We start from the raw sequence: 57671 nt of genomic DNA on the forward strand, positions 1-57671 counted from the left end.
TCTGGTTCATTTTCTTAATGTTCATGTCCACCTGCTTGATCTCGGCGCCGGTGGCACCTTGTGCACGCTCGGCGTCTGCCACCTTGGTGTACTCGGTGACTTTGACGCGCATGTTGCCGAGGTCTTTACGCAGGCGCGCGATGTTGGAATCGATCTCGGCGATTTGCGCCTGGGCCTGGCTCTTGTCGACTTTCTTGTTGGCGATGTCCTTTTTGATCTGGGCAATCTTTGCCTGATCGTCATTGATCACTTGCTGAGCGGTCGCGGTACGGGCGATCACGTTCTGGGTGTCTTGTTCGACGTCGCTGTTCATTTTAGCCAAGCGGGTTGAGGTGTCGGCGTATTCGCTGCGACGCTGATCCAGGTAGTAGTTCGCGCCCATGGCTACGCCACACGCGGTAATACCGGCGGCGATGGCGCACACACCCTTGTTGTTGCTGTTGGACAGTGCGCAAGCGAGGATGCCGACACCGGCACCGACGGCGCAGGCCTGGTAGCCGGACTTGCTGAAGAACTCAGCGTCCTGGCCCTGGGTCAGGCGGGGGTCGGTTCCGTCGCTGTCGCCGAGCATGGAGCTACCGGTGTTGGCGCACCCCGTCAGCAGCAGGCTGCCGGCGACAACGAAAGCGATCTGTAGCTTGAAGCGAGTCCAAAGGCTGCGCGACATGGTGAGACTCCTTGGTGACGGTGTTGACTGTTTTTGTTGAGGTGAGTTATTGAGTGACGGTCTTGCAGCTGGTCAGCCAGGCGTCCGTGTCGATCTTCTGCTTTTGCAGGAAGGTCTTCTGATTGGCCCAGTGGGTGCGCAAATAGGGTTTGAGTTCTTGCAGCTGTTTGTTGCGGGTGATGATTTCTTCCATCACCGGGACCTGCGCTTCAAGCAGCGGCTGGCCGTACAAGGTCGCTGATTCCACCAGGCTGCTGGCGTAGTAACGGCTGAGCTTGTGCAGGCGATCCTTCTGCTCCTCGAGCTTGCCTTTGCGCATGTCGCAACTGGCGTCTTTTTCAGCGCTTTCGCAATTGAGCTTGTAGTTCTTTTGCAGGAAGTCCAGGTACTGGCCGTCGTCGAGCATTTTAGTGCACAGGAACGCACCCAGGTTGAGGCTTGCGCGGATCGCCTGATCGCGGGTTTCTTCCTGTTGCTGGTTACTGGCGCGCAATTGGTTTTCCAGGGCCTGGAGTTTTTCCTTGAGCGCCTTGTCTTCCACGCCTGAGGCCAGCGAGTTCAGGGATTGCACCGTGCCTTTGTCGGCCGATTCGGTTTCCTTGCTGCCGGTGCCAAGTTTCTTCCAACTGCTTTCGATGCTGGCGACACGTTCGCGCGAAGTCAGGGTTGGCGAGACCAGCACCAGGCGCAGGCCGGTGGTTTTGTTTTTCACTTGGCCTTCGGCGTTGTAATACGGCTCTTCCTTGCGCAGCGCGGTGCGCAGGTCGGCCTGGGCGGTCAGGTAGTTGCCACCGCGCACCACATAGCCGCCGGCCTGACCGTGCTGGCGGTCAAGTTTATTCAGGCGAAACGGCTCGAACATCATCTCGTCGACGTTGCCGAGCATGTCGTGCAAGCCCAACGGATTGGGCTTTTGCAGGCCCGACAACTGCAGTTTGCCGTTGGACGATTGCGCCCCGGCAAACCACTCGTAGGCATTGATGCCGTCGGGCATCGGGTAACGCGTATCACGGAATTCCGCCGCGCCGACTTCCAGGCCGCCGCGCGCCGCGAACTCCCACTCGACTTCCGTCGGCAGGCGCAGGAAGCCCAGCGAGCCGTCTTCTTTCGGCAGTTTGTCGGCGGCGTTTTTACGCAGCCACAGGTTGTACTTGTCTGCCGCCTCGACGGCTTCCACCCAGCTTACGGCCACTTGCGGCAGGCGCATTTTGGTCGCAGCGGTGGGGCAGGTTTGTTCGGTCAGCGCAGCGTATTGCAACTGACTCATCTCGTACTTGGCCATCAAGTAGTAGCGGGATTTGTCGTTCTTGGCGCCGGTGAAGCTGCCCGCAATGAAGGTTGGCCGGGTCTGTTCGACGTAGCCGTACTCCGCGCCGTCCTGACCGATGTTGATCGGGTAGTCGTCGAGCGGTCCGGCCACCGGAATGAACACCTTGCGAAACACCATCGAGCCTTCGCACGGCATCGGCAGCACGACGTCGTTGGCCTCGGGCATCGGGTTGTAATACTTCTCTTCCCAGCCCGCTGCCGAGGCGTCGAGCAGGTAGCCGAGGCTCAGGGGTAACAGCAAGCCAAAACGTTTATAGCTCACGCAGACTCTCCGCAGGTTGGATGTTGATCGCCCGCACGGCGCCGATCACGGCCACCAGTGCAGCGACCACAAAGGTCAGGAGCAGGGCGGCAAGGCCATGCCAGATTGTGATGTGGCAAACGAAACTGCCGGTGGCCTGGCTGCTGCCGAGCAGGGAATCGAACAAATGACTGCCGACGGCATAAAACCCCAATCCGCCAAGGTAACCGGCCAGGCTCAGCAGCAGGGCCTGCATGACCACGAAACCGCCGACTGCCCTGCGTTTGAAACCCAGCAGGCGCAGGACCGCGAGACTTTTGCGTTTGCGGTCGATGTTGGCCAGAAACGCCCCGACCATCGACGCCACACAACCGATCAACGCCGCCAGGGCAATCACCCCGAAGATCAGCCCCAGTACATGGTTGATGGCTTTGACGTTGTCGATATCGGCCAGCCGACTCGAGGTTTCGATGTTTTGTTCATTGAGCCAGCGCTCCAGCGGCGCAACCTGATCGATGTCGCGAGCATACAGGCGGGCGCGGGCATACAGCGGTTGCAAATCGCCAAGAGGCTTACCGGTATCGACATTGAACTCGCGAACTTGATAGCCATCACGAAAGCGCTCCAGGCTCAGCAGCAGCGGTGGGGCGACAAACCCGGCCGCGCGGCCGAAGCGAGCACCGTCGAGCACTGCCAGCACCGTCAACGTCATCTCGCCGCGCTCATTGACCCCGTCGAGCCGGCGCAGCACGCGCATTTGCACACTGTCGCCGGCCTTGGCCTGCAAGCGTTGCGCGGCGCGCTCACTGAGGATCACCTGGTTGCCGGTGGGATTGAGTTGCGGCAGGTTGAGCTGCGGATCGCCGGGTTCGGTGGCGATGATTTCCGCGCCTTCGACAAAGCGCTGCAGGCCGATCGACAAGTCCGCCTGGGTGTTGAGCGAACGGGTCTGGCCGAGGGCAAAACCGGTCTCGGGACGCTGGCGCACACGTTCGATCCAGGCGCTGTCGTAATTGCCGTTGCTGAGCATCTTCACTTCAAGGTTGCGCGGGTCGCGCAGCAGTTCGTCCTGCAACTGGCTGACCACGCCGTGCTTGAGACCGAACAGCAACAGCAACGGCGCGATCACCGCCACCAGGGAGGCGGCGATGCACAGCGACACCTTGCGGTCGTGCCAGAGGTCTTGCAGGGCAAGTGAGCCCAGCAGGCGCAGTCGTTCAATCCATCGGTTCAAACGATGTCTCTCCCTCACGGCTGATCGCGCCGAGGCGCGGCAAGCCGAAATCCTTCAGCAAGGCCCAGTCATGGGACACGACGAGCGCACTCAGGCCCATGCTCGACACCAGGCTCAGCAGCAATTCGAACAAACGCCGGGCACTGTGCGGATCGAGAGCAGCGGTGGGTTCGTCGGCCAACAGCAGCAGCGGCTCATGGGCAATCGCTCGCACGCAGGCCACGCGCTGGCGTTCGCCGATGGACAGCGCCTGAGGGTGTTTATCCAGCAGCCCTTGCAAGCGCAACACCTCAACTGCGTGGTCAATGTGCGCGCTCTTCGCCGGCATGCCGAGCAAGCGGCGCGGCAGGCTGATGTTGTCGCGCACACTGAGGAACGGCAACAAGCCGCCGCTCTGCAAAATGAACCCCAAATGCCGCGAGCGCACAGCGGCCAAGGCCTGCTGGTCGTCGCAGGCCAGCAGTTGCGCGATGTCTTGAACCGGTGTGGCTTGCGCGCCCGTCCGCGCCGGGCCCAGTCGAAAGCGTTCCAGCTCGACCGGCGCCAGCAACAGGCCGATGGCTTCGAGCAGCGTGCTTTTGCCGCTGCCGCTCTCGCCGGTGATGGCGAGGATTTCCCCGGCCCCGACCTGCAAGTGCGGCAAGCGCACGAGATGGGCGAGCGCGCCTTCACCACGGCGCACCAGCAGGTTCTTGATATCGAGCATCAGCGTCTCGTTAAGGCATCATTTCCAGTGGCACCGGATACACGTTGTCCCGCGCATCACTGTCCTTGGCTAAAGCCACCCAACGGTCGACGTCAGCGTTGTAACGCTGGTAGTGCCGCAGTTTGGTATTGAGCGTGCGGATGAATTTCTCCTGCGCCAGGCCGTCCCAGCTCTTCCAGGTTTCTTCATCCAGGTTCAGCACTTCGCTCTGATAGGGCAGGTCTTCGAGGTACTCGCCGAGCACGCCCATGTCCGCCAGTTTGGCGTTGCTGTTCTGCTTGAGCTGATTGGGATCGGCGCCCATGGTCGCGGCAACCGAACGCAGGCGATCGAACATTTCCGTCGGCGAAATCAGGCCTTCGTTGGCCGCGTCGAGAATTTTCTTCATCACGTCGCTCAAGTCGCTGAGCTGGGATTTGGTCAGCAGCACCCGCACATCGGTGGTGGGGATGTTCTGCTTGATCAGGTCGCGGTCGGTGATCCACGCCTTGAACACTGGCGGCGCCTTGCTGTTGGTCTTCTCGCCCAGATAGGCGAGTTGCATGGCGTGGCCGATCAGGGCCGCGTCCTCGAGCATTTTCTTCTCGGCCGGGTCCTGCTTGGCGTTCGCGGCGCTGCCGATGGCGTCTTCACCCATGTAGGCGGCTTTCACCTGGGAGGTGATCGCGGTGGCCAAGGCGTCGACCTTGCGCCCGAACTCCTGAACGTCACCGGCGTTCACCGGGTAATACAGCGAGGTGTTGGTGCCCGGGTAGGTCGACAGGTTCCGGTACTGGGCTTCGGCCTTGGCGTGGTCTTTGACCCCGGCCGGGGTTTTCAGGTGCAACGTGTAAATCGCCACGCCCGGATTGGCCGCTTCGAGGCGAACCTGCGAGGCGCTCAAACCGGTCTTGGACAACTTGTCGTCGCCTTCGATGGCGCCCGCGTCGGTGATCAGCACCACATAGCGTGCGCCGAACTGGCTCCAGTCGACCTTGTCGATGCTCTCCATGACGCCGGCAAAGGCGTCTTCATCAAAGCTGCTGCTGGAGACTTTGGCCTGCTTGAGGTCAGCGACCTTGGCAAGGAAGTCGGCGCTGTCTTTCACCTTGGTAGGGTCGGCGTACATCTTGGTGGTGTATTCCAGCCCCGGCACCGCTTGGGTGTTGGAGCGGAACGCAACCATGCCGAACTTGACCTGCTTGCCGAGGTTCTGCGACTCGATCTGTTGATAGACCTTGCGGATCGCCTCGCGGGTGCGATCGATGTACGGGTCCATGGAGATGGTCGAGTCGATGACAAACACCACCGCCGCGCTGAATTCCTTCAACTGACTGGACGTTTTGTCCTCGGGACCCTTGCCACCGGCCGCGTTGTTGGCTGCACCGCCCTTGGCGTTCTTTTCATCCGGTTTGCTGACCGAGGCGACGTTGAGCAGGCGCGTACGGAAACCGCTTTCGGTCATGACTTCTTCGCCGCTCAAAATGGGCAGCAGGTAGAACTGCTTTTGCAGGTCGACGAAGTATTCAGGTTCCTGGGCCAGCACGCCCGGGGCTTGCTGGCTTTTTTTCAGGGAGGCCCGCAGCGGAGCAACTTTGCTGACCGGGTCCGGCGCATCAAGGATGCCTTCGACCGTGGCGCGGTCCTTGAAGAACAACAGGCGGTCGCGGTTGGCCGGGTTGGTGAAGGCCAGCGTCAGCTGCATTTTCCAGTCGGTGGTGCAGCTCGCCGGTAGCCAGCCAATGGTTTTGCCATAGCTGTCGGGGCCGACTTTCAGCCATTCGGCGTTGGCCGCTTGCGCGCGTTCGTACACATAAAAACGGCTGAAGACTGGTTGCTCATCGCCCGCCGTCCCACCTGCGCTCGGGCTGATTTTGCAGCCCGGCGTGGTCAGAACGCGCTGGAACAAGGTTTTCTTGCCGGTCTGGATCAGCGGCTTGTCATCGGCCTGGGACAGCGGGCTGATGCACAACGCCAAGAGGGCGGCGCCGCTCAGCAGGAATCGACTCACGGGAGAGCGCATCACTTCTGCAACTCCTCAAAACGCTGCTTGGCTTCGGCGTTGTTTGGGTCCTGGGTCAGGATGGTTTCATACCAGTAGGCGGCGGTGGCGTTGTCCGCGACCGGGAAGCACTCACTGGCTTTCAAGTATTTCGGGTCATATTCGCGGGCATAGGCGTTGGCGATCAGCGCATCACCGGCCTGGGCACGGTTGGCGTACAGACGCTGGGCGACGCCGCAATGCTTGCCGGCCTTGGCTTCGTTGATGATCTCCAGCAACTTGGCGCTGTCCGGCGCCGCCTTGATGCAGGTCTGGACGAAGGTCAGTTCGGGCAGGCTGTTCATGCTTTCCAGGGTGCAGGCTTGTGCATCGGCACCTGCAGGTGCAGCGGCTGCAACAACCGGGACGGCGGCCGGGGTGCGTTTCATCAGCCAGAACCCGACGGCGGCGGCCACCAGCAAGAGCACCACGAGCGCCAGGCCGATCAGGCCTTTTTTGCTTTTCTTCACCGGGGGCGGTGGCGGGTTGTAGGCAGGTTCGTTGGGCACCGATTCCAGTACGATTTCCGGCTCGGCAGTGTGCAGGACCAGCTCCGGCAACTCTGGAATCTCTGGCTCCGGCGCACTGGGCGCTGTCAGGTCCGCACCGCCATACGTCGAGCGCGTCTGGCCGCCAGCGGTGGATGCGAGCAAACCTACACCGGGCCGAACCACGCCTTTGTCAGCGTGGCCCAGACTCTGTTCGCGCAGTTCGATCTGGAATTGCGAGCTGGCGCTGCCTTCCAGCAGCGGGTCGACCACTTCCGGGCCGACCTGCGCCTGGAGGCCTTCGCCACTGGCGGTGACATTGAAGCGTGAGACTTTGAACCAGAACGGATTGTTGCTCCAGGCCTTGCGGTCCTGGAGGTAGAAACCGTCCTGGTTGCGCTGAATGGAAAACTCCAGCTGTTCTTCGCCACCCTGCCATTTCTTCACGGTGAGGTATGCCTGGCCAGGCACGTTGGGTTCTAAGGCGAGCAGGTCGACACGAATTGGCATTGCTTATCTCGCTGTGAAGGCTGCGAGCACATGGCCCAGCCGTTCATTCTGTTCAGGGGTGATTTCGCGGCCGGCGCCATGGCCGGCGTTGTCCTGGGTGATGTAGGCCAGGCCCGAGAGCCAGTCGCCGAGAAACCGTTGCGCCTGGTTCGCTGGATGCGGCGGCAGCTCAGGCACTTGTCCCGGACCGATGTCGGTGTAGAACGAGAACAATGGCGCCTTGGCGCCAGCGCGGCTATTCGGGCGCTCGTTCACCGGTTTCTGCAGGTAGCCGAACCACGACACGAAATCGCGCAGCACGCGTTGCACTTCCAGCACCTGGCGCTCGACCAGTTGATCGCGTCGCGCGCCGCTTTGCGCACGCTTGAGCACCGCGCGGCTCAGTTGGCCCGGCAGGTCCTGGCGGTAACCGGCCGTGATCAGTTCGTCGACCACGGCTTCGAGCAAGGCCTTTTCCAGGCCCAGCAGGTTGAGCAGGCTTTGGCGGGCGGTCAGCTCGCGCAGGTGCGCGATCCAGGCCTTGAAAGCGGCTTTGGCAAAACGGTGCTCGTTACTTTGCAGCTCCGGAGCCGGCGTTTGGGGTTTGCTGCTGACTGGCGATTCGTGGCTCGGGTCGTCGCCAAAATCGAAATCGAAACCGGCGTCGTTGCCATACAGGCTCTGGCTCGGCGTCGGGGCCACTGGCTCATCGTTGGCGACGAGGTCGTCTTCGGTTTCGTACACGCCGCTGAGGTACAGGTCGCGCACCTCTTCGCTCGGCATGTCGAGTTGATCAATGAGCTCACCCAGCACCGCCGGACGACGGCCCAGGCCGGTCAGAATCATCTGTGCCTGGGCTTTCTTGGCGGCGGCTGCGCCATCGCCATCGGCGTGATACCAAGTGCTCAAGCCATGAGTGGTCAGGCCTTCGAGGCATTCGCTCAATTGCTCGCGGATGCGCTGCAACTTGAATTCGATGTTGGCCACGCCCTTGAAGCTGCTGCTGAAGTGGCTGATGCCACCGTCATCGTTGCGCAGCATTTCTTTCCAGGCATTGGCCGGATTGTTGATGTGTTTGCACACCAGTTCGTTCTCGGCAAAGCTCACGCCCAGGGCGTCGACACGTTCCTGGTAGCTGGCATTGAGGCCGGTCTCGGCGCCGCTTTCGTCTTGCACGATGAACGCAGCGTCCATGCGCGGTTTGCGCACCAGGAAGGTGTTCTGGAACGGTGTGCCGGCCCAATCGTTCATCCAGCTCAGGCTGCCGAAGCGCTCGAGCATGGTCAGCTTGACCATGCCGTTCCAGCTCTCGTCGTACTGATCAGGGGTCAGGCTCAGGGAGTTGGTGATGCGCAGGTCGAGCATGGTCAGCGCCCAGATCAGGCCGGTGTCGCGTTTACTGCGAGCGGCGGCATCGGCGCCTTGCGTCTTCTCGATCCAGCGCGTCAGCACCGGGCCGACGTCATTGACGTCGCTCTGCTTGGTCGAGCCGGTGCAGACCACCAGCGCGTTCATTTCCTGGTTGTCGGTGTAGCGTTCGAACAGGTAGGCGACCTTGCCACGCAGGATCAGCTGCGAGACGGAGTTGTCCTTGGTGCTTGATTCGGGGTCGCTGGAGTCGGCGATCTCGTGCAGCTTCTTGCGTCCGCGATAACCGGGGAAGTCCAGCAAGTCGACCTGGTTGACGATGTCGTCCGCTGGAGCCTCGATCAGGCCGAAGGTCATCTCGGCAGTCAGTGCTGCCAGTTGCGCAACCGGGATGCCCTGACTGTTTTGCAGGCGGCCATCGACCTGGGGACGCACGTCGATTGGCAAGTCCTGCGGGCTGCCGAAGCGCTCGAGGATGTCGACGTTCATGATGCTGTCACGCTGGCTGTAGGTGTCGTTTTCGAAACTCACCAAGGCGTGCAGCGGGGCGAATACGGTTTCGGGCAGGCCCAGCTTGTGCAGTGCGCCAGCCAGTTGCTGGTACACCCGCGTAAGCTCGCTTTGCTCACCCCAAAGGATGGAAAACAGCTCGGCACGTTCCTGGAAGTTCAGGCGCGGCGCCAGTTGCAACGCCGTGGGCCAATACAGGTGCTCAAGCTTCTTCACCGAATTACGGAAGTTGTCCCGCAGGTAATCCCACAGCGACACCAGGTCGTCGGCGCTGACGCCCGGCTGCAACGGCCCGGTCTCGCGTCCTTCGAACGGTTTCAGCACGCGCTGGATACGCTCTTCGTCGATCTCGTAGGAGATTCGTTCAAGGTCGAAATCCTTGAACCAGGAGTTGGCGAGAATCTTCGCCAGCTCGATTTCCTTGAACAGTGTCAACTCGACCGGGAACTGCGGATCCTGGCTCGGCGTGGCGCGACGACTGAAGCGCGTCACCAGGCCGGTGGCTTCCTTGCCGCCACCCACCGGGTTGATGTGCTTGATGAAGTCCAGGCGCTGGCCACCGAAATCGGTTTCCAGTTTGCCGTTCCGGCCGGCCGCCAGCGCCGAAATCAGGTAGGACTTGCCGGCCTGGGACAAGCCGAAAAAGCCGATGGTCATCGGCGTGCAGGCCACACGACCCAGGCTGTGAGCCAGGTTGCGGGCACGGTGCAGGCGGATGTTCAGGTTGTCGGCTTCGCTGTCCAGGCGTGGCGCGTTGCCGCGCGTCTGGCCAATCCATTCCAGCGCCTGACCGGCACCTTCATAAACAGCGGCCCAACTGGCAGAGAGCTGAGTTTGATCGGGGGTCAGGTCATTCATTTGCGTTTCACACTTCCACTGTCGAGCCAGTACTTGGTCTCGCTCAGGCCGGCGTCGAGCATGGTGTTGAGTTCCAGCTCGAGGTCGCTGCGCGGGTTGAAGTTGACATTGCTACTGTTGGATTCGATGTCGCGGACCGAGAGACGGTCGCTGACCAGATCCTGCTTGCGTGTGTACTTGTCCGCCGGCTTGACCTCGAAGCGCACCTTGAGCAGCGGCGCGCTGCCGTTTTCACCGATCGCGCGGGAAAACTTCTCCCGGCCAGCCTTGGTGAACCGCAAGGTGTACAGCGGCGAGGCAGCCCAGCGATCAGCGGCCAACTGGCGGAAACCGAGGCGCAGATCGCCGCGCATTTCCAGCTGTGGCGTGTCGGCATCGTCGCCGCTGCCGATTTCCGGCAGCTTGATTTTGTAGTCTTCGGACTGGATGTCGCGGTACAGCACATCGGCATCCTTGATCACGTTGTTCAGGTCGATGACGCCGATGTGCTTGACCGTCGAATACGGTTTGAGCGCCGAAGAGCGGAAGTAGAAGTTCGGCACGCTGTGGTTGGCGCACAACAGGCACAGCATCGCGCCAACCGACGCGGTGCTTTTCGGGTCGTCGATCCGGCCGTTCTTGTGGAACGGATACCAGCCGCCGGTGCGGTAGTTTTGCAGCGCCAGAATGCGCCCCGGAGGCAGCGGCAGCACCTTGCGAATGAACGCCTGAATACCGGGCAGACGCGAAGGGCGGCCGGTCAGCAGCAAGACGTCGCACGGGTAATAGGCGACCACTTCACACAGGGCACCAAGGATTTTGGTGATGTTGATCTGGCCGTTGAGGAACGCAGCGTGGAGCTTCTGCAGATCAAAGCCGATCAGCGCTTCATACAGGTCGAAACCGCTCTGGCCACCGACATCGCGGCGCACCGCGGCGTTGACGTAGTCGAGCACGGTCTTGCTGATCGCGTTGTCGCCCAGCAATTGGCGATAACTTTGCGGGCTGACTTCCTGCGGTACTTGCGGATCGTAATGCTCGTAAGCCTTGAGCAACGCCAGGCCCAGCGGTGCGAACACCTGCAGGTTCAATTGCTGGCGCAGAATCATGTCCTGGGCGCTGACCGATTCATCGCCACAGAGCCGCGACATCAATGAGTCCGGGGCTTTCACGCCAGCGTTCTGCAAGGCTTTCTCGAAGCTTGGCAGGATGAAGTCCTGAATCACGTCCAGCAGGATGTCGTCGCCGGCCACTTTGAAACCATCGCGAAAACGCTGCTCGGGCACGATGTGCGCATTGCTGCCGCTGCCGGTATTGCCTGCGCGGTCGAGGCGGTAGTCGGTAATGACCAGGTCCGTGGTGCCGCCGCCGATGTCGATGGTCGCCAGGGTGATGCGTTCGCGGTCAGTCTTGTCTGGCCGGGCGATGGTGTCGAAAAATTCTTCCGGGTGACCGGCGAAGTTTTCGTTGACCTCGGTGTACAGGTACACCAACTGGCCACACGAGGCCTCGTCCCATTCCACGCGGATGCTCGGGATCGGCGTGCGTGGGCTGACGGCCTGATCCTGATGCGGGTCTTCTTCGCCGACGTGCCAGCCGAGGCTTTTCCAGACCAGACCGATGGCTTGCAGCATGCGTTCGTTGAGAATGCTGCGCTCGGCCTGGGGCATGCCCGGCGGCACGGTCAGGGTGATGCTGTTGAGCTGGCGCGGCACACGGGTATGCCCCTGTCGCGAGCGCTGGGCCGGGCTGTTGATTTGCGACAGCGCCTGGGCCAGCACTTCGGCGAGCATGAAGGTCATCAGCGAGCTGCGCGAATAACGCGGCATGAACACCGGCAGGCGATCATCTTCTTCGAGGCTGTAAAGCGCCTCGCCGGTTTCGTTGATCAGGTGCGAAAACGGCGCGGCGGTGGCGTACGGCTCGCTGTCAGTCTTGATGTATGAGCAGTTGAAGCGCCAGCCGTGGCCGTAGGCATTTTCATCCCACAAGTAACGTTTCGGACTGGACAGGCCGGTGGAGCCTTCGGTGCCGCGACGACGGCTGGCCAGACGGCTGGCCTCGTTGCCGACCCGGGCGATCGTCGCCCACTGGAAGGCATCGTGCCGGCCACTCTTGACCGAACAGTGGTCCTTGCCGAAATACGCCTGGGCGAATTCGACGCGGCTTTCGAACGGCAGGTTGTAGGTGTGTTCGGGGGTGATCAGGTCGCGCAGTTCCAGCACGTAATTCTGCTTCAGGCCGGAGCCGGCCTGACCATGGTTTTCGATCAGAATGCCGCAGGTGCGCGAGTTGCCGACGTCCAGCACCAGGTCCACCGGAATCGGTTTGACCAGACCATTGCTGTCGTTGGCGACTACTTTCAGCTCAGGAATTTCAACTTTCGCACGGGTCGTCGACTGCTGGGCGGCGGACGGATTGCTCAGCAGACTCAGCAAGTTGAGGTAGTGCGCCAAGTGATAGTTGGCGCGGATGTCGGTGTCCAGCTCTGCGCGCGAGCGGTGGGCATTGCCCTCGTTGAACACTTCCAACAGCCATTCGTTGACCCACGGCTGGGCCAGGAACCAGCGGGTTTCGCTGGCCTTCGTCGCCAGTTTGAAGGACACGCCGGAGCTGATGTCTTCTTCGTTTGGCGCCAGGTAAGCGGTGCCGTCACGCTTGGGCATCACGCGGCTGTCGAAGGCCATCGTCAGGCGGTGGGTGTTGCCGTCAATGTCGGGTGTCGCCAGTTTGACCAGGCGCATGCGCGACCAGTTGGTCGGGCCTTCGTCGAAGCGGTGCGGCGGCATGAAACGGAAAAACGGGGTCGGCAGCCAGACACCGTCGAGCAGCTCGAGGCTGCTTTTCATGTCGACGCTGAACGCAGGTTTGGCCTTCTCGATTTTTTCCGGCTCTGGCTCGTAGAAAAAGAAGTCTTTCTCTTCGTTGTACGACAGGCGGCAGATCAACCCGCTGATCATCGGCGCGAACTCGCCCGCCGGTTCTTTGCGAGGATCCAGGCGCAGGGCGAAATCCATGAACTGGATGCCGGTGTCGCTGACCAGCGTGACGGTGTCTTCGAATTGGGTGACTTCAGGCAACATGTCGGGTTATTCCGTCTTTATTCGGCCACGTGCCGCATGGACATGGGGAATTGTTCTTTGCCATAACCGCCGGTGCAGTCTGCGACGGTGGTCGCCCCTTTGCGGCAGTTGACCTTGGGCATGTCGTAAGTGCTGCCATCGCCACACACGGCTTGGCCCTGACTGTCGATGGCCAGGCTGCCACCCTTCATAGTAGCGCTCACCGGCCCGGTGCATTTCGTGCCGTCGGCCTGGTGTACGGTGACTTCGCCCTTACCGTCCTTGAGCTGGTATTCCAGACGCAGGGGTTTGCCGGTTCGACGATCCTGAATACCGGCACCGGCGCGGAACTGACCGTCGAGGAACTTGGCGGCACCGTCGGCGGCGTCTGGCGGAATGCTCAGGGGAGGGCCGGGTTTTGCGGCGGCGGATTTTTCGGCCTCGGGCGATGTGATATCCGGCGGCGCAGTTTTGTTTTCGGGTGGCGCCGTTGGGGTTTCGGCTGCCGGGTCATTGGCTGCGTCTTTGGCAGGGTCTTTGGCCTGGTCGGCAGGCGCTGCATCAGCCTCGTTGCCATCGACCGCCGGCGCTTCCACGTCACGGGTTTCGGTCACAGCGGTACCGGTGCCGGTTCCAGTGGTGGAGCCTACAACGGTGCCCGTCACCGGAACGCCGTTCAACGTCGTGGCATTGCCGGTCAGTTGCGGCTCTTCCCGCTGTTTTTCCACCGGCACAATGCCCTCAGGCAGCAGGTCTACCGCGACCAACGGAATCGGCACGCAACCGCGCAAACCGAGCAACAGCCACAAAAGCAGCAGCAGGAACGGCAGCAGCAACAGCCACCACCAGCGACGCCACCACGGACGAGCAACCACCGGCACGACGGGCGCAACCATAGGCGCGGCTTCGACCACAGGGGGCAGCGTAAACGCGGGCGGAACCTGATAGAGGCAGTGCAGGGGATCGAGGTTGCCAGTGCCGGCATGCTCGAAACCCCAAAAGGTCAACACCGGCTTGCCTTGCACCAGGTAAACGAAATTCTCATCGGGGAAATGAATCACGCGCTTGAGCAGTTTGCCGAACACGGCTTTGTCGCCTTGCTGCTGTTCGCCGGAGTCAGTGACCAGAAAACGCTGGCTCAATTCCTCGAGCGCGGTTTTCAGCGATTCAAGTTGGCGACGGGCCGGAGCACGTTCTTCTTCGGTCGCGCTGCTCCACGGGATCACATCGCCGTCGAGGCCGCTGTACCAGTCGATCTGGTTGCCGAGTTCATCGCTTTGAGGGATGGCCAGATGATCGACCATTTCAGGGTTCTTGCGGCGAATGGCTTCGCGCAATTGCAGGGCCGCCCGGTAGACCGGTTGACCTGTCTCGCCCAGGGCTGTGAATGACCCGCTCTTACCGCTGCGTAATAGTGCCCCGCGCATTCAAACTCCATATGTTTCGTTGCGCAAAAATGACAGACAAAGTTGTCTGCGCTTGCTCCTGCAATTAGCAGGCGACCTTAATGTCATAGTGATGTCGCCGTCAATCAACTGGAGGTCCAAAACCGTATGAGACTAGCGTAAGCGTGCCGAGGTTGCATGGGGTCAATTTAAATTCGCTTGGGAAGGCTAGAGCGTAGGCTTTTTAGTCTTGCTGAATCGTTTCATCAGCGTTATAAAAAAGCACAACTCCAAGAAAGGCTTCCCCATGACCCCGCTCAAACTTGCCATCGCTCTCGGTGCTCTGACCGCTGCCTCCCACGCCATGGCTTGGGATTACGTGCTGCTCGACAGCGACAAAGCCGCCCAGAACTGGCAGATCACCAGCCAGCAACTCGGCGTGAAAACCGACAAACCCTTCTCCGTGACCCTGCGCACTTTGCACGGTGGCCGGCAGGAGGGCGTCAGCATCGTCGACATCGATAACGGCGCGCTGAAACTTTCGGTGGTACCGACTCGCGGGATGAACGTCCTGCAAGCATCTGTCGGCGATGTGCGCATGGGCTGGGATTCGCCGGTCAAGGACGTGGTCAATCCGTCCTTCATCGAGCTCAACGGCCGAGGCGGACTGGGCTGGCTCGAAGGCTTCAACGAACTGGTCGCCCGCTGTGGTTACGAGTGGGTCGGCCACCCCGGCATCGACAACGGCGAACTCCTGACCCTGCACGGCCGCGCTGCCAACATCCCCGCCAGCAAAGTCACCCTGCACATCGACGAAAAACCGCCTTATGCCATCAGCCTGCGTGGCGAGCTGAAAGAGCAGGCGTTCAAGAAAGTCGACTTCTCCGTCGCCACCGAACTGGTCACCGAACCCGGCAGCGTCGCGTTTGCCCTCAACGACACGCTGACCAACAACGGCGACTATCCGAAGGAATACCAGGCGCTGTACCACAGCAACTTCAGCACGCCGTTCCTGGAACAGGGCGCACGGTTTGTGGCCCCGGTGAAACAGGTTTCGCCATTCAACGACAAGGCCAAAGGGGATTTGCCGGATTGGCAGACTTACCGTGCGCCGACCAAGGACTACGACGAGACGGTTTACAACGTCGTGCCTTACGGCGACGCCAAGGGCGATACGCTGACCGTGCTGCATAACAAGGCCGGGAGCCTTGGGGTGTCGGTTGGGTTTAATACCCAGCAGTTGCCAGTGTTTTCGCTGTGGAAAAACACGGACACGCAAGGCCAGGGTTATGTCACCGGATTGGAGCCCGGGACGAGTTTTTCCTACAACCGCCGGTATCAGCGGCCGCTTGGTCTGGTACCGATGATTGGGGTTAAAGAGCAAAAGCAGTTTCAGATCCGGTATAGCTTGCTGGCGGATAAAGGGGCTGTGGATAAGGCGCTGAAGCGGGTGAGCGAGATTCAGGGTGGGCGGGAGATTGAGGTAAGACAGGCGCCGTTGGTGGATCTCTCCAAGGAATGACTTTCATCAGTTTGTGCTTGGCCGATACTGCAATGCCTCCGCCAGATGTTCGCGGGTGATCCCATCGATCTGTTCAAGATCCGCCAACGTGCGTGCGACCTTGAGCAGTCGATGGGCTGACCTGAGTGACAAGGTCAAACGCTCGCAAGCAGTTTCCAGCCACGCCTCGTCGGTTGTGGATAACTTGCAGTGTCGACGCAGCCCGGGCAAATCAAGGAAGGCGTTGGCACAGCCTTGGCGTTTGTTTTGAAGCTCCCGGGCGTCGGCGACCAGTACCGCAGCGGTGGCGGTGTCATCGCCGGGTTTGAGCGCAGGATTCAAAGCCGTGGCTTCTCGGGCGACAGTCAGGTGCAGGTCGATCCGATCCAGCAGCGGCCCCGATAATTTGTTGCGATAACGCTGGACCATGTCCGGTGTACAACTGCATTTGCCGCTGGGTTCGCCAAGATATCCACAGGGACACGGGTTCATCGCGGCCACCAGTTGAAAGCGCGCCGGAAACCTCACGCGATCCTTGGCGCGGGAAATCACGATGTGCCCGGACTCCAGCGGCTCCCTTAAAACCTCCAGTACCTTGCGATCGAATTCCGGAAATTTGCTGTATGACACGTGCAGTGTGCCAAGTTGTCAGGCGTTCAGATGCTTCTGAGGTTCGCTTCCAGCACTGATACCCAATCAGTATTCGTTCGGACAGGGTGTGCCTCCATGAGCCGTTCATGGGCCAGCAGCGACACTGGATGTGTAAGAGAGCGTCTGAGAGCCTCTCCACATCAGTGATGAACAGCTCCGAGATGAACGCTTGGAGATTGCTTCTCCGTGCCGCTATCGTCTATTGGTAGAGAGGATCATCAATACGAGCGTATGACCAATGAGGCAGCTTGAAGAAACGCGCAAACCTAAGGTACTACCTGCCGAGACGTTTTGGAGAGAGATGGCTTTTTACGAAAGCGGGCCAGGGCTCTGGAAGGCAATTCACGTCGGACTATCAGCCGTATTTTTCTTTCGAATGGCAAACCTTCTAGGGCTTCGGGAAGGCGCATTGGCTGAAATGCTATCGATAAAACTCAGCATGCGTCGTCGGTGGAGCAAATCAGGACAACTGAGCCGTACTGAAAGTGATCTCCTATATCGAATTGCTGAAGTTTTTCGGGACTCTCTTAGCCTTTTCGAGGGCGATGTGAGTTCCGCAATAATGTGGCTCCGTACGCCCGCGACGGCTTTGAATCAAATACAGCCAGCAGCCCTTCTGACTACCCATGTTGGCATCAACCTGGTTAAAGCCCATATCGGTCGCATCGAGCATGGAGTTGTAGGATGAACGAATGCCCTAACGGCGATGATAAACGGCGTCAGGAACCGTAGATTGAACGAGGTTCCGTGAGGCGGCGAGCATTAATATCCAGAATAGGTTGCTACTCACAGGTTAATGCTCATCGGGCACTGGTGAGATCCCTTTCCACCAAGGCGAACATCTCGCTCAAACTCTCAATTCCCTCCTTTTTCATGTAGCAGCTCACCATAAGGCTGACGGCATGTACTCCAAGCACAGAAGCTAGCCCGTCCACCTTCTCAAGCGTCGGGGACTTTTTCCCATGCTCCAGCATGCTTACGTACTCACGACTCATTACCGACGCAAACTGGTCCTGAGTCTTTCCCTTGCGTATGCGCAGCTCACGCAAGGCTTCAGCGAAGGCTGGATTTAGCTCCATTACGTCGTCCCGTCAAAAGGGACGATGAAGCCCGGTTGTGATCTGTATTTCTATGAACTATAGTTCACATCCCACGTTAATGGCTGATTAAACATGTTCGAAACCTACGAGGCGGCTCGTATACCAGCGTCTCCCTTCATCCAGCGAGACACCTCTCGCTGGGCGTTTGTGATGCTGTCAGCGAATGACAGGTGGTTCTATGTAACGCTCAACTGCGTACAGAACGGAGAAACAGACGAGATCTGCCAACAACAGTATTTGATCCCCTCCATGCTTTGCCTGTTGGGGCTGATTCGATCTGATACCGCAGACACATACGTGGCGTCTATCCAACTCGTCTCACCTAGCTGGATGAACGGGTCCGATGAGTGGCGGATGCAGCCAATTCAACAGATCATGTGCTTGCCTTCTCATGCTAGTGAGCGGTACTGCTACCAACTAAAAAATGGTGACCTGTATCCCGCAGCGTTCGCACGACTAGCCGCAGAAAAAGGAACAGTGGTTTGGCCCACCAAAGGAGGCGTCAGTGAGTCCTGACCTTGATGAACAATTGTGCAAAGAAAATCCTACCCTCTTTCCTAGCGCAACTCTGATCAATGGCAAAATGTTTTGGGGGTTCGAATGCAATGACGGCTGGTTTAACCTCCTCCGGCATGCCTTTGCACTGGTTACAGTACGAAGTGAAATCTCACCTGGATGTGGCTCCGTGATCATTGAGGAGGTGAAAGAAAAAAATGGAACGCTACGGATATATTATCGTGGAGGAGACGACTTTGTTCATGGTGCAATAAATTTGGCGGAAGCCATATCTGTTCATGTATGCGAGATATGCGGTAGAAACGTAAAAAATCGTCGAATGCACTATCATTTCCCAAGATGCGATGAGCACATAGATCTATGACGTATGTGTCGGCTGATCACCCCTACCTGTTAGATTATTTATATTCTGAGCTTTCTTACGAAAGAAAACTTGGCTTGATCGATTTCGATCTTGTTAGAAACTTCGTTTCATCGCCCCGAATCATGGATATCTATGTCCGCGAAGCCGTGATTGAAACTCCAAGTTTTGTTGGTGACAGCTATCTAGATCAAATAACAATGCTGGCAGATAAGCGTCAAAAAACGGTCGGTATATCTCTAAAAGCATGGGCAGTATTAGAGAAGACAGCTGGCCGAGTCGAAAAATATCATTTCGACGACGCGAGTATTTCAGTGCTTCAGATATGGCCGTTTGATCCGATGAGTTTAAGTGATGAGCACTTAAAAATCGCAATAGCACTGTCTTATACCACCGGAGAACTCCGGGCTGAATCACGCATAGTAGGGGCCCTGAACGAGGTGCTCGAAGGGTTAGGTTTTGGAATTGTCAGCGAACGCTATTAAGTGGACGAACAGCGGCAGGCGACTAGAGAGTAGTGTCTGTACATCGACGGACCAGATCGACTGCTTTGGTCGATTTCCGTCAGTCGTGACAAACGAGTGGGCCCAAAACCAGCGTTAGTGTCAGGCAGAAATCGGCCATAAGAAGACTGTCGCAGAAGAGTGTTTTCGTCCGAAATTTTTCACTCCGTGCGACCGGCGTGGAGGTGTAGGTAGTCTGAAAGTGGTCGGCTTACTGGATTACAAACCGTAAATCCTCTCGCGTCCTATCTGTCATGCGACCGGCTAAGCTGCATTAAATTGCGACCTCAGAACAATAAAATATTTCGACAACGTCTATTCACGCTCTCGTTAATATTGACGAAAGTTTTTCTTTTAATGCTCTCGCTCTGCCTTTAGGTATATATGAAACATTTAATCTTTGACACATCTCTTCGACTTCTGGCTTGTCGTGAACCGAGTAAACTATTATTTTGTTGCCGTTAATCCCTTTAGTTCGAGCTTGCTGCGCTACAAAAAGCCCTCTGAACTCTTGAAACAGTTTGCCCCTCTGCTCCAATACGCTTTCAAACTCAGAAGAGGCCGGCACATTGAGATCAAAAATCAGTGCTGCATAGTCATCTACGCTGGCGTCCAATAGCTTTTTATTTGCTTCATCTATCGAGGTTGAAAAATCCACGCTGAAACCTAGTGACTCGACATAGTCCTCTAGCCAATCCAAAAACATAGGTTCATCATCAAGAATTAGAATTTTTGCGCTCATTTTAAAAACCCATTTGGAATTCTGATTTCAAATTTCGTAACTCCAGAAGATGAATGACTCCCCTCAATCGTCCCCTGAAATGCATTCTCGACGATTAGCTTACAAATATGAAGACCCAAGCCGGACCCTGAAGATGTTCTTTCTTTTGCACTTTTTGCTCTATACCCGATTGCAAAAATATCGTCTTGGTTAGAAAATGGTTCGCTTTGTCCTTCAAATGTAATGATCAGGTCATCAGTTTTTTTCTGTATCCAATTTTTTATTGTCAAAGTCGAGCCGGCCTTGCCGTATTTAACTCCATTATCGATGAGATTCATGAAAACCTGCTTAAGTAAATTCGGATCACCCTTCACGCAGTTTTGAGTGTTTCTATCCTCTAGCTCTACCTTTACCTTACTACTCGTCCCTTGCTCTTGAAAGAATTGCGCAGACTCGATAATGGCCTGCGGTATGACGGTAGTTTTGATAGAGGAGTTCGAAATTGACTCAGTATTTCCCGATGCGTACTCTGCAAAATATGAAAGGTTTCTTATCAACGAAACCGTATACTCTAATTGCGCCCTAGCGCGTGCTAATCGCTGAGCCTTTTTATTGTCTGGGATTACGTCATTTATTAAATTGTCGAGTGTTCCAATTACACCACTCATTGGGTTAATTGCTTGATGAGTAATATTTTGAATAAGGAATAAAGTTTCTTTGTTATCCATTTATACGGCCCTTTTAATTATTGACAACCTAATACTTTCAGTTCCCAACTGAACGCTAAAATTTGACAGGCCTGAAAGCGCTTGGATGTGATTTTCTTCCGACTCAATTAACGCTCTCGGCAACTCAATTGCCAAGTTAAGTTCTTGGCCTTGCGTGATAACTGGAGCTTTCTTAAAAATAAAGAATAAGTACGCAAATAGCGCTCGAATAGAGAACCGATCAAAATATTTAACGCACAACCCTGAATATTCTATCCATTCGAATTGATCTTCAATCTTGTGAGTTCGAAAATAGAATTCATCTGAAACTTTTATGTCTGACATCCTAGTCGATACCAGTTCGCTGACAGAATGAGCTAGCCATAGTTTGACTTCAGGTATCGGTCCGGTGTCCGGCGAAAGAGTATTAGATATTTTAATAAGGAGCAATATGGAAGGGTAAAATAGATCGAGTTTAGATGCCGCTTCTGATCTCAGCCCGTACTTCCTCGCAAGCTGGGGATAAAGATTTAATTTCGTAGTAACCTCAACTGCTCCCCAGAATCTAATAATTGGTTTTTTTCTTGATTCATTCCAAGCTCTAACTTGATCCACTGCTTGCGGCGTGAGGGAAGAGCTTGTTACAAATAAAAGCATATCAGCGCTTTGCGCTTCTGCATACGATATTTTATTCCACACTGTAGGCCAGTCAACAGAACCTGTATACCTCTTGCATTCAACATACCACCTTTGGCGTTGATACTGACCGGATAAATCCGAAATAAAATAATCTCCTTCAATGTCTCTTCCGACATCGCTCCCAGGAGTTCTCCATACTGTATTCCTCAACCCAAGAGCATTAACAATATCAAATGTCATACTTTCAAATTGTTCTGGGGAAAGGCTTAATAGATTCAATTTTCCTCCTTGTTGAAAAGTCTAGCAGTTCTTGACAAATGAAGTAATGACAGTGATTTCAGCCACTCCAGATAGGCTGTTAAGGCTCCAAGGATATTGATAGCACTTTAAGACCTATGACAAGACATTTAGTTAAGCATAAAAGGTTATGCTGGCAAATCCATAGTATATTCATCTCCGTTTTTTATCTTCTCAAGTAACTGTCGCAATAAGTTAGAGTATCTATGCGCCTGAACTTCATTGCCGTTCATTACAGCGCAATGATACTTATTGTCGAACGATTTTATATCTACACCAGTAGTATTCTTCAAAATTTCAAGCAGCTTATTCGCGTCGTGCCATCCTTTGAAACCTAAGCTTACTCCTAAAGTGGATGGCGTATGTGGAAAATTGACGTTGAAAGCTAGGCCGTCAGAGGCGTCAGCTATTCCGTAAAGTTTAGCTAATGCCCCCTCTGACTCAGAAACGTTTGCAAGTACAGTGTAATCAACCTGAATGGGATTTTTAGGGATGTCAGAACGCACTAGTTCATAGGTTCTTGCCAGTAGCGCACGCAGCAGCTTTGGGTTGACATTGTCCAATGCTTGGTTAGCACCAAAAGCCTTGTATACCCAGCTATAGTCATGGGCGACGATACTTTTAATACGTATGCTTTTATTCTCTGATACCGATATCAGGCGTTCACGCCTAGGATATTCGGTGACTTCCTTACTTGACCACTCCAAATGATAAATATTTGGAATTAACGCGCCATTTTCGGAAAGAATCTCATCAATGTCTGACAGTATAGCTCTAATGTTTGGATCTTCGGCGCTGTAGCCAACAAAAATAAGAGGATGCTCCGCAAAAAAAGCAAGCATTTTGGCACTTAGATACTTTTTCTTTTTCAGAAAGTTATCATAGTCCTCTCGTGTGATGACTACGCTCCTAGAATCCGAAGCACATCCATGTATCTTGAATATTTCACCTATGCTTGAATGATTCGCATAGAGAATTTGCTGCCCAATGATCGGGGCGTAGTCAGGAAAAATGCTCTCTAGTAAACAATCATAGTTGGTAGTGATTATCGAATGAGGGTGAATCTTTTTCAGGAGTTCAATTTCATCGTTGTCCGTGGCAACTGTTTCACTCAATAATTTCTTAAAAATTTCACATACTGCATGTTTGAAATAAATATCGGACTCATTACCTGAGCCAAATAATTCACCGGGAAACTCGTCTTCGCCGCCACTCCAAGCCCAGTCATTGAATTTTTCTGAGAAGACGGTTCCGATGTCGACGAGATTAGGATAACGCTGCAAATAATATGCAAATTTTTTATCGATCTCGGGACACATTTCACTAAGTGAGTGCAGTAACTCCTCCCAATTCGGGCCGTTAAGGTACCTTTTAGTTAGGCCTGATCCCACGAAAAGTATAGGCTGGCAGCCCATCGCCTCAATACATGTTTTGATATCATCCGTCACATCGTCTTTATACTTATCATAATCGCTCATATGCGCTCCCTAGTGTTTTTATGCCTGCTGAGCGAGGGGCGGGCACATGACGGGTTCGTCAAGGATCTCAGTCTCCCTCAATGAGCAATCTCAGAATAGCCACTAGCCATCTCTGGTGGCTAGTGGATTGACCAAGATTGACGAATTTCATTTCTTTGATAACGATTACAGAGACCTGGCAAGCAGGATCCGGCGCATCCAGCTCAATGATTCGGATGACAGCTTGTGGCCGATCTCTGACTATGGTCACCGTTTATATTGGGTCGTTTTCTGCCCCGTCATGTACGCGAATCATTCTAGTCAAATCTGATGCAAATGATTGGTCAGGTCGAATACAAACGGGTGGGCAAATCTGTGCAATTACCCAAGGCTCTCAGGACTGGCACCGCGCCCGCCTAGGTCCGGTTTTGAGCAGGGGTGCCGCATGCTTCTATTGGTAAGGCCACTGATACGTGGCCTCCTTAAATTTACTCATTAGCCGATCAAATTGCTCTCAACCATTCCAAGCAGGCCTTCAGCAACGGCGCCCTCGCCTCAGTTGATGCACCATCAGCACCACGTAGAAAATCCTCTTGTTCAAGAATGGCTTCTTCGCCTTTTTCGTGAATACCGAATACATCCTCGATACAGCCGATAGGCCATACCCACGTAGTTCGGGCCAGAAGCTCTTGGTGAACTGCCTCCGCTAATTTGAGGCCCTCCGCGTCCTGTGCGAAAAGCGCCCAGGTATCCGCCGCTCTCAATCCATCAGCATTAACGGGCAGACCGTTCCCACCCAGCGGCACACCTTGCTCTGCTCCAATTCTGGCCAACACGTTTCTTGCTTTGGCCATATCCTCTCCGTCTTTTGATAACCAAGACTCGGCACCACTCCTGGCGTGTGTGAAAGCAAAATCCAAGTCTGCTATCACTCCACAGGTGATACCCATAGCTGAGAGCACCGAAACGCCTTTAGGGATGCTGGAGCAACTGCCAAGCGCCACAAAGCAGATGCGATCAAGTTCTGGCCTCGATCCATAAAGCCTTTCGTACACTAACGGCAGCAGACGCTGATCGGTTTTACCTTCACAAAGAATTACCTTCTCTGCGAAGTAGATGTCAGCAACGTTGCCTAACTCGAAAAGAGTTCGCGATTGAGCCTGAGCCTCCTCCATTGCAGCAGCTACAGCTTCGCGTAACTGCGCGCGGACGACAGAGCCATCAACGGGATGCCTACGAACGATGACTGTATCTGGAGCGTTATCCCTGCTGAGCATTAGGGGAGAGTGGGTAGTGAACACAACCTGAAAGCCCACCACCGAAAGTTGTTTAAGCGCTTCTCGAAGCTTGCGGACTCCTTGTGGGTGTAAGAACAGTTCCGGCTCATCAATCAGCAGCATCCGCCTAGAAATTCCCTGGGCGGTGGCTTGGCGCAAATCCGCCAGCAACCGGATGAGCGCCATCTGAATTGCTCGTTGTGCGCCACTTCCCACCTGATCAAATCGTCGACGGTCACCGGACGCCTCGTCGGTAACGTGTAGGTCTCCCGATTTAAAGAATTCTTTTACATCGATTGAGGGGACATCTAAATCCAAGCGCAATCCCGGGAAGAACTCTCCGAGGGCAGCGGTAGCGCTACTGTCAAAGCCTGCCAATACAGGAGATCTCTGATCGCCATCAACCGTCAATATGCGTCGAACTGCTTCCAAGGCTTGTGTGACTTCGACATGTGCTGTGAGGATTGGCGTCATGATTTCATCGAGCAGCCCGCGAATAGTGCTGCCAGCTTTTCCTTTTCCTAAATCCTCCGGCACATCGTCCATGGCTTGAATATGAAGAGCTTCAGGAAGCAGAGCAGAAACAACTGACGGCAGTCCTGTCGGGTATGCGCGCCAGGTTGTAGGAATGCCATTGGCATCCTTCTCATCAGGTTGCCAAACCTCCTGAACTGGCTTGGAGGTGCCAGTGCCGGTGGTGCGGATCCATAGCTCTCCATTAACGCAATAGGGTTCAATAGCTAGGCGGTGTCTTGGCTCTGGAATTAACGCGATCAATTCCGGAGTTATTCCAGAAATACAGGCGCTGAGGACTATTGGCAACGCCGGGTCAGAAGCATCATTTTTTGCGAACGCTTTCGGCGCCAGAACTATACGGATTGCGTCTAGTACCGTGGATTTGCCAACGTTATTTTGTCCCACCAGAGGGGTGAAGCTGCCTAGGGATAAAGAAACGTTTTTACACGCCCGAAAATTCTGAATGTGGATCTGGGTCAGTCCATGCATTTCACTTTCTCCTGATTTGCCCTAACTCTGGGGGGGCGGGGCTTAGGAGGTGGAGCGTAGAACCCATTTCTCTCGGCTGCCTTATAGAAGAGGGATTTTCCAGTCGAAAAGTCGTCGATGAACACGGAAGGATCTTGAAATATCATTCACGCGCCAGGGCATGACACTCCGGCGTACCAACCCGTGATGGAAACTCCTAGAGTTCCGGAGGTTCCCAGCCCTCAAAATGCTTGAGCGCGTCCAAGTCACCGATCAGATCCTTCGCTTTTTCCAACCGATCTAAGACGCTTTGCCGCTGCTCCGGACCAAGACGGTCGGCGCTGAGTGCTATGTCGTCGAAGAAAGAACGAATGCTGTTCACCTTCGCCCAGGTCTGAATGACCACTTCAAGACTATCTCGGCTGTCCTGAATCGCCTTCAGCCGACGCTTCTCGGCTTCCTTTCTTCTCCATTCTTCCATCTGCAACTCATGCCGATGGCGTTCCTGTTCGCTCCGCACTCGCTCGATCTCAACCTTACCGGCGAGAATGGGAGCTTCGGCTTTCAGTGACTTCACTACACTTGGAATTTTGCTGACCAAGTCTCCAGGCTTGTTCTCAGTCCAGCGTTGAATCCAGTCCACGCCGTAGTACGGTGAATACACCTGCAAGCAAAGTCTGCCCGTCGGCATATCCGCGCTCATCATCCAACCATCTCGGTAATCGGAACGCCGTTTAGTCACCGGCAGATCCGCCACCCTGATGTATTTTTTATCCGGTCGCTTAACGTGAACGTATTCGCTGATCTCATAGATGGACAGGCCAAAGACGACGGTCCCTATGTGAACCACCGTAGGCCGTTGGGGTCGCCATAGGGCAGGGTGCACGTACCTCTTAGACTCTTGCTCTCGATGGTCTACGGAAGCGCGACCCATATGCGAGGTTGGATCGGACAGCGCAACCGCGAAGCCTTTTCCCATGAACGCCAAGTACAGCTGATTAGCAAAGTCGACGGCATGGCTTACTCCAGAGCGGCTTACTATCAGGTCTGCCATGGAGCGTTTCGATGGACGAAGGTAACCTTCATCTGTTTCGTGGGCTTTCTTAAAATGCTCCTCGATGTCTATCAATAGCGGATGCCGACGAGGAAGTAGTTCAAGGCGATCAGCCAGCTTCCCGCGGCTCCTTATAGGGGCTTTTGGAAGAGATCGGGAGATTTGCTCAGGCGCTCCATTCCTGCTCCAGGCAACGAGCGCGCCTGGTTGGGCCTCAGGGAGTGCCGGCGGCGTTTTACGCTTCCCTACAGCCACTTGGGCCCAATATCCCACCGGAGGGCGGGGTATATTAAGGTTTGTAAAAATGCGTGCTAGGTAACTGGAGGAAACGCCATACCGCTCAGCTATTTTGGTCATGGGTGCAGACCAAGCCTGTTCGTAAAGAGACTCCCGAGTAATGGTGTCCTCCAACGAATCAGCAGTGGTGGCTAAGGAGTTTGGAATGTCTTCCATGCATGAGCTTCTTGAGGGTGATTGGCAAATTCAGTAGTGACCACATCAGCCTAGCTCAAGGCTTATGACGATTATGGGATTGAACCCCGCACGCATACCAACACCCATAGCGCCCCCGATGATGAAGCTCCGGTATCGCCGGGGGCCAGGAGCACCTTTTTAGAATAATCCATCATGTCTCCAAGGTGCAGAGTCATACACACCCATGGATCATTCTCCCGAAGTACATCGTTTTGGTCACGTGAGTGGATAAGACTCGGGTTGGCCGTTTTCTGCTCTCATGGCAGGCAAGAACCGGCCGATCCTGTTGAAAAAGTCGGTTTGCCCAAAACGCTCAAATATTGATGGGTACAAACACCTCTTTTGCGTGCTGCTAAGTGAAATCCAAGTCGTGAACCTTCTGCCCAAAGCACAGATTTCATTCTCAGGCGCGAGCTTTTCTGCCGTGGAAACCGAAGCCGACTTTTTCAACAGAATCGGCCAAAAGCAGCCACTCATGACCTGTGCCTTTATAGACACGCTGACCTCGCCTGGATCATGCTGACACTGCAACTCGCACCTACAGTACCGCTGAATCAATCACCAAGGCTGCTCCATGACACGTTCGACAAGATCAAAAAAAATCGACGAGGCCACAGATTTAATTTCCTATCTGGATTTAATTTATGGTTTCCCAAACAGCAACTCCGCTTTAAGCTGCTATCGTGGACAAGATGACAAATCTTGGATTGTGAAACCTTCGGTGATGCGTAGTCTAAAGGCGGACGCAGAAAATAATATTTTAAGCGAACTTTTAGTCGAAGCACCGAGCGAGTTTGGCTCTGATAGAAACATGTTCGACAAGCTTGTGCGCGCACAACACTACAGCCTACCTACACGGTTGCTAGATGTAACTTTAAACCCGCTCGTAGGTTTATATTTTGCCTGTAGCGATGAGAAAATGTTTTCTGTCGACGGTGTAGTGCACGTTTTCAACTTTCCTAAGAACAATGTGAAATTTGCCGATAGTGATACTATAAGTATTATCTGCAACCTAGCCAGGTTGTCCGACGAAGAGCGGACAGAAATATCAGACAACTACCGAAAAGTCGGGACAAAAATCTCTGACTGGACAAAGGGAAAGATAAGCGCTTTTCAATCCACCCCGGAAGTTAAACGCCTTATGCAATTCGTCAGAGTCGAAAAGCCTTATTTTCTGGACGCCGTTAGGCCATCTGACTTATTCAGGTATTATTTCGTATATCCATTAAAAAATAATAAGCGCGTCATTGCGCAATCCGGAGCCTTCATTGCTGGAGGGCTTTTGCAGTATCGAGCAATACAGCGCGCCTTGGGTCTGACGCATAACAAAATTATTATTCCAGCCGCAAGCAAACCTAAAATTATTAAGCAGTTAGATACGTTAAATATTAATTCGCGCTCCTTATTTCCAGAAATAGAATTTGCATCTACTTACATTAAGCGCAAATGGTCAGACAAGATATAGCCACTTGCAGGAGGCCTGGTGGATTCCGACCTGACTATAGAGAAAATGCGTTATTCTTTACCCATCCAACAGAATGAAGGCAGTTCACGGGGCCCAACCAGCTTATAATCGCGCTAACGCTTAGCGACCAGGCTGGTACGATGTGATGCCGCAGCATTCGGATTGATACCGGAAATATGCCAACCCACTGTTTAATTCAAGGAAGTATTGTGAGCAAACTCAATCAAGTATGGACACTAGCGCTCGCATGGGCTTCTAAGAGAATTCGAAGCCCATTTTCAAATTTTGCCACAAAATTTGTGCTATTTTTAGGATCTGGAATAGTCGCCACCCCACTTTTAGAGCACCTGATCTTCAATGCTGTGTTAAAACATTTTTTCGGAATAGATCTGGGAATTGAAGTTCCTGACACTCAAGCCTACATCGCGGGAGTGGTGCTGATAGCACTTTCTTTAGCGCATAATCTGCTTTTCAATAAGCTAGATCACAGTTATCAAGTCAATATCAAAAATGTAGAGACTTCAATATATAAGTCCTTATGGAAAAATCTAGATGCGGTCTTGGATGACACTGCTAGACTCAGTAATTTATACTCTACCTACTACTCCGCCCAAGACGATGACTTAGCGCTTAAGGCGGAGGAGTCTATTATTTCCTGCGCGGATCATCTGAGAAAAAACCGACCATTTTATTTTTCGGATGCTTTCTACGAAAAGTGTATATCAATATGTAATGATGCATATGTTGAAGCACGAGCATTTCGAGCTTGTATACAAGCTAAAAAAGAAGAGGAGCTGGCTATCGGTAGGGACGCTTCGTTATCAGAGAAAATTGACTATTACGAGAAGCACTATAATTACGACAAAGCTCGCAAAGAAGCGAAAAAGAACCTGGCTGTCATTAAATCTCAATCGGAGAAAGTTTGCGTAGATATCAGGGCGCATATCGGGTTTATTTAACCACTGGAAGGTGCTCAATGGGTGCCTGAGGATGCTCCAATCACACTCCATATCTTCCGACACTTCGTTAGAGGCGCATTGCTGGGTTGGTGGGATCATATGGCCGAATCTCAGAGTAAGTGAATAGCCCGTCTGTACTGGCCGAAAGCTGCTGGACGTGAACGGCAGCAATTGGCCGTTCAATGCCGGTCATGATTGCTAAGTGCGCTGGTCAATTCCGATTCAAATGGGTGGTCAAGTCAGTGCAAGTACCCAGGTGTCAGCGGATCTGGAAAAGTGGTCCCCAACCAGCGGCGAGATGATCTAGGCTTCCCGCACCATCACTCAAGGACGTTAGCCATGTCAGATAATTCAGAGGCCCACATCGCCACAGCGGACGCACTGACATTGCTCCTGCACAACCAGCACGCCTTAGCTGCTGCCATCGAAGAGGTTACTAAGTGGCTCTCAGAGAGCGGAGTAGGGAGTGTCGCCGATAATGCAATGACTGCCATGGAAACGCTGGACACGAATGCACAAGCGATCACAGATGCCATCATGCGGATACGCAAGTCGTAGGCATATCTAACTTCCCTGCCCCTCCTTGAAGAGCGAATCCCGATTTAATGCGAGAGTAATGGAATTCTGGGCTGCCCAACCGTTTGCATTCGACTTGGCCAACAAGCGCCGTAGTGACGACCGAAAGAGAACGGCCAGATAGAGACAGTCAGCACGTCACTCCACTGACGAGCCCCAAGCGCAGCAGGCATTTATCGTGCCTGCAATACTGGAGGCGCCGTCAATAGACGTACTGATTAATTAGTACTGAATAATCATCTTCCTATAGAAGTGAGGGTCATTTATCGTGGGGCTAAACAGACAGTCAATGAATTCACCGTCAGTCCCTCCAAAACCATCATCCATACCGCTTAGTACAAAGCAGCTTCTATAATTTTCATAGATTTCATAGTGCAGGGTTTGAAAGAAGTCTATAAAGTCCACATCATAAAAACATTCAGAAACTGATTTTGACTCATGGAATCTTTTTCTTTTGGTCGTGCCATCGCTATATCTGTAGCGATCTTCTAAGCGAGCCAATATATCGCTCTCTACCATTTTCAGTTCGCTTATTGATAGGTCATGCCTGCATTTGAATGCACAAAACAAATAATAATTCGGATTGCCTGAGCTGTAGGATCTAGATGATAGATCCCCCATAGTCAGTCCTACTTTCGCGAAAGTAGGATTGCTGGCGTCAGCACCTAAATACAGCCACCCTTCCCTCGACTCCATATCTAGCTTCGTTCTTTCCCAGACATACTCCATCTTGTAGTCGTCAAAAGTTTCAATATCCTCGATGGTTATTTTGTCTTTTCTCAATTTGTCATTCCTTAGCAAAAAAAGATATAGAATTGGAAACATAAGATAAATTGTTTTTGATGGATTCATCCCTGCCCATGAGTATTATGACAGGCATGTTCACCTTGAGGCTAGGTGACACGTTTTCCTGCTTCGTAGTCAGCCGAAATAGTACACACCTGGTAATTGCCGATGATGAACGGCTGCTTCGGGTCGTTTTCAGCCCTTCGCAACGGATAACAATCGGCCAAGCGGACTGTCACGGGCGCTAAGACGGATAGCTGCTCGCCTTGCGGATAGGTTGTGCGTCATACCAATCTGCACTTGCGTACGGGTTGCTCACGGTGTGCTCTCGGCGACCTGGAGCACAGTGCTTGTTCTCTAATGTGCTTCAACTTCGTCTTCACCCTCATCGTAGTAGTCAACCAAGTTCCCCGTCACTTCACCAACCTCAAACTCGCCCAAAGCTTTGGTGCCGAGCAACAAGGTGTTTTTTATTTCGACGCTAAACTCAATATCACGACCGGGTACATCGTGTTCCTTTCGATGATCGCCGCTTGCTGAACCGGCAAAAAGAACCTTTAAGCCATTATCAAACGTAATAGAGTCTAAATCGCCAATCTCGACTTCATCGTATATAGTATCTGATTCTGTGATGGGGCCTGATAGCTCTTCACCTTGCAGTAAGTCATACTTGTGCTTTTCGCAGATGTCTCTGCACACTTCTTCTACTTGATCCTTGGTGATCAATTTATATTCTAAGTTTTCGAAGGCTGAAATGACATGGTCGAATAATAGGTCGGACCCTAATTCCTCGTTGTCTGACCCTTCAGCTTGTACAATATTGTCAAGGCTTGAGGCAAGATCTGTAGGGTCATAGTAAATATATATAACTTGTGATAGTTTTTCGTTATTGAAATTTTCATCGAGTATCAACGACTGGAAGTCTTTATACCCAAATGTCGTTGCTACGACCTCACCTAGTCCGGCCAGGGATAGCTGAATACCGTCTGCTTTCAGGCTTTCTTCGATAGCCAGCATGAAGCTATACGACGAGGGAAAACGATTTGATGCCTGTGCCGACTTTAATCTAGCATTTGCCACAGTAAATCGTTGTCTTTCGATTGTGGCATTCTGCTGTTTTTTCTCTTCTTCTAATTGAGCTTGATTCGCTCGGCTTTTAGCTTCTGTCGCTGCGGCTATCGCCGCTTCCGATGCAGCTGCTGCCGCTTCGGCTTTTTCTTTGAATTTTGCACTCCTTAGCTTTAACTGTTCAGCTATTTCTTTTCGGCGATCAATATCTAATTGGACGTTCTGCTCCAGAAATTTCTTGTCTGGATCCGCAAGCAGCTTTTGTCTATTCAAGGCTTCTTGTTGCTTAGTTTTGCTCAATTCAATTGATATTGCTTGCTGGTGTAGTCGATCATTTGCAAATTTCTGTATCGATTTCAGCAATAATGAAACCCAAGGGAAAGCGAACAAAAAGAGAGTCGTCATTAATAAAGGGATGACAATTATTGTATTGAACGCTACTACGTCGGTTTCTTTTATGTATTTACTGAGCGTGTTAATCCTTTCTGTAGTGGTTCCGTCGCCCCATATTAGTATTGCCAAGTGACTCCAATTACAGACAATCCATGACCCTATGAACGCGCCAATGAAAGGATCGTCGACCTTTGTTTTCGTGTTTCCGGAGATTGACTGCAATATATCGTCAAGAAATTTCATTCCGTATGACCTGCGTTCCCATGTTCAAAATGAGGTATGACTTGCCCTCAAGGCGCTGACGAGTATGGCGATTTTGGGGACCTATCGATACCATCTGATGGCTGCGAGGCTTCACAAATTCCATAACGGTCGAGTCCGCACCAGCCATGGTTCGCCCGCCCACCTTGACTCTCCTCGTTAATGAGGGAGTAGTAACCGTCGAGGATGTCGACGCAGCGGTTAAACTTTGGGCCAGGCGTTCGATGGTGCGTGATGAGCCACTGCATGCTTACCAGCGCCACTAGTTGGTTCGCCTACGAGAGGACGGCAAGCTGAAGGCACAGATGCACCCGCGCCATGTCCCTAGCGAGGTGCCTCTCGCTCAGTTCACAAGCGGAGTGACTCGTACCGCCTGGGGCGTACGTTCTTGAGCGTTTTACAAAGCTCTCGGCCGATATGTGTCTATCTGATAACTTTGTACGCTATGGCCAAATTACCTAGAAAACTAAAAGATCAGACAGCTCGCTTTGGAATCGGAGAGTGGTATGGGTACAACCTGACCCAGCTATCGAGTACAGAAAGACAGCTCCTCGCGGCTGAAACACTGAAACCGAAGAAAGCTAGAGCCAAGCAGCTGTGCCCATTTCAAGCGCGCAAGCAAGATGCTCTTTGCTCAAAAGATGGAGGCGTCTGCTCATTACGTCTCTACTCATATGCAGCGCATCCAGGAACTGGGCGGGCCATGGGTGTCCCGGTTGACGGTAAACAGGGCGATCTTAGGGCTACGTGCCCAAATCGCTTCCATGAAGACCTAGAAATTTTTAAGTGGGTAGGTGAAACCATCCTCGGCGACTCTGACCCGAAACTTGTTGCTGAGGTAGGTTTTTTAGAGGCCGGCGCGACAACCGACAATGAAGGCGGTGAAGACGTTGGCCGAATTGATATGGTTCTTGTCAGCACGAAGACACCGCCAGGAGCGCCTATGGAGTGGGCGGCGCTGGAAATTCAAGCGGTGTATTTCTCTGGTGACGCAATGCGAGGCGAGTTCGAGGCTTTTAGCGACACTGCGGTAGATTGGGTAGTATTTCCAGCAGGGCGTCGTCGCCCAGATTACCGAAGTAGCGGGCCGAAACGTCTCATGCCTCAGCTCCAAATCAAAGTTCCAACGCTTCGGCGGTGGGGGAAGAAGATGGCCGTCGTTGTAGATCGCGCCTTCTTTGACTCTATCGGTGAAATGGACAACGTAAAAGACATCTCGAATGCTGATATCGCATGGTTTGTCGTGCGATTCGAGGAAGTCGAAGGCCAAAACCGTACACGAATTGTGCCTGACGAAGTCCGATACACGACCCTTGAGCGCTCAGTAGAAGGTTTAACAGGTGGAAAGGCGGTGCCCCTTTCGACTTTTGAAGGTCGGATCAGTGATAAATTTGTCTGGCCTGTGCCAATAGAGCAGGTCAGTGGATCTGACCTGCTTGCTTTTGGTGATTTCGAAGCACCTTTACCTGAGTCGGATTAAGACCGTCAGGCGCAGATTTCTTCTTGCGCCTGTACTACTTCAATAAACATGTCTTTTTGGTCAGCCAGGTGATTTACCAGTTGATCAGCAATGGCTTTTGCCATCAACACCGGTACTGCATTTCCGACCTGCTCGTACTGTGATACGCGAGAACCTACAAAACGATAGGTGTCAGGAAAAGACTGGAAACGTGCTGCTTCGCGCACTGTCAGAGTTCGGTCTTGATCTGGCAGAAAAACTGTTCCCCAGTGTGGGTCGCACTTGGTCAACATAGTCCCAGACAAACCATCGTTATGGAGTCGACCATAACGTTTTGTATGATCAGACTTGCGGGCGCGCTGCATACCTTTAGGCAGAAGATCGTGGGGGATATCACGCCATGATCCACCGGGCTTTACATGCTTCATACGCTCAGCATTCTGCTTAGAAAGCTTGGCGGCAATGTGGTTAAAAGTTTCTTGCGCACCATTACGCATTTTTTGAGCGTAGGCGCTGTGAGCGGCTGCCTGATATTGGACAATTTCAGCCCCTTCCCCCATCTCTAAGCGTGGGAGATCGCCAATGGCTTCGTTAACGTTCACCCATGGGTTGAGGCGGGAACGGTCACTCTCAGATAGCTGGAATGTCATCGTGCTACCGCCACGGAAATTGGCGCGCCCAACTGCGTAATGTGTAGGTTCAGGATGCTGAACTTCACTGAAGCGGGAGCCGAGAAGAATTAGCCGCCAGCGTTCTTGCGGAACACCGTAATGAGCTGCGAACAGAATCTTGGCCGTTACGTGGTATCCCAGATTGGTAAAAATATCGATGATCTGACGGAACACTTTTCCGTCATCTAGAGATAGCAAGCCAGGAACGTTCTCGAATACGAACGCCTTGGGCAGGAACTCTTCTAGGAAACGCTCATAGTGCCTGAACAAAGCATTCCGGGGATCACTGAGAAAACGCTCTGGGGCGTTAATCGAGAAACCTTGGCAGGGTGGGCCTCCGACTAGAACGTCTAGCTCACCAGGCTCCAGGCCGAGAAGATTTCTAACCTCTGCTGGATCCACCTCTTCGATAGTCCGGCAGTCTGCAATGGCTTCTGGATGATTGAGCTTAAACGTCTCGATGGCCTCTGGCATCACATCGTTGCCATAGAGGCTGACATAACCAGCTTGTCTAAAGCCCTCGGTGATTCCACCTGCACCACAAAACAAATCGATTGTGCGCAGCGGCTTTTTTTTCTTCCGCGATCCACGAGCTTTTTTGGGCACAGGAGTGTCGATGGAGCTGCCGCCTGTACCTACGTAGATTTCGCTGTTTGCTTCGATTGTCATACCATACTCATTAGCCATTGCTTCTACTCCTTTCAGTAGACATTGGTCAGGTGTGGCCAGGGTCGCAATCCCTGGTCGCACCGTTATCTTCTGTTCAGCTCAGCGGCGTGGCGCTGCTGGCCACAACCTATCAAACCTTGTTGGTTTAGCTGCCGTGTATTGCACGGTGTGCTGAATGTTCTTGTGCCCTAAATAGTCCTGGATTAACCGTGTATCTGCACCTTGGTTGGCCAGTTCGTACCCGCAAGCGTGGCGCAGCATGTGCGGATGGGTAGCCAGAGGTAAATGAGCCTTCTCGCCATATCGACGAATGGCATCCCAAGCGGTACGCCGATTCAAAGGATTCAGTCTCTCTGAAATGAAAAAAGCATCATTTTCAGGTTTCATTTGAGCCCTAACCCGAAGCCAGGCTTTTATATACTTCAGCTCATCTGTACGTAGCGGATGCGTTGTAGAAAGGCCTTTTTTCAAGCGAAAAACGTGTAGAACACGAGACTCAAGGTCAACTTGCGCCAATGTCATGCCACAGGCTTCAGAGACGCGTAGGCCATGACGGAACATGAGCAGCAGTAGACAGCGATCACGCATTTCGTGGCGACTCTCTTTGGTCGCCGCAATCAATCGATCGACTTCGATCTGCGTCAGGTGTTTTCGGGGCTCGATCATTTTGTCCAATCTTCGATGCAAAACAAACGGCGCAATCCCGCGCCGTACCGCAAAAGGATAACACCACATTGGACAAAATGAATCTTTTTGTCCTTAGTTATCCAAGCTATTTCGACCGCCCTCGGCGCGTTTTGACTCCCGCGACTCGTGGCGTCACCAGTGATGCTTCTATGGGCTCCACTGCGCTAGGATTGATTAAGCCGGAATAGATGATCTAACTGTGTTTTTATACAGTATGATTCAAGTTTTTGCTATTGCCATCTGCTGCGTCAAAAATTTACGGGAGCAATGATTCAGAGATTCAGAGGGAACTTTACGCAGTTAGCTGCCTGTTGCGAAGGGCCGGAATCGTACAGATATGGCGCAGCATGTGGTGTTCATCGGTGGTCCGGAGCCGGTAGTAGCGCGCCGTATCGGCGACAGGCGCTACCTTGAGTTGAAGACTGGTCTAGGCGGACGGAGGGGCTGCTGTCGATGTTAGCCGAGCTGGAACATTCAGGATGTGGTCAGCGCTCAAGCTGCCTGATTAAAGTACTAACTCCACCGTCACCAGCAGGGCATCACGCCCGGCGATGGGAACCGCAGCCGTACCTGCGTCATGACTCGATCAGGGTTTGTGTGACGTCTCAGGTCGACGCGTAAAAAACATCAATGGCATCGGCAGATCATCAAATGTAGCGCTATTGCGGAGTGCGCCAGGCCTCCGTTTGATAAGCGGGACGTAGTGCTGCCGGTCGCAGCTGACCTAGTCTCGATCATTGAGTCGTTTGTGACTGGCAATCATCGTTTCATCGGTAATGACCACCACCCAAGAGGGATACAGGCGGCTGCTGACCCACTGGCCGACCCGCTCGCAAGGTACCGAGTGACGATTTCGGTCCACGCTGATCAAGCAGGTAGTGGAGGCCCTCACCGTGCATTCGACCTAACCATCAAAGGCGGTCAGCATTGACATCATTTCAGCTCGTTCAAGCTCCGGAGCCACCACCGTTAGCCCGTTGTACTGCGGGTGCACCAGGTCGCTCCGAAGAGCACGGCGGTGTTAGCCTAGGCAGGCATTCAGTTCGTCGAAGGGGTGGAACATGCAGATTTGAGCATCGAGCCAAATGCGCCGTCGGCTGTCGTGGAGATTCTTTACAACGATGCCTTTTCCTAATCCGAGGGCGCGTTGCAAAAATCTGGGTCGAACAGGTAGTGGGCTCAAATTACGGCAAACCGGGTATGACCGTGCGCCCCTAGCCCCTGTTGCCCCTTATCGACAGCGGTCTTCATGTTGTCGTAGATACCGCGACGCGGCATTCCACCTAACGCACCAGCTGAGCGGGTATAGGCATCGACCAGCATCTCGTGGCCTTGGCTGGGATATGCAACTGGTGAAACTCATCCACCTGTGGTTAATAACTTGTTTAGAAAAAAATACTTAGATGCCTCATTCATCGGTCGTTACTAATGGGGGTGGCAGAAACGGAAAATTTTTGGATAGTTCTAAGAGGCCGTCAACGATATGCCTTGGACCACCACGTGCTTGTAATTCTGCCGAATAATTTATAATTGCTCGCTTTGCTGCATCAACTTCTTTAAATTTATTTAGAGCATCTAGCGTCTCTTTTAATTTTAAATGCTCTGCGTATGCTAGTTTTATATATGGTTCTATAGATTTTGGAGATTTATGCCCCGTAAAATCTAAAACCTGGACCTTGAAAAACTCTAGATCTAAAAGTTTGTTGCGGAAGTCGGATTCGTTAGCAAATTTGAAACTTTCAATTAAAGCGATCAAGTGCTTGGTGACGTAGCGGTGTCTGAACATGTGTGGATGAGCACGACCTAGAACTCCTGCTAGGTTTCGTAGATAATGTATCTCTTGAGTTATGGTGTTAGGTCTTACCGATTGACCAGTCCGTTCACTTACAAAAACATAATCATGACGAGCTTTTTTAATAGAAAGCAAAGGCTCCAAATTCATCTCAATAAAATCTTTAAGAAAGCGAAGGTCACTGTGCGAAATACGAATTCTCCGCGTCACATAGGTATTACCGCCTTTCTTCAAGTTCCGCATTTCAAGCACCGGTTGCGTCATTGCTAGCGCTTTATAAACTGCGCTACGCTGTAATTCCGCTACCTCTGAACGCCGTCCACCGGTAACTTCCAATACCAGTAACATAGCTAGCCTGCGTTTCATAAGGAAAAAATTGGTGTCGCCGTTCGCTGCTGCTGTCCTCAGTTTATCTATCGCAATAGCAGAAATTGAATCCCTAGTTGTCGTCTCACTCTCAATCGGCATCTCAGAATGATCCCAGTACCACCTAGGCGCTGCATCATGTGAATGGTGGACCTGTTTTGATAGTTCAATTTTCTTTTTGAACCCCTTGATGTCTCCATCAATTGCAACATAGTCTGATCGATGCCGGGATCTACCTACGAAGTCAAGAAACTCTAGAGTTCTGCGCAGAATAGAAACAGAAGTCTTAGTTGTTATAATTTTCCCATTAGGGCGGGGGGTGCTTTGTAGTTTTATAAATTCTATAAAATCTGAATCTACTAGTTGGTCTAGGTTTCGTTTCTTGTCGAAGCAAAACCTTATGATGTGTGACAGTTGCGTGGCGTATTGTTTAAGAGTGCCTCCGTCAGAGTGCGTCGATGCACGATTAAAAAATTTAGAAATTAAGTATTGGTTTGCATCGTAACACCAAACGCCGTTGGGCCAGCGCATCGAAACCAAATTTGGAGCGTTTACCAGTTGAGGCTTTTTGTCGAAGCTGAGAGAATGAAATAGCTGAAATTCAGCGGAAGTCAGGAAATATAACTTTGCCATTTTTATCAATTCCTAATTCTATGTTTTTCAGAGGGGAGAGCATTTGATAAATTTCATGATGATGCTCTCTGCAAAGATCAATTAAGTCAGCGCGGCCAGACTCGGTTATGAGTTTCCAGCTTTTATTCAGTGATAGGGTCAGCGCGTAGCTTAAAACAATGAGGTCTTCACGTTGCGTTTCACTTAAATGCTCGACTTCTTTAAGTCTGACTTCGAGGCCACTTTTCGACTGCTTGCGTGGTCGTTTTTGACTAGGCGTTGTATTGACTTTTTTTTGCGCTGCCTTTCGCAATTTATCGAGGTAGCTGTAACCTCCTTTGAGGTAGAGATCTGCTGAGCGTTTGAGGCTATTTATAGTAGTTTGAATAATTTCTAATTCAGGATTAACGTAGCTCGAAAGCGATTTTTGGCTTGCCAAATAAATGCTTGGTTTTGCTCCTCCCCAATGTATGTAGTTTCCTTCGATTGTATCGAGAAGTAATTGTTTAAGTTTTAAAATCGATGTCTGCTTAATTCTCTCGCTCTCAAGCATGCTTCACCGCCGTAATGATCGTAAAGTTTTCATTGTTATTTGACATACTAAAAACGGGTTCGGTTGTTATCTGGTTTCTGGAAATTAAATAGTTTAAGTATGGCCGCAATTCAGCCTCTTGAATCACCCTGATATTGGACGTGCAAAATCTTTTCTCTATAAGTCTAGCGAGAGGAAGGTATGTTAGGTCTCCGCGTCGTGTAATCTCGGAAAGTACTTCGGCTTTTACGCTATTAATAGTGTCCCCTGATACTGTGTCCGTGATGTAGTGAAACAAATGGCGGTAGTTGCTATGGCCTAGGAATTGTCGAAGAGCTTCCATGTCGCCAAAACCTCCCCAAAAAAACATCTGCGCAAAGAACCGCCTGAATTGATGTTCCCGGAAAAGGTAGATTTGTCCTTCGTTGTTGGTGTAATTGAATTTAAGGCAAAGCTTGTCTAGTGCATCATTATAAACAACGCTACCAAAATATTTTTTTATCCCCAGTGTTTTAGTGTATGGAGGGGATAATAATGACCTATTCTTACAACAAAATCCCAACGTCTCAATGTTGGAATGAAATTTTATCAGCTTTGCGAAGATGTCTACGCATATCTTTGGGATTGGGCAGGGAAGAGGTTGTCTTATATCACCCTCTCCAGACTTACCGTTCTGGAAAATAATCTGTCCTGACAAAATATCTATATCTTTGCGAGTTATTCTTATTAATTCTTCTTGGCGTCTTGCTGTAAGCGCCCCAAGAATTAGTTCGAACGATCCATAGAGAATCTTTATATGCCAATATAGCTCGCTTTTTTCCTGCGCATTCTGGGCCTCTCGGGACTCCCAATTAGGTGTCTTCCAGCGTGTAATTCCTAATTCGGATAGAGATGCTGGTATGCAGGTTGGCAATCGCTGCTGGCAAGTCAAATCTATCGGCGTTAAATCGCCGCATTCTTGGTAGTATTCCAAACAGGCTTCAAAGAGGCCGTCGGCGTACCTTGAGACATAACTGATCGCTTCCTTTAGGGCACTTATTACGAGAGGGTACGGAATGCTAGAGAAATTCCCTGTAATTGTTGATTCATCCGAGATGAGTTGTGCTCTATCAGTTTCAAACGTTTCAATTGGCGTAGGTAAATCAAAGCGACCTAGTTCGAGAATATCCTTAAAGCAGGAAAGGTGCCTGGAGATAGTCTGTGTTGAGGGCGTGTTGCGGTTTGTTCTCGTTGGTACTCTATTTATAGACTTCTTTTTTTTGAGCGGTTGTATGTCAATTTCTGGCGGGCAAGAAAATTTCGAACCTTTGAATAGGCAGTTCAGAAATATTGACCGCGACAACTCTCTTGCCGAATAGTTTGGGAAGGACCTTTTTGTACTTGAAAGTTGTCGGCGTTCATGGTGGAAAAAAATTCGAGCCGATCTAGCTTGGCTTTTGGTGAGATCGCAAGTATACGATGCTAGATCGAGGTCGGACTGTTCTACGCAAACAGGATATAGGCCGCCATTATCCAGCTCTTTAGTATTTTCCTCAATTTTGCATTTCACTAATGTCGAGAAACGCTCGGTCCAATTGTAGTAAATGTCATCATCTGAGTTGTAATTGTTAACTCTATATACGAGCATGCTATAGAAGCTTTCTGAAATTGCTGCAAACCCGTCTCTGCGAAGGCGCGAAATAGGTATGTGCTGAAGAATAAAGTCAGCCTGTTTTAAGACTAAAGTTAATCTGCGCGTTCTCACATTGGTTTTATAGGGGATATTCGTAGCACAATCCGCACCTTGCATCAAAAGCCATGTTTTAATGCTGCTCAAAATTTTTGAATTACGGTAATCGGTTAATTTTGACCCGTCCGAAAGCAACACATTGAAATCAATTGGCGTTGCTAACCCTTCGATTATCCATAGCGTTGAGCCAACATCAGAGGTCAAGCCTTTCAGTAACGGGTTGGTTTTTGATGGTTCATAGCCATCGTCTAGAAAGCTTAATGACGGGATGGTTGAATTACTTACGCGGCGAGTGTCAATCATGTGCTCACCACTGGTGTTATCAGTCGTGCGGATGCGAGCATCGCCTTAATGTCTGGTCGGTTGAAATTTTCATCTCCAATATGATCAATTAATAGCCTACTTATTCTTATCCAATATGAGTCCGTCGAGTCGTTGTTTTCTCTATTTAAATCGCGATTGCTAAAGTCTAGCAGCAGTCTTAAGGAGCTAATGCCCACCGAAATAATGATCTCAGTATCGTTGTCATTAGCCTGTATAGAACCTGCATTCTCGCATTCAGTATTGAAGTGTTTTCTGAAGTTCACGACATGATTTTTGATGAACTGATTAGCCTGATCAATCGTCATTCCCGTTGCTGGCGATAAGTAATCCGTATCGCTAACCGCTTCGAATATAATTAGGTGTTGTACAATTCGAATCCAGCGTACCGCAAAGAAGCGAATGAGTGCGCTAGGAACGTACCTTTTAAGGAGCTTTATAGAAAACTCATCGTGCCCTAATCGCTTGGAAACCCCAGCAAGATCTCTATCTTCTATATAAAGTTTGATTGCAGAAGTAGCCCTGATCGCCGTGAGTGTTATCCGTTTTGCAAGAGTTCTCGCGTAATTTGAACTTATATTAGTTGATTCAATAAGTTCTTTTTCTAGGGTGGATCTATATTGGCTGCCCATTTCGAATTTGACGGGGCTAGGGTATGAGAAAAGTCGACCGCGACTAAGAAATAAAAGTCTCCAGTTATCATCCCCGTTTCTTCGTAGAAACTCTCTAAGTGGCCGAGCCATTTCAATGAGCTTTTTCACGGCGTCATTAGTTTCAGGCGTTAGAAATACAATCTGTTCAGCTTTCTTTTTTCCTTTTCTACGCTTGTAGCCTTTTAGATAAACTACATTATCCACTTCAATATAGCCGGAGTATCTACCGTGTACATCGTATAGCTCCAGGGTCGATAGAAACGATGGGGTCACCTCCGGATGGACGACAATAAGGTATGCTGCATAAGCGGTCAGGATCTCTCGATTCGGTAGCCCTAAGATTTCAGCCGCCGCTGTGAGGGGGACCCTGAAGTGTTGCGTTCCAGCAAGTGAGTCTGGGTAGGTTTGGTAGCCAAACTCGCGAAATTTATGAACTACATATTGTATCTGCTGTGGCGATAACTCTGCCATGCTGTCTACTTTCTTTACAATGTTCGCTACTGGCGTGATGCTGCCTATTTGGCCGTGTTTAAGTGCCGTGTCGAATGTTTTATAGTGTCTTGCTATTGAATATTTCGCCCAGCTAGTAATTGTGGTAATGTCTTTGCTAACTTGGCCGAATATAAGTTCGATGGCTTCGTCGTCAGTGACTTCCAGCGGAACGTCAAAAGTAAGCTTGCTACTTATATTTTTGCCGTCTTCGTTCTTCCCCATATGTGTTTCAGCCAAGTGTTTTGGCGGGGTGTTTGTAGGCAAGCCACGTCGTGGTTTAGCTATCAGACCTGAAGGAAATAATTTATTCTCCAGAAAGAATGAGATAGGTCCGCGCCAATGTTTGCATAATGTACGAAATCGTGTCGGACTGTTCTCGTCATGATTTTCCAAAAAGTACTTTTTTCGCATATCCGAAAACAGTCTTTCGGTAAAATCTGGGTCGTTAAGTTCCAGTGCCGTAGAGTCTTTATATTCGTTGGTTAGGAGGTTTATAAGAGGCCTAATTGCATAGATGTAGCATGAAGCTCTTGTGGCCAAATAACTTTGGCAAACATTATAAATGCCGATGGTGAACTCTGCGCCATGAGATGCGTATAACTCGTAGAGTTCGATGCTTACGGTTTTACCTTTGGCGTTTCTACATTTCCAGCCATTCAGATATAGTTTTACTTCTGGTCGAATTGATAGTTTTTCAAAGTTATTAACTAAAGCGTTTAGATCTTCGCTATTAAGATAAAATCCGATGTCCGGTAGTTTATGATCCAGGCGATGATGGTCATAGATTAGCTGGATCAAAACTTTACATTGTTCAGTTACTGAATATCGGTGTCGATTGGTCCAGCCTGCAAATTTTTTGGATGCAAGTGCTCCTATGAGTAGATTCATAATTTTCATAAACTCAGGTGAATCTATTTTTTCGCGTGATAGATCTATGCTGGCTATCAGCAAAACACACTCAAGGAGCTTAAAAAATTTCCCTAATGATAAATCATCCTTGCAGACGTACTTATTGGAGTCAGCGATGTACATCACATGAGCGACGAAGCACGGACTCACCCGCGTAAGCGGCATTTTGTTCAAGTAGCTCGTCGGTGATGGGATTAGATGCGGCATGTAGAGTATCTGATAGAGATGAGGTTCTTTCAGATTACATAAGTTTCAGCGGCCTGCAACAGTAAAAAAAATATTGCTCATGGTGTCGTGTTCTTTATTTTTTGTTAAATGAAAAAAGTGTATCAATCAAAATTTTGTGCAGGTTTGTATCTCTATGTATTTTAAAAGATTTTATATTTTTGTTTATTATGTGCTTTACAAGTTTTGCAAATAATAAATGATAAAGTTCAATAAGATTTTTTTCTGCTGGTGGTCGTGTTGAGTTCGGTTTTGGGGTGGGCCGCGCCGCAACTGCCTGGGATGTAGCTAGTGTCATACATGAGTAAGGATATTCAAAGGTAGTGATTTCTGAGATTCAACTTTGAGATTCCGTTTGCTTCTGGGGGCTATAAGGTACTGCACCTCACGACCTTCGATGTGGTGCGTAGATACTGTAACGATTGTGATGCAGCCAATTAGCATGCGCCCGTTGGGGTATGGAGGTCTTGAGGTGTTCAGCTGGTTGGTCCGATTTAGAATTGGAAACGGCGAGCTTGGGTGGTGGTCACTCCGTGGGCCGTATCACACGGCTCAACACTGTTTATTTGGTGCGCTGGACTTGGTTTGTCAAGGACTGCGTTGGAGCGATAGTTGTCAGATAATTCGATTGCGAAATATCATAAAAAAAACAGATATAAATCAATTAGATATGCATGCTTGACAATATGTGTATCACAGCAAAACTTGAAGTTCGTCGAGGAACAGCACGCCATGATGGGCGAGGGTGATTTCGCCGGGTTGCGGCTTCGATCCGCCACCCACCAATGCAGGGCCCGAGGCGGAGTGATGGGGCTGACGGAAGGGTCTTTGCGGCCAGTGGCTCAAGGGCACGCAACTGGTGACGGATTGAATGGCAGCGACCTCCAGCGCCTCATTTTCGGCTAACGGAGGAAGCAGCCCCGGTAACCGACTCGCCAACAGTGTTTTCCCGGTTCCTGGCGGTCCGCTAAATAGCAAGTTGTGAGCCCCGGCCGCCGCAATCAGCAATGCGCGCTTGGCAGAGATTTGCCCCTGCACCTCATTCAAGTCCGGATAGGGTTTGCTGGCATAGAGCAAGCCATTGGAAACGTAGGGTTCAACCGGCGTATGTCCATTGAAGTGCGCAACGGCTTCCAGCAGGTGGTCCACGGCAAACACCTTCAACCCGGACGCCAGGCACGCTTCCTCGGCGTTCGCCCGTGGCACCATCAACGAGCGTCCGGCCTTGCGTGCGGCCAGCGCAGCCGGCAACACACCTCTCACGGCCCGTACCGCGCCAGACAATGCCAACTCTCCCAGGCATTCAATGTCATCCAGCGTCAACGTTGGCACCTGCACGCTGGCGGACAGAATCCCCAAGGCAATCGCCAGATCGAATCGGCCGCCGTCCTTCGGTAAGTCCGCAGGCGCGAGATTCAGCGTGATGCGCCGCGCCGGGAATTGCAGACCCGAGTTGATGATCGCGCTGCGTACCCGATCCTTGCTTTCCTTTACCGCCGCTTCGGGTAAACCGACCATCGTCAGCGATGGCAAGCCGTTGGCCAGATGGACTTCGACGGTGACGGCGGGCGCATCCACGCCAATCTGGGCGCGGCTGTGGACGATGGAGAGGGACATGGTCGTTCCTTGAGCTTTACGGGAACCGCTTCCTGCGGTTTTTTGAAGGGTAGTCGTGGACGCGTGACGGCGCAGGCGCCAAATTTTCGCAGGATGTTGCGAGTGTCTTTCTGATGGGTGAAGCGTAAGGGAGTGGGGATTTGCGACGTAATCAGTCGCAGGATGAGGTTGTTGTAGGACGTTGCCTGGATTAGTGAAGGACGGCGGCGAAGCTGAATCGAGGGCGAAAAAAACCGCCTGAAAAAGCGGTTTTTATGTGCAGGCTTCGGTGAGGCCAAGACCTGCGCATCCTCAACGGACACATTGACGGTGCTGAGATTATTCACCTTTTTTTGTCGAATCAAGCGTAGCGGGTGCCCTGTAGCCGGCAAGCCAACCGCTTGGTTCCAATTCTTTACCGCAAGCCGCAGCGACCTCGCAAAAGCGACGTTGAGTAGCCGATACGTTCCCGGCCAGCCGGAGTGCCTCCGCATGATATCCAGCGATGAGTAGAAGTTTGGCTTTTCGTTTTCCGGGTTTCATAGCGATCTCTTTTTTTGGATTTGAAGATGGCTTTACAGGTCGGTCAGCTTAAGAGGTAAGCGCGGTGGTGATGCAATGAGAATAGGTGCTCCTTTTCGTAGGAAATGTCTGTGTTTAAAAGGAGTTCTGAAGGCCTTTGGTAGTCCTTTTCCCAAAGCTTTGAAGGGATGGTCAAGAGTCGCATTGGCGCATTTGCATAAGTGAATTCAGGTTATACACTCAAGATTAATGCATAACGTTAAGCTTTAAATTATGATCGTTAGCTTTAAGTGTTCTGAGACCGAGTACCTGTTTCGCAACGGTAAGACCCGTATGTGGTCAGCCATTATGAGTGTCGTGGAACGAAAGCTGACGATGCTTGATGCTGCTGCCGTACTGATTGACCTTCGATCGCCGCCGGGTAATCGCTTGGAGGCGCTGGGGGGGAATCGAAAAGGTCAGCACAGCATCCGTATCAACGCTCAATGGCGAATTTGCTTTGTTTGGGGTCTTAACGGGCCAGAGAATGTCGAAATCGTCGATTATCACTGAGGTGAGTAATGACTAAGAATGGTATGCGTCCGGTTCACCCCGGCGAGATCCTCAAAGAGGAATACCTGGAGCCTCTGAGCCTTACGGCGGCAGCCTTGGCTAGAGCATTGAGCGTTTCGACACCAACGGTGAACGATATCGTGCTCCAGCGCCGGGGTGTCAGCGCTGATATGGCTTTAAGGCTATCTATCTGTCTGGACACGACCCCGGAATTTTGGCTGAACCTGCAGTCGACTTACGATTTGCGCAAAGCCGAGATTGAGCGAGGGGCAGTGATCCGGGATCAGGTTGAGCGGCTTCCGCACTGCGCCTGATCCTCAATTCCTGGACGAACCCCACGCTATAACGTGGGGTTTTTTTTATCGTTCAGAATGCCTGGAGTATTCGTGAAGCACGTTTCCACCACGGTGCATTGACCACAGTCTGCGGCCGTTCACTCTCCGCCAGCATCTGCGGAACATCCTGCAGCCGTATCCACGGTTGGTTATTCCAGTGCAGCAAACTCAACGACATCTCCGGCCAGTTCAACAGACTCAGGACAGGGCGTTCGCTTGTTGCCGGTAGTTGAGCATCTCTGAGGGCTGGCACTACGTCGTGGGTCAGCCATTCGCGCAGGCCTCGGTATTCGGGGCAGTAGTGGTAGACGAGCAGGGCGTAGACGCCGGATTCGCTGACCAGCAGGGTGTTTTCGAGGGTGCCGTGGATGAGTATCCGCAAAGTCTGGTGCTGGTCGGGATCGAGTTTGCGGACGGCGCGTTCGTCGAGGAAGAGGCGCAAAAGACGGCCTAGATCTCGGGCGCTAAACCAGGCTTGGTTTTCCAACAGCAGAGCGTGGAGATGAAGTTTGTGGCGGGTGAAGGTGTGTGGGATCAGATAGTTGTCGTCCATAGAGCATCACTCAAACTCGCATGAAGGAAACTGCCGCTGATCGTCGCCAAACGAAAAGGGTGGCAGCTGTGCGCGGGTTGGCGAACCGGTGCATGCGAAAAACCGGCAGACCCGAAGGTCTCCCACGCCCAGCCGCCATAATTCGAAAGGGGAATAATGCCCAGAGTCGAACGTGGTTGCGGTGCGTCACATGCTATCCAGGTCGCCAAACCCAGTGCTGAATATTCAGCTGGGGATGAGCTTAGAAACCTGGGCTTCGCGGCGCTATCGGACGGCGGTGTGATCTTTGTAGGACGTTGCCGAGATGGTGGCGGGGCGGAAGATCAAAAGATCGCAGCCTGCGGCAGATCCTACAGGGGGTGGTCTATCCAGTGTGGGAGAGCTGGTAGACCGAGGTGACGCTATTCGCGGGCAAGCCCGCTCCCACAGGGATTTGCAGTGTTACTCGGCAGGCGGATTGAGCTTCGCTTCAAGCTCCGCCACCTTCGCCTCAAGACTCTCCAGCCGTGCCCGGGTGCGTGCGAGCACGACCATCTGGCTATCGAACTCTTCACGACTCACCAGATCCAGCTTGCTGAAGCCACTCTGCAACAAAGCCTTGAACTGGCTTTCGATTTCGCTTTTCGGCAATGGGGTTTCGCCGCTGAAGAGGCGGGAGGCGGTGCCGGTCAGGGCGTCGAGGAAGTCTTTGGGTGCGAGCATGGCAAATGTCCTGTCAACAATGGCGGGCAGTGTATCACGCAGTGTCTATAGTCAATTCCGGCGGCAGGGATGCACGCTTTTCGCGCATGCGGACGGACGGCATCGCACCGTTGTTGTGCGTAACGCGTCAGGTGTTGCAGTGATGTGGTGGGTATCTGCGGCCAAAGGCTTGAAAACAGTAGGTTTTGTGGAGATGGCAAGCTTTCTGCTTAGTCAGTAGTAACCCATGCACTGATGCAGTCGCTGTGACGAATGCAGTGCGCCGAGCGGAACGGGGAGTTGTTTCGTGAGGAGCGGTTAGCTGGCGTCGGACGGGCAGGTAAGGCCGACGATGCGTTACAAAGCCAGGCACTGCGCTTAGACTTGAGTCGGGTTTGTTTTCCTGGGGCAAGTCCACCAATTCGGGAGAGAGTTTTCATGAAGCTAGTCACTGCCATCATCAAGCCGTTCAAACTGGACGACGTGCGCGAATCGCTGTCCGAGATCGGCGTGCAGGGCATTACCGTTACTGAAGTCAAAGGCTTCGGTCGGCAGAAGGGTCACACCGAGCTGTACCGCGGCGCGGAGTACGTGGTCGATTTTCTGCCCAAGGTGAAGATCGATGTCGCCATTGACGACAAGGATCTGGACCGGGTTATCGAGGCGATAACCAAGGCTGCCAACACCGGCAAGATCGGTGACGGCAAGATCTTCGTGGTCAATCTGGAACAGGCGATTCGCATCCGTACCGGCGAAACCGATACCGACGCGATTTAAAAGCCGCCACAAACCCAACGCCCCAGGAGAAAACAATATGACTCTGCGTAAATTCGCAGGGCTAGGAGCCCTGTTGTCCCTCGTAATGCCCGGCCTGGCTATGGCGGCAGATCCGGTGGCGCCTCCAGTCCTCAATTCCGGCGATACCGCCTGGATGATGACCTCGACAGCCCTTGTGCTGTTCATGACCATCCCCGGCCTCGCGCTGTTCTACGGTGGCATGGTTCGTTCCAAAAACGTTCTTTCGTTGATGATGCAATGCTTCGCCATTACCGGCCTGGTCACCATCCTGTGGTTCATTTATGGCTACAGCATGGCGTTCGATACCACGGGGATGGAAGCCAACGTCGTCAACCTCAACTCCTTTGTCGGCAGCTTTGCCAAGGCCTTCCTCGCGGGCATCACGCCTGCCAGCATTACTGGCCCGACGGCGCTGTTCCCTGAGGCGGTGTTTGTCACCTACCAGATGACGTTTGCCATCATCACTCCGGCGCTGATCGTCGGTGCGTTTGCAGAACGGATGAAGTTCTCCGCGATGCTGGTGTTCATGGGGATCTGGTTCACCGTGGTTTACGCGCCGATTGCGCACATGGTCTGGAGCGGTCCGGGTTCGCTGTTGGGCGACTGGGGCGTGCTCGACTTCGCCGGCGGCACCGTGGTGCATATCAACGCCGGTGTGGCCGGCCTGGTTGCCTGCCTGGTATTGGGCAAGCGTAAAGGTTTCCCGACCACCCCGATGGCTCCGCACAACCTCGGCTATACCCTGATGGGCGCCGCGATGTTGTGGGTCGGCTGGTTCGGTTTCAACGCAGGTTCCGCTGCTGCTGCCAACGGCACTGCCGGCATGGCGATGCTGGTGACTCAGATCGCTACTGCCGCAGCAGCCTTGGGCTGGATGTTTGCCGAGTGGTTGACCCACGGTAAACCTAGCGCACTGGGTATCGCTTCGGGCGTGGTTGCCGGTCTGGTTGCGATCACTCCGGCGGCGGGTACCGTTGGCCCAATGGGTTCGATGATCATCGGTCTGGCAGCGGGCGTGGTGTGCTTCTTCTGCGCCACCACCCTGAAACGCAAACTCGGTTATGACGATTCCCTGGACGCCTTCGGTGTGCACGGTATCGGCGGTATCCTCGGCGCGATCCTGACCGGTGTCTTCGCTGCACCGTCCCTGGGTGGCTTCGGCACCGTGACCGACATCGCCGCACAAGTCTGGATTCAGTGCAAAGGCGTGGGCTTCACGGTGATCTACACCGCAATCGCCACCTTTATCATTCTCAAGGTCCTGGACGCTGTCATGGGCCTGCGTATCACGGAAGAAGAAGAGGCTGTCGGCATCGACCTGGCACTGCACAACGAACGCGGCTACAACTTGTAAGCACGCGCATAAAAAACTTGCCCGGCTTGCCGGGCATTTTTTTGTCCAGGATTTGTCCATGAAGGAGCTGCTGAAAGGTTTTTTCCTACATGTTTGGTGGTGTTTACGGCGGGCGTTTTTCTGCGGCCAATGGCTTACATGATTGAAGGAATATTAGGGCCTTTGTTTTTTCCCAGAGCGCGCTAGAATGCGCCCCGAACGTGCGGAGAACTGTATGTGGCAACAGACTCTGATAACCCTGCGGGCAAGGCCTCGGGGCTTTCATCTGGTAACGGACGAGTTACTCGCCGGCTTGCCTGAAATCAAGGCGTGCCGGGTCGGTCTGTTGCATTTGTGGCTGCAGCATACCTCGGCGTCGTTGACCATCAACGAAAACGCCGATCCGGCGGTACGTCGCGACTTCGAACGATTCTTCAATCGTCTGATCCCACAAGGAACAGACGGCTATGAGCATAACGACGAAGGCCTGGACGACCTCCCGGCGCACTTCAAGGCCAGCGTGCTTGGCTGTCAGCTCAGTTTGCCGATTTCGGCGGGCCGACTGGCGCTGGGAACCTGGCAAGGCGTTTATCTGGGCGAGCACCGTGATTTTGGCGGTGCTCGTAAAGTCCTCGCCACCGTGCACGGTGAAGAGGCATGAGCCGCTGGTCACCAGCGGCTATTGAATTTTTCCGGCGGCCTTCGACAGATGGCGAAGCTGGGCTATAACTAATCTGCTTTTCGCAAGTCATGAGGTAGAACATGAGCGACGATGATCTGGAAAACGACGACCTCGAAGTAGGCGACGACGACGAAACCGAAGAAGGTCTGGAAGCAGCGGCCGAAGACGTCGCTGAAGACGACGGCGGTGATACGCCCGTTCCGACCGCCAAAGGCAAAGCCAAGGCAGCGGTATCGGTCGATGAGCTGCCGAGCGTTGAAGCCAAGAACAAGGAACGCGACGCCCTGGCCAAGGCCATGGAAGAGTTTCTGGCGCGGGGCGGCAAGGTGCAGGAAGTGGAGGCCAATGTGGTCGCCGATCCTCCCAAGAAGCCTGACAACAAGTACGGCAGCCGGCCTATCTAAGCGCCTGCTACCTGCTTGCTGAAAAAGCCCGCCGTCGCTGCGGGCTTTTTCATGGGTGATACAAATCGTGGGTCTGCGGTGATCCCCTGTGGGAGCGAGCTTGCTCGCGATAGCGGAGTGTCAGCCAATATCAATGTTGAATGTCACACAGCGATCGCGGGCAAGCCCGCTCCCACAGGTTTTGCGTCAGGCCGAGGCGGAGTTCCACAGAGCCAACAGCGCTGGCAACTCGGTCAAACTGCGAATCTCGGCATCCGGTGCCTTCTCGGCTTCCCAGGCCTTGCCCGCCGGGTTAAACCAGATCGCCCGCAATCCCGCCTGCTGTGCTCCGGCAATGTCATCTCCCGGATGATCACCGATATGCACCGCCGTCTCCGGCGTCGCCCCGCCACGCTGCAACGCCTCGTGAAACAGTCGCGCATCGGGTTTGGCGATGCCGATGTCTTCGGCGCACAACGCAAATTTGAAGTAGTCCGCCAGCCCCAACCGGCGCACATCGGCGTTGCCGTTGGTGACCACGCCGAGGGCGTAGTGTTTGGCCAGCGTGCCCAACGTCGGCTCGACGTCAGGGAACACATCGATCTGGTGCCGCGCGTGCAGAAACACTTCAAAACTCTTGTCGGCCAGATCAGAAGCCAGGTCATGGTCGTAGCCGGCTTCTTCCAGCGCATGGAACAGCACCCGGCGGCGTAGCGCGCTGATGCGGTGTTTGAGGCCCGGTTCGCTCCCCAGGATACGCTCGCGAATCGTCCACAAATGCTCCACCGGCACCGCGCCCAGGTTGGGTGCGTGCTCGGTCAGCCATTCACGCAATACGGCTTCGGCGCTGACGATCACCGGGGCGGTGTCCCACAGGGTGTCGTCGAGATCGAAGGTGATCAGTTGGATGGTCATTAATCATCGCCCTTAATGCGTTTGGCCCGTGGATGGGCGCTGTCGTAGACCGTTGCCAGGTGCTGGAAGTCCAGGTGGGTATAGATCTGGGTGGTCTTGATGTCCGAGTGGCCAAGCAGTTCCTGCACCGCTCGCAGGTCCTGAGAGGACTCCAACAAGTGGCTGGCGAAGGAATGTCGCAGCATGTGCGGGTGCAGGTTCTGTCCCAGTTCGCGCTCGCCGGCCGCCTTGACCCGTACCTGAATGGCCCGTGGCCCCAGGCGCCGGCCTTGCTGGCTGACAAACACTGCGTCGTCCGTCGGGTTGGTCATGGCCCGCAACGGCAGCCACAATTCCAGGGCTTCACGAGCCTTTTTACCCACCGGAAGCAGTCGGGTCTTGCTGCCCTTGCCGAGTACTTGAACCATGCCGTCGGCCAGATCCAGCTGATCCAGATTGAGTCCAGTCAGTTCCGAAAGCCGCAAGCCCGAGGAATAGAACAACTCCAGAATGGCCTGATCCCGGCGCGCAAGGAAATCATCTTCCACCGCGCCTTCAAGCAGTTGCAGCGCACGGTCGGTATCGAGGGTTTTAGGCAGCCGGCGTTCGCCTTTGGGCGGAGCCAGACCGTTGGCCGGGTCGTGATCGCACAGGCCTTCGCGGTTCAGATAGTGATAGAGCCCGCGCACTGCGGAGAGCAGGCGCGCCAGGCTGCGGGACGATTGACCCTGTGAATGCAGGCGCGCGATCAGGCTGCGCAAGCGTTGAATGTCCAGGGCGGCCCAGCTGCTGATGTTCTGTTTGACGCACCAGCCGAGCACTTTGTCGAGGTCGCGGCGGTAGGCATACAGCGTGTGGGGCGACACCTGTCGCTCACTGCGCAGGTGTTCGCAGTAAGCGTCCAGTTGCCGTTCCACGATCAGCGTACCGAGCGCAGGGAACTGTTGACCCGTGGCAGCACCCGGCCCATGACTTCGGCGATGTAGCTCAGGAACAGCGTGCCAACCGAGCTTTTATAGTGCTGCGGATCGCGACTGGCGATGGCCAGGACGCCGTGGATGCCTTGATAGCTGATGGCGACGACGGCGGTGGAGCCGATCTGCTTGCGCTGTTCTTCGCCGAACAGGAAGTCCAGTTCGTGATCGCGCAGGCTGCCGCTGACGCTTTTGTCCTCCGAGAGCAAACCGCCAATGGCCGTCTGTGCTTCGGCATGGGTCACCCAGCGGCCGACCGGCATGGGATTGTCACCTAGCAGGATCAGGCTGACGAAAGGCACCTGGAAGTCCTGGCGCAGACTGTCTTCGACGCTGATGACCACGTCTTCCAGGCTGTTGGCGTCCATCAGCGCGAGAATCAGGCGGCGGGTCTTGTCGAACAGGCGGTCGTTGTCGCGGGCCACGTCCATCAAGTGCGAGAGGCGATGACGCAACTCGATGTTGCGGTCGCGCAGGATCTTCATCTGGCGCTCGACCAGCGAGACGGTATCGCCACGCTGGTGCGGAATGCGCAAGGCCGGGAGCAGTTCTTCGTGCTCGACGAAGAAATCCGGATGAGCCTCCAGGTACGCGGCAATTGCCGCCGCCTCAAGGCTTTCGGAAGGGGATTCGTCGGGCTGTAGGGCGGGAACCTGGGGCTTATCTTTCATGGATTCGACTCTCTCAAAGACGCACTTGTCCTTCATAAACGCGCACTGCCGGGCCGGTCATCATGACCGGTTGGCCTGGGCCTGCCCATTCAATGGACAGACGCCCGCCGGGCAGGTCGATCAATAGCGGCGAATCCATCCACCCCTGGCTGATCGCAGCCACTGCAGCTGCGCAAGCGCCGGTGCCGCAGGCCTGGGTTTCCCCGGCGCCACGCTCCCAGACGCGCAACTGCGCGCGGTTCCGGTCGATGACCTGGAGAAAACCGACATTGACCCGCGCCGGGAAACGCGGATGGTGTTCGATTTTCGGCCCCAGTTCATGCACCGGTGCGTTGTTGATGTCGCTGACCCGGAGCACGGCATGAGGGTTGCCCATGGACACGGCGGCCAGTTCGACCGGGGTGCCATCGACGTCGAGCTTATAGCTCAGCGCCTGTTCTGGCGCCTCGAATGGAATCTCGGCCGGCACCAGGCGTGGTGCGCCCATGTTGACACCGATCTGGCCGTCGCTGCGGATATCCAGCTCGATGATGCCGCTTTTGGTCTCGACGCGAATCTGCCGCTTGGCGGTCAGGCGCTTGTCGAGCACGAAGCGGGCAAAACAGCGCGCACCGTTGCCGCACTGTTCCACTTCGGAGCCGTCGGAGTTGAAGATTCGGTAACGGAAATCAACGTCCGGGTTGCTCGGCGCTTCGACGATCAGCAACTGGTCGAAACCGATGCCCGTGTGCCGATCGCCCCAAAGCTTTGCGTGCTTGGGCAGGATGTGCGCGTGCTGGCTGACCAGGTCGAGGACCATGAAGTCGTTGCCCAGGCCGTGCATCTTGGTAAAACGCAGCAGCATGGGGTTACTCCGGCAGCAGGCTTTCGCCAGCAAACAACTCGGCTACCGTCTCACGGCGACGCACTTCGATTGCCTGATCACCGTCCACCAACACTTCAGCGGCGCGGCCACGGGTGTTGTAGTTGGAACTCATGACAAACCCATAGGCACCGGCCGAATGCACGGCCAACAGGTCGCCTTCTTCCAGGGCCAGTTCACGGTCCTTGGCGAGGAAGTCGCCGGTCTCGCAGATCGGGCCGACGATGTCGTAGGCACGCGCGGCAGTAGTGCGCGGGCGCACGGCGGTGACGTCCATCCAGGCCTGGTACAGCGCCGGGCGGATCAGGTCATTCATCGCCGCGTCGACGATGGCGAAGTCTTTGTGTTCGGTGTGCTTGAGGTATTCGACCTGAGTCAGTAGCACGCCGGCGTTGGCGACGATAAAGCGGCCCGGCTCGAACACCAGTGCCAGGTCACGACCGTCGAGACGCTCGCGCACAGCTTTGATGTAGTCGGCAGCCAGCGGCGGCTCTTCATCGCGATAACGCACGCCCAAACCACCGCCGAGATCGATGTGACGCAGGTAAATGCCGCAATCGCCAAGGCGGTCGACCAGGCCCAGCAGACGGTCGAGGGCATCGATGAACGGCGGCAGGGTGGTCAGTTGCGAACCGATGTGGCAATCGACACCGACCACTTCCAGGTTCGGCAGCTGCGCGGCGCGGACGTACACGTCTTCGGCGTCGGCGATGGCAATGCCGAACTTGTTCTCTTTAAGACCGGTGGAAATGTACGGGTGGGTGCCGGCATCGACGTCCGGGTTCACACGCAGCGAGATCGGGGCGCGAACACCCAGCTCGGCGGCGACCACTTGCAGGCGTTCCAGCTCGTCGGTGGATTCGACGTTGAAGCAATGCACGCCGACTTCCAGGGCGCGACGCATGTCGTCACGGGTCTTGCCGACGCCGGAGAACACGATCTTGTCGGGGCTGCCGCCAGCGGCCAGGACACGTTCCAGCTCACCACGGGAGACGATGTCGAAACCAGCGCCCAATCGCGCCAGGACATTCAGCACACCCAGGTTGGAGTTGGCCTTGACCGCGAAGCAGACGAGGTGTGGCATGCCGACCAGTGCATCGGCATACGCCAGATACTGGGCTTCGATGTGGGCACGGGAGTAGACATAAGTCGGTGTGCCAAAGCGTTCGGCGATGGCGGACAGGGCAACACCTTCCGCGAACAGCTCGCCGTCACGGTAGTTAAAAGCGTCCATGGCGTTCCCTTATTGGTAGACGTCGTGCTTGTGTGCTTTCGACGGGCTCTTTTGCGAGGATTGGGCTTGCTCGGCTGGATCCTGGGAATCGTCAGGCAGGTACAGCGGGCCTTTTTGACCGCAGGCCGACACAAGACAAGCAATCGCTGCGAGCGCAGCAAGGGAAGAGATCAGGCGCTTCATGGCGAAATCCTTGAAAATGCGTTAATTGCGCCGGAGTATACCGGCCACCCGGCAGCTTGCCTATGTAACGGAGCTCCCGTCCGGCGGGGCTTCGCGCGATGCTCTCGACCAAGCGTAATCCCTGTGGGAGCGGGCTTGCCCGGGAAGACGGTGGTTCGGTCAACAAAGATGTTGAATCTGCTGGCCCCTTCGCGGGCAAGCCCGCTCCCCCATGTACTGTGTTTGATGTACCTATATCGGCGCTTGATCGTTATCCTTTGCAATCGTCGGGGCTCGCCCGTATCTTGCGGCGCTTGAGCGTGAACAGACATTTTTTGAGGTTGCCGCAATGAGTTTGACCGAAGCCCGTTTCCACGACCTGGTCGATACCACCCAGCAAATGCTGGAAGATATTTTCGACGAGAGTGATCTGGATATCGATCTGGAGAGCTCGGCCGGTGTGCTCACCGTCAAGTTCGAAAATGGCAGTCAGTTGATCTTCAGCCGCCAGGAGCCGTTGCGCCAGCTATGGCTTGCGGCGGTATCCGGTGGCTTCCACTTCGACTATGACGAAGAGAGCGAGCGCTGGATGTGCGACAAGAGCGAAGAGCAGCTGGGCGAGATGCTCGAACGCATCGTCAAGCAGCAGGCTGATGTCGAACTCGATTTCGAAGGTCTGTGAGCTCGTGACTCAGCCCGTTCGTCCTCCCAAGCCGCTTTACAGCAATGTCAGCCCGGCGGTGCCTTCGCCGTGCAGCGGTGTCTGTCGGCTGGACGAGCAAAAGGTCTGCCTCGGCTGTTTTCGCCATGTCGAAGACATCCGCGAATGGCGCTCGGCCGATGATGATCGCCGGCGAGCGATCTGCGCCCAGGCGACCCAGCGCAAATCCTGCGCCTGACACTTAACTGTAGGAGCGAGCCTGCTCGCGATATCGGTCTGACATTCAACATTGATGGTGTCTGACACGCCGCTATCGCGAGCTGGCTCGCTCCCACAGGGGCTCCTCTGACTCAGCTTGCAAAGGTCATATCGGGGCTTGGTCGGCCTGACTTGTATATTTATTGAGCTGTGATAGTGTCCAGAAACGCCTCAACCCATCGAGGTTCGTGAAAACCCCGCCTTTTTCTGGCGGGGTTTTGCTTTTTTTGCGCAGAAGAAAGGAGTCTGCCTCTATCATGACCGTACCTTCCATCACCCTTACTCGTCTGGACGTGCAACGTCTGGAGCGCCTGATCGACAGCCTGGATGACACGCTGCCGGGCGTTATCGCGCTGCAAACCGAACTGGACCGCGCCGATACCGTGGTCGGTCACGATGAAGTGCCCGCCGATGTCGTGACCATGAATTCACGTGTGCATTGCCGTGAAGAAATCAGCGGCAAGGACTATCACCTCACGCTGGTTTATCCCAAACATGCCAACGCCGATGAAGGCAAGATTTCCATTCTGGCGCCGGTTGGCAGCGCGCTGCTGGGCCTCAAGGTCGGGCAGCACATCGACTGGCCGGCTCCGGGGGGCAAAACCCTGAAACTGACCCTGCTGGAAGTTGAATCACAGCCTGCCAATGGCGGCGATTTCCCGGAATAGAACCCCTCAGACCTGCTCGAGCGCCTCGTTCAGTGCGCGCTCCAGGTCAGCCTTGTAGCGCAGGTACAAATTGCTTGAGCCATGTCCATCACCGATCAGGCCCGACAGGTCCAAGTCGGTGATGTAGCAGCGATAGCGCTCGATTTCACGGCGCTGCTCGACGATCTCCTGGGCGACCACGCTGAACAGTTGGTCGCCATATTCAAGCTCAGAAAACTCCCGCTGATTGCAATACAACGTGACCTGTACCTGCCCCGGTGCGGCTTTGCCGACGATTGCCTGTACGTCATAGAACGGCTTGTTGATCGGGGTTTGCGGCACGGGTCGGGCCTCGACCCGGCGAGCGCGTCCTAGGCCTGACGGCAATAGCTGGTAGTACAGCGTGTCCAGGCTCAGGGGCTGGGTGCTGTTCATGGGTAGCAAAGCGTCGCGTCGGTACTGAATCGATTGCAGGAACCGTTGCAGTGGCACCAACAGGCTTTGTTCGTCGTGATAAGGCAAACGCTGCTGCCACAAGGCATTGAACTCATCCAGAACGTAGACATCGGCCTGCTGTTCATAGACGCGGTAGAACACCTGAATGCACTCGGGCTGGCCCATGGGCAGAAGCAGCGCCAGGTCGTGATCCTCCAGCGCCATCGGGTCCAGC

General features: G+C 53.6%; 49 protein-coding genes and 3 pseudogenes (2 of these 52 only partly in view). 16 read left to right on the forward strand and 36 right to left on the reverse strand.

All coding sequences use genetic code 11. The features are described 5' to 3' along the window. The 9 genes in view from ACM6I0_RS16685 to ACM6I0_RS16725 are tightly spaced (at most 46 nt apart) and all read right to left on the reverse strand, a layout consistent with a single transcriptional unit that may run on beyond the window. Positions 1-667, reverse strand: the 5' portion of a protein-coding gene (locus ACM6I0_RS16685; protein ID WP_285431702.1) for a hypothetical protein. 68 nt of this gene lie to the left of the window's left edge; 667 of the gene's 735 nt are visible here — the first part of the coding sequence; its start codon is at positions 665-667; its stop codon lies off the left edge, out of view. Between the two features lie 46 nt (positions 668-713). Then, entirely contained in the window at positions 714-2258 is a 1545-nt protein-coding gene (locus ACM6I0_RS16690; protein WP_414922839.1) for an SUMF1/EgtB/PvdO family nonheme iron enzyme, read from the reverse strand. Next, positions 2248-3471 carry an ABC transporter permease gene (locus ACM6I0_RS16695; protein WP_414922840.1) on the reverse strand — a complete coding sequence of 408 codons (1224 nt, stop codon included), beginning with the start codon at positions 3469-3471 and terminating at the stop codon, positions 2248-2250. Before ACM6I0_RS16695 ends, ACM6I0_RS16690 begins: the two co-directional genes overlap by 11 nt. Further along, positions 3455-4177, reverse strand: a complete 723-nt coding sequence (locus ACM6I0_RS16700; protein WP_285431707.1) for an ABC transporter ATP-binding protein — start codon at positions 4175-4177, stop codon at positions 3455-3457. Before ACM6I0_RS16700 ends, ACM6I0_RS16695 begins: the two co-directional genes overlap by 17 nt. A gap of 10 nt (positions 4178-4187) precedes the next feature. Further along, entirely contained in the window at positions 4188-6179 is a 1992-nt protein-coding gene (locus ACM6I0_RS16705) for a vWA domain-containing protein (RefSeq protein ID WP_414922997.1), read from the reverse strand. Then, positions 6179-7195, reverse strand: coding sequence for a hypothetical protein (locus ACM6I0_RS16710; protein ID WP_285431709.1), 1017 nt, complete (start codon positions 7193-7195; stop codon positions 6179-6181). The genes ACM6I0_RS16705 and ACM6I0_RS16710 overlap by 1 nt, the downstream gene beginning before the upstream one ends. 3 nt (positions 7196-7198) lie before the next feature. Then, positions 7199-9910, reverse strand: coding sequence for a putative virulence factor (locus ACM6I0_RS16715; RefSeq protein ID WP_414922841.1), 2712 nt, complete (start codon positions 9908-9910; stop codon positions 7199-7201). Next, entirely contained in the window at positions 9907-12972 is a 3066-nt protein-coding gene (locus ACM6I0_RS16720) for a virulence factor SrfB (RefSeq protein WP_414922842.1), read from the reverse strand. The genes ACM6I0_RS16715 and ACM6I0_RS16720 overlap by 4 nt, the downstream gene beginning before the upstream one ends. Positions 12973-12989: 17 nt before the next feature. Next, complete coding sequence (locus ACM6I0_RS16725) at positions 12990-14378, reverse strand: SrfA family protein (protein ID WP_414922843.1); 1389 nt, start codon at positions 14376-14378, stop codon at positions 12990-12992. Positions 14379-14643: 265 nt separating this feature from the next. On the opposite strand from ACM6I0_RS16725, the gene ACM6I0_RS16730 reads away from it, so the two are divergent. Continuing rightward, the gene (locus ACM6I0_RS16730; protein ID WP_414922844.1) at positions 14644-15858 is read left to right on the forward strand and encodes an aldose 1-epimerase family protein; all 1215 of its coding nucleotides are present in this window, start codon (positions 14644-14646) and stop codon (positions 15856-15858) included. A 6-nt stretch (positions 15859-15864) separates the two neighbouring features. Here ACM6I0_RS16730 and ACM6I0_RS16735 read toward each other — a convergent pair. Further along, positions 15865-16455, reverse strand: a pseudogene (locus tag ACM6I0_RS16735) (ATP-binding protein); the annotation flags it as partial. A gap of 334 nt (positions 16456-16789) precedes the next feature. On the opposite strand from ACM6I0_RS16735, the gene ACM6I0_RS16740 reads away from it, so the two are divergent. Then, positions 16790-17176, forward strand: coding sequence for an antitoxin Xre/MbcA/ParS toxin-binding domain-containing protein (locus ACM6I0_RS16740; protein WP_414922845.1), 387 nt, complete (start codon positions 16790-16792; stop codon positions 17174-17176). 112 nt (positions 17177-17288) lie between these two features. Here the strand turns inward: ACM6I0_RS16740 and ACM6I0_RS16745 are convergent, their stop codons facing one another. Continuing rightward, positions 17289-17567: a helix-turn-helix domain-containing protein gene (locus tag ACM6I0_RS16745; RefSeq protein WP_109635877.1), complete on the reverse strand. Its 279-nt coding sequence runs from the start codon at positions 17565-17567 to the stop codon at positions 17289-17291. A 975-nt stretch (positions 17568-18542) separates the two neighbouring features. Here ACM6I0_RS16745 and ACM6I0_RS16750 point away from each other — a divergent pair. Continuing rightward, entirely contained in the window at positions 18543-18950 is a 408-nt protein-coding gene (locus ACM6I0_RS16750) for a hypothetical protein (protein ID WP_222588997.1), read from the forward strand. A gap of 337 nt (positions 18951-19287) precedes the next feature. On the opposite strand, the gene ACM6I0_RS16755 is transcribed toward ACM6I0_RS16750, so the two are convergent. The 6 genes from ACM6I0_RS16755 to ACM6I0_RS16780 all read right to left on the reverse strand — a co-directional run bounded on the left by ACM6I0_RS16755 (position 19288) and on the right by ACM6I0_RS16780 (position 26557). Continuing rightward, positions 19288-19710, reverse strand: a complete 423-nt coding sequence (locus tag ACM6I0_RS16755) for a response regulator (protein ID WP_222588996.1) — start codon at positions 19708-19710, stop codon at positions 19288-19290. Then, positions 19707-20417: a sensor histidine kinase gene (locus ACM6I0_RS16760; protein ID WP_414922846.1), complete on the reverse strand. Its 711-nt coding sequence runs from the start codon at positions 20415-20417 to the stop codon at positions 19707-19709. The genes ACM6I0_RS16755 and ACM6I0_RS16760 overlap by 4 nt, the downstream gene beginning before the upstream one ends. Further along, the gene (locus ACM6I0_RS16765; protein ID WP_222588994.1) at positions 20418-21314 is read right to left on the reverse strand and encodes a restriction endonuclease; all 897 of its coding nucleotides are present in this window, start codon (positions 21312-21314) and stop codon (positions 20418-20420) included. A 146-nt stretch (positions 21315-21460) separates the two neighbouring features. After that, entirely contained in the window at positions 21461-22810 is a 1350-nt protein-coding gene (locus tag ACM6I0_RS16770; RefSeq protein WP_414922847.1) for an SIR2 family protein, read from the reverse strand. Positions 22811-23292: 482 nt separating this feature from the next. Next, positions 23293-25071, reverse strand: a complete 1779-nt coding sequence (locus ACM6I0_RS16775; RefSeq protein WP_222588992.1) for an ATP-dependent nuclease — start codon at positions 25069-25071, stop codon at positions 23293-23295. A 196-nt stretch (positions 25072-25267) separates the two neighbouring features. Continuing rightward, positions 25268-26557, reverse strand: a complete 1290-nt coding sequence (locus ACM6I0_RS16780; protein ID WP_414922848.1) for a hypothetical protein — start codon at positions 26555-26557, stop codon at positions 25268-25270. Positions 26558-27152: 595 nt separating this feature from the next. Between ACM6I0_RS16780 and ACM6I0_RS16785 the strand changes: the two genes are divergently transcribed. From ACM6I0_RS16785 to ACM6I0_RS16795, 3 genes are all read left to right on the forward strand, one after another. Then, on the forward strand, positions 27153-28043 hold the full coding sequence (locus ACM6I0_RS16785; RefSeq protein ID WP_222588990.1) for an FRG domain-containing protein: 891 nt from the start codon (positions 27153-27155) through the stop codon (positions 28041-28043). A 209-nt stretch (positions 28044-28252) separates the two neighbouring features. Beyond that, entirely contained in the window at positions 28253-29002 is a 750-nt protein-coding gene (locus ACM6I0_RS16790) for a hypothetical protein (RefSeq protein ID WP_222588989.1), read from the forward strand. A 339-nt stretch (positions 29003-29341) separates the two neighbouring features. Continuing rightward, positions 29342-29560 (forward strand): hypothetical protein, encoded by a 219-nt coding sequence (locus ACM6I0_RS16795; RefSeq protein WP_222588988.1) that lies wholly within the window; start codon positions 29342-29344, stop codon positions 29558-29560. A 240-nt stretch (positions 29561-29800) separates the two neighbouring features. Here ACM6I0_RS16795 and ACM6I0_RS16800 read toward each other — a convergent pair whose 3' ends face one another. Continuing rightward, entirely contained in the window at positions 29801-30361 is a 561-nt protein-coding gene (locus ACM6I0_RS16800) for a hypothetical protein (RefSeq protein WP_222588987.1), read from the reverse strand. Positions 30362-30721: 360 nt separating this feature from the next. Beyond that, positions 30722-32068 (reverse strand): hypothetical protein, encoded by a 1347-nt coding sequence (locus ACM6I0_RS16805; protein WP_222588986.1) that lies wholly within the window; start codon positions 32066-32068, stop codon positions 30722-30724. Between the two features lie 406 nt (positions 32069-32474). Between ACM6I0_RS16805 and ACM6I0_RS16810 the strand changes: the two genes are divergently transcribed. Next, positions 32475-33566, forward strand: a complete 1092-nt coding sequence (locus tag ACM6I0_RS16810; RefSeq protein WP_222588985.1) for a NotI family restriction endonuclease — start codon at positions 32475-32477, stop codon at positions 33564-33566. 5 nt (positions 33567-33571) lie between these two features. Here the strand turns inward: ACM6I0_RS16810 and ACM6I0_RS16815 are convergent, their stop codons facing one another. From ACM6I0_RS16815 to ACM6I0_RS16850, 8 genes and pseudogenes are all read right to left on the reverse strand, one after another. Next, positions 33572-34903: a DNA cytosine methyltransferase gene (locus ACM6I0_RS16815; RefSeq protein WP_414922849.1), complete on the reverse strand. Its 1332-nt coding sequence runs from the start codon at positions 34901-34903 to the stop codon at positions 33572-33574. A gap of 81 nt (positions 34904-34984) precedes the next feature. After that, positions 34985-35551: a tyrosine-type recombinase/integrase gene (locus tag ACM6I0_RS16820; RefSeq protein WP_222588983.1), complete on the reverse strand. Its 567-nt coding sequence runs from the start codon at positions 35549-35551 to the stop codon at positions 34985-34987. 313 nt (positions 35552-35864) lie between these two features. After that, positions 35865-36922 (reverse strand): annotated as a pseudogene (locus tag ACM6I0_RS16825) (Mu transposase domain-containing protein); the annotation flags it as partial. Between the two features lie 58 nt (positions 36923-36980). Continuing rightward, positions 36981-38363, reverse strand: a complete 1383-nt coding sequence (locus tag ACM6I0_RS16830; RefSeq protein WP_414922850.1) for a tyrosine-type recombinase/integrase — start codon at positions 38361-38363, stop codon at positions 36981-36983. Beyond that, positions 38332-38895 carry a hypothetical protein gene (locus tag ACM6I0_RS16835; RefSeq protein ID WP_222588981.1) on the reverse strand — a complete coding sequence of 188 codons (564 nt, stop codon included), beginning with the start codon at positions 38893-38895 and terminating at the stop codon, positions 38332-38334. Before ACM6I0_RS16835 ends, ACM6I0_RS16830 begins: the two co-directional genes overlap by 32 nt. Further along, positions 38888-40906 carry a site-specific integrase gene (locus ACM6I0_RS16840; protein WP_222588980.1) on the reverse strand — a complete coding sequence of 673 codons (2019 nt, stop codon included), beginning with the start codon at positions 40904-40906 and terminating at the stop codon, positions 38888-38890. The genes ACM6I0_RS16835 and ACM6I0_RS16840 overlap by 8 nt, the downstream gene beginning before the upstream one ends. Next, a complete protein-coding gene (locus ACM6I0_RS16845; protein WP_414922851.1) occupies positions 40903-43101 on the reverse strand; it encodes a hypothetical protein in 2199 nt (732 codons plus the stop codon). Before ACM6I0_RS16845 ends, ACM6I0_RS16840 begins: the two co-directional genes overlap by 4 nt. An 810-nt stretch (positions 43102-43911) precedes the next feature. Continuing rightward, positions 43912-44820 (reverse strand): annotated as a pseudogene (locus tag ACM6I0_RS16850) (YifB family Mg chelatase-like AAA ATPase); the annotation flags it as partial. A gap of 774 nt (positions 44821-45594) precedes the next feature. On the opposite strand from ACM6I0_RS16850, the gene ACM6I0_RS16855 reads away from it, so the two are divergent. Both ACM6I0_RS16855 and ACM6I0_RS16860 read left to right on the forward strand, forming a co-directional pair. Next, positions 45595-45873: a type II toxin-antitoxin system RelE/ParE family toxin gene (locus tag ACM6I0_RS16855; protein WP_140675427.1), complete on the forward strand. Its 279-nt coding sequence runs from the start codon at positions 45595-45597 to the stop codon at positions 45871-45873. A gap of 8 nt (positions 45874-45881) precedes the next feature. Next, positions 45882-46187 carry a HigA family addiction module antitoxin gene (locus ACM6I0_RS16860; RefSeq protein ID WP_123434882.1) on the forward strand — a complete coding sequence of 102 codons (306 nt, stop codon included), beginning with the start codon at positions 45882-45884 and terminating at the stop codon, positions 46185-46187. 52 nt (positions 46188-46239) lie between these two features. On the opposite strand, the gene ACM6I0_RS16865 is transcribed toward ACM6I0_RS16860, so the two are convergent. Both ACM6I0_RS16865 and ACM6I0_RS16870 read right to left on the reverse strand, forming a co-directional pair. Then, positions 46240-46761, reverse strand: coding sequence for a Bro-N domain-containing protein (locus ACM6I0_RS16865; protein WP_414922852.1), 522 nt, complete (start codon positions 46759-46761; stop codon positions 46240-46242). A gap of 441 nt (positions 46762-47202) precedes the next feature. Beyond that, positions 47203-47463, reverse strand: a complete 261-nt coding sequence (locus ACM6I0_RS16870) for an accessory factor UbiK family protein (protein WP_046032213.1) — start codon at positions 47461-47463, stop codon at positions 47203-47205. A 417-nt stretch (positions 47464-47880) separates the two neighbouring features. Between ACM6I0_RS16870 and glnK the strand changes: the two genes are divergently transcribed. From glnK to sutA, 4 genes are all read left to right on the forward strand, one after another. Next, positions 47881-48219 (forward strand): P-II family nitrogen regulator, encoded by a 339-nt coding sequence (glnK, locus tag ACM6I0_RS16875; RefSeq protein WP_002555808.1) that lies wholly within the window; start codon positions 47881-47883, stop codon positions 48217-48219. 37 nt (positions 48220-48256) lie between these two features. Then, positions 48257-49594 (forward strand): ammonium transporter, encoded by a 1338-nt coding sequence (locus tag ACM6I0_RS16880; protein WP_285431719.1) that lies wholly within the window; start codon positions 48257-48259, stop codon positions 49592-49594. A gap of 214 nt (positions 49595-49808) precedes the next feature. Next, positions 49809-50234, forward strand: a complete 426-nt coding sequence (locus tag ACM6I0_RS16885) for a secondary thiamine-phosphate synthase enzyme YjbQ (protein ID WP_222588975.1) — start codon at positions 49809-49811, stop codon at positions 50232-50234. Between the two features lie 101 nt (positions 50235-50335). Further along, a complete protein-coding gene (gene sutA, locus ACM6I0_RS16890; RefSeq protein WP_090178135.1) occupies positions 50336-50659 on the forward strand; it encodes a transcriptional regulator SutA in 324 nt (107 codons plus the stop codon). Positions 50660-50845: 186 nt separating this feature from the next. Here sutA and ACM6I0_RS16895 read toward each other — a convergent pair whose 3' ends face one another. The 6 genes from ACM6I0_RS16895 to lptM are packed head-to-tail and all read right to left on the reverse strand — an operon-like array spanning position 50846 to position 55456. Further along, positions 50846-51553 (reverse strand): HAD family hydrolase, encoded by a 708-nt coding sequence (locus ACM6I0_RS16895; RefSeq protein WP_414922853.1) that lies wholly within the window; start codon positions 51551-51553, stop codon positions 50846-50848. Then, complete coding sequence (xerC, locus tag ACM6I0_RS16900) at positions 51553-52449, reverse strand: tyrosine recombinase XerC (RefSeq protein WP_285431721.1); 897 nt, start codon at positions 52447-52449, stop codon at positions 51553-51555. The genes ACM6I0_RS16895 and xerC overlap by 1 nt, the downstream gene beginning before the upstream one ends. A 2-nt stretch (positions 52450-52451) precedes the next feature. Continuing rightward, positions 52452-53177, reverse strand: coding sequence for a DUF484 family protein (locus ACM6I0_RS16905; protein WP_090178145.1), 726 nt, complete (start codon positions 53175-53177; stop codon positions 52452-52454). Positions 53178-53190: 13 nt separating this feature from the next. Next, the gene (dapF, locus tag ACM6I0_RS16910; RefSeq protein ID WP_414922854.1) at positions 53191-54021 is read right to left on the reverse strand and encodes a diaminopimelate epimerase; all 831 of its coding nucleotides are present in this window, start codon (positions 54019-54021) and stop codon (positions 53191-53193) included. 4 nt (positions 54022-54025) lie between these two features. Continuing rightward, the gene (lysA, locus tag ACM6I0_RS16915; RefSeq protein ID WP_222588971.1) at positions 54026-55273 is read right to left on the reverse strand and encodes a diaminopimelate decarboxylase; all 1248 of its coding nucleotides are present in this window, start codon (positions 55271-55273) and stop codon (positions 54026-54028) included. Between the two features lie 9 nt (positions 55274-55282). Beyond that, complete coding sequence (lptM, locus tag ACM6I0_RS16920) at positions 55283-55456, reverse strand: LPS translocon maturation chaperone LptM (RefSeq protein WP_285431724.1); 174 nt, start codon at positions 55454-55456, stop codon at positions 55283-55285. A gap of 328 nt (positions 55457-55784) precedes the next feature. Between lptM and cyaY the strand changes: the two genes are divergently transcribed. The 3 genes from cyaY (at position 55785) to rnk (ending at position 57022) form a co-directional block, all read left to right on the forward strand. After that, positions 55785-56117 (forward strand): iron donor protein CyaY, encoded by a 333-nt coding sequence (cyaY, locus tag ACM6I0_RS16925; RefSeq protein WP_090178152.1) that lies wholly within the window; start codon positions 55785-55787, stop codon positions 56115-56117. A 4-nt stretch (positions 56118-56121) separates the two neighbouring features. Continuing rightward, on the forward strand, positions 56122-56334 hold the full coding sequence (locus ACM6I0_RS16930) for a DUF1289 domain-containing protein (RefSeq protein WP_222588969.1): 213 nt from the start codon (positions 56122-56124) through the stop codon (positions 56332-56334). 277 nt (positions 56335-56611) lie between these two features. Continuing rightward, positions 56612-57022: a nucleoside diphosphate kinase regulator gene (rnk, locus tag ACM6I0_RS16935; protein ID WP_285431726.1), complete on the forward strand. Its 411-nt coding sequence runs from the start codon at positions 56612-56614 to the stop codon at positions 57020-57022. Between the two features lie 6 nt (positions 57023-57028). On the opposite strand, the gene ACM6I0_RS16940 is transcribed toward rnk, so the two are convergent. Beyond that, positions 57029-57671 carry the end of a class I adenylate cyclase gene (locus tag ACM6I0_RS16940; protein ID WP_414922855.1) on the reverse strand. 2201 nt of this gene lie beyond the right edge of the window, so only the last 643 of its 2844 coding nucleotides appear in the window; its start codon lies off the right edge, out of view — the gene reads right to left on this strand; it ends in the stop codon at positions 57029-57031.

Origin of the sequence: Pseudomonas sp. IT-P294 (assembly GCF_949767865.1) — a bacterium.
Taxonomy (GTDB): domain Bacteria; phylum Pseudomonadota; class Gammaproteobacteria; order Pseudomonadales; family Pseudomonadaceae; genus Aquipseudomonas.

Coding starts and splice junctions, on each gene's coding strand:
- glnK (WP_002555808.1), top strand. CDS start 47,881: ATGAAGCTAGTCACTGCCATCATCAAGCCGTTCAAACTGGACGACGTG.
- ACM6I0_RS16785 (WP_222588990.1), top strand. CDS start 27,153: ATGACACGTTCGACAAGATCAAAAAAAATCGACGAGGCCACAGATTTA.
- ACM6I0_RS16860 (WP_123434882.1), top strand. CDS start 45,882: ATGACTAAGAATGGTATGCGTCCGGTTCACCCCGGCGAGATCCTCAAA.
- ACM6I0_RS16780 (WP_414922848.1), bottom strand. CDS start 26,557: ATGGAAGACATTCCAAACTCCTTAGCCACCACTGCTGATTCGTTGGAG.
- ACM6I0_RS16830 (WP_414922850.1), bottom strand. CDS start 38,363: ATGGCAAAGTTATATTTCCTGACTTCCGCTGAATTTCAGCTATTTCAT.
- cyaY (WP_090178152.1), top strand. CDS start 55,785: ATGAGTTTGACCGAAGCCCGTTTCCACGACCTGGTCGATACCACCCAG.
- ACM6I0_RS16760 (WP_414922846.1), bottom strand. CDS start 20,417: ATGGATAACAAAGAAACTTTATTCCTTATTCAAAATATTACTCATCAA.
- ACM6I0_RS16905 (WP_090178145.1), bottom strand. CDS start 53,177: ATGAAAGATAAGCCCCAGGTTCCCGCCCTACAGCCCGACGAATCCCCT.
- ACM6I0_RS16720 (WP_414922842.1), bottom strand. CDS start 12,972: ATGTTGCCTGAAGTCACCCAATTCGAAGACACCGTCACGCTGGTCAGC.
- ACM6I0_RS16895 (WP_414922853.1), bottom strand. CDS start 51,553: ATGACCATCCAACTGATCACCTTCGATCTCGACGACACCCTGTGGGAC.
- lysA (WP_222588971.1), bottom strand. CDS start 55,273: ATGGACGCTTTTAACTACCGTGACGGCGAGCTGTTCGCGGAAGGTGTT.
- ACM6I0_RS16885 (WP_222588975.1), top strand. CDS start 49,809: ATGTGGCAACAGACTCTGATAACCCTGCGGGCAAGGCCTCGGGGCTTT.
- rnk (WP_285431726.1), top strand. CDS start 56,612: ATGACCGTACCTTCCATCACCCTTACTCGTCTGGACGTGCAACGTCTG.
- sutA (WP_090178135.1), top strand. CDS start 50,336: ATGAGCGACGATGATCTGGAAAACGACGACCTCGAAGTAGGCGACGAC.
- ACM6I0_RS16725 (WP_414922843.1), bottom strand. CDS start 14,378: ATGCGCGGGGCACTATTACGCAGCGGTAAGAGCGGGTCATTCACAGCC.
- ACM6I0_RS16870 (WP_046032213.1), bottom strand. CDS start 47,463: ATGCTCGCACCCAAAGACTTCCTCGACGCCCTGACCGGCACCGCCTCC.
- ACM6I0_RS16770 (WP_414922847.1), bottom strand. CDS start 22,810: ATGAGCGATTATGATAAGTATAAAGACGATGTGACGGATGATATCAAA.
- ACM6I0_RS16775 (WP_222588992.1), bottom strand. CDS start 25,071: ATGCATGGACTGACCCAGATCCACATTCAGAATTTTCGGGCGTGTAAA.
- lptM (WP_285431724.1), bottom strand. CDS start 55,456: ATGAAGCGCCTGATCTCTTCCCTTGCTGCGCTCGCAGCGATTGCTTGT.
- ACM6I0_RS16795 (WP_222588988.1), top strand. CDS start 29,342: ATGTCAGATAATTCAGAGGCCCACATCGCCACAGCGGACGCACTGACA.
- ACM6I0_RS16755 (WP_222588996.1), bottom strand. CDS start 19,710: ATGAGCGCAAAAATTCTAATTCTTGATGATGAACCTATGTTTTTGGAT.
- ACM6I0_RS16730 (WP_414922844.1), top strand. CDS start 14,644: ATGACCCCGCTCAAACTTGCCATCGCTCTCGGTGCTCTGACCGCTGCC.
- ACM6I0_RS16855 (WP_140675427.1), top strand. CDS start 45,595: ATGATCGTTAGCTTTAAGTGTTCTGAGACCGAGTACCTGTTTCGCAAC.
- ACM6I0_RS16805 (WP_222588986.1), bottom strand. CDS start 32,068: ATGAAATTTCTTGACGATATATTGCAGTCAATCTCCGGAAACACGAAA.
- ACM6I0_RS16815 (WP_414922849.1), bottom strand. CDS start 34,903: ATGGCTAATGAGTATGGTATGACAATCGAAGCAAACAGCGAAATCTAC.
- ACM6I0_RS16700 (WP_285431707.1), bottom strand. CDS start 4,177: ATGCTCGATATCAAGAACCTGCTGGTGCGCCGTGGTGAAGGCGCGCTC.
- ACM6I0_RS16745 (WP_109635877.1), bottom strand. CDS start 17,567: ATGGAGCTAAATCCAGCCTTCGCTGAAGCCTTGCGTGAGCTGCGCATA.
- ACM6I0_RS16840 (WP_222588980.1), bottom strand. CDS start 40,906: ATGATTGACACTCGCCGCGTAAGTAATTCAACCATCCCGTCATTAAGC.
- ACM6I0_RS16880 (WP_285431719.1), top strand. CDS start 48,257: ATGACTCTGCGTAAATTCGCAGGGCTAGGAGCCCTGTTGTCCCTCGTA.
- ACM6I0_RS16835 (WP_222588981.1), bottom strand. CDS start 38,895: ATGCTTGAGAGCGAGAGAATTAAGCAGACATCGATTTTAAAACTTAAA.
- ACM6I0_RS16845 (WP_414922851.1), bottom strand. CDS start 43,101: ATGTACATCGCTGACTCCAATAAGTACGTCTGCAAGGATGATTTATCA.
- ACM6I0_RS16715 (WP_414922841.1), bottom strand. CDS start 9,910: ATGAATGACCTGACCCCCGATCAAACTCAGCTCTCTGCCAGTTGGGCC.
- ACM6I0_RS16865 (WP_414922852.1), bottom strand. CDS start 46,761: ATGGACGACAACTATCTGATCCCACACACCTTCACCCGCCACAAACTT.
- ACM6I0_RS16740 (WP_414922845.1), top strand. CDS start 16,790: ATGGCTTTTTACGAAAGCGGGCCAGGGCTCTGGAAGGCAATTCACGTC.
- ACM6I0_RS16710 (WP_285431709.1), bottom strand. CDS start 7,195: ATGCCAATTCGTGTCGACCTGCTCGCCTTAGAACCCAACGTGCCTGGC.
- ACM6I0_RS16705 (WP_414922997.1), bottom strand. CDS start 6,179: ATGCGCTCTCCCGTGAGTCGATTCCTGCTGAGCGGCGCCGCCCTCTTG.
- dapF (WP_414922854.1), bottom strand. CDS start 54,021: ATGCTGCTGCGTTTTACCAAGATGCACGGCCTGGGCAACGACTTCATG.
- ACM6I0_RS16820 (WP_222588983.1), bottom strand. CDS start 35,551: ATGATCGAGCCCCGAAAACACCTGACGCAGATCGAAGTCGATCGATTG.